We start from the raw sequence: 45,878 nt of genomic DNA on the forward strand, positions 1-45,878 counted from the left end.
CCACCAGCGGGCCGGAGCTGTTCTGCGGATTCGGGTCCATGCTGGTCGCGAGGTCCGGTTCGGAGGAGGCGGCTCAGGCAGGGGAGGCGCTTTCGCTGGAGGCGGCGAGGGATACGGGTCCGGGCGTGGGTGGTCGAACCCCGGCATGGCGTACGGGCCGACCCGCGAGGCGAAATGGGATGCGGCTGCTGACCCGCCAGGCAGCCGTGCCGGGCCAAACGCGAGTGGCGTGACCTCGGGCAGGGCACCCGCCCACGCGAGCGGGTCCGTGGATGTGGTGCTCGCCCGGCACGCGCCGAACCGCGCAGCGCGATCCCGGCGCGGCGCTCGCGCGGTTGGTGGGGCTGCTCAAGGCGGGCAGCTGCTGCGCTCTTCAAATGCGTGCTCGTCGAAGTCCGCTGGCAAAACCGAATCGCCACCCGGACCGGAGCGCTCGTCCGCCAGCACCGGACCCAGGTGAAGGTCTCTGACCAACCCGGGCGCTGGGACGGTCCGATCACCCACCGGCGAGCACACAAAGCGGCCCTCGGTTTCACGTGAAACCGAGGGCCGCTCCCACAACGGGCCGAACTCAGGGCTTGGGCAGCACCACGACCCGGCGCTGCGGCTCCTCGCCCTCGCTCTCGCTGTGCACGCCCGCCACCGCGGCGACGGCGTCGTGCACGACCTTGCGCTCGAACGGCGTCATCGGGTGCAGCCGGACCTTCTCGCCCGACGCCGCCACCTTCTCCGCCGTCGTCCGACCCAGCTCGGCCAGCTCGGCCCGGCGGTTCGCCCGCCAGCCCGCGATGTCCAGCATCAGCCGGCTGCGGACGCCGGTCTCCTGCTGCACCGCCAGTCGGGTCAGCTCCTGCAAGGACTCCAGCACGGTGCCGCGGGGGCCGACCAGCTTCTCCAGGTCGTCACCGCCGTCGATGCTGACGATCGCCCGACCGGCCTCGACGTCGAGGTCGATGTCACCGTCGTAGTCGAGCAGGTCGAGCAGCCTCTCGAGGTAGTCCCCCGCGATGTCGCCCTCCTGGACGAGCAGGTCCTCCGAACTCCCCGACCGCGCCGGCGGGGCCTCGTCGGCCTCCGGTGCCGCGTCCACGTCGGTCGCCTGCAACGTCTCCGACACGATGTCTCCTCTCCAGGGTCAACGACGCTTCTTGTTGCCCTGCTTCTTGCCCGGGGATCGGTCTGGGCTCAGACCGGGGATCTCGGTGGACGGCTTGCCGTTGCCGGCCTGCTCGTCCGACGGCGGGGTGTCCTGCACGGCGGGCTTCTTCGCGGCGCCGGCGGCGGGCTTGGCGCCCGGCTTCGGCTTCGCACCGGGCCGCGGCGCGAGCGCCTGGCGCTTCTCGACGACCGCTTCCTTCTTCGCGGCTTCCTCGCGGTCGATGCGGTGGTACACGACGTACTGCTGGCCGAGGGTCCACATGTTGTTGCTCAGCCAGTACAGCAGGATCGCGATGGGGAAGAAGAGACCACCGACGAGCACACCCAGCGGGAAGATGTACAGCGTCAGCTTGTTCATGATCGCCGTCTGCGGGTTCTCCGCGGCGGCCTGGGTCTGGCGGGCCACCGAGTGCCGCGCGGTGAAGTGCGTGGCGATCGACGCGACGATCATCAGCGGGATGGCGACGTAGAGCACGGACGTCCGCTCGGTCGCGAACTGCTCCAGCTCGTTGCCGGGCATCGTGATGAAGGTCGACAGGTTGACGCCGAACAGCTTGGCGTTGACGAACGACTCGACGCCCTGCGCGTCGAAGAAGTACACCTCGCCCCAGCCGGGCCTGAACGAGCGCAGCACGTGGAACAGGCCGATGAACACCGGGATCTGCACCAGCATCGGCAGGCAGCCGCCCAGCGGGTTCACCCCGTGCTCGGCCTGGAGCTTCTGCATCTCCTGGGCCTGGCGCTGCTTGTCGTTCGGGTACTTCTTCTTGATCTTCTGGATCTCCGGCGCGAACTCCTGCATCTTCCGCATCGAGCGCACCTGGCCGACGAACGGCTTGAACAGCAGCGCGCGCAGCGTGAAGACGAGGAACACCACGGCCAGCGCCCACGCGAACCCGCTCGACTCGCCGAAGACGTGTCCGAACACCCAGTGCCAACACCACAGGATGAAGGACACCGGGTAGTAGATGAAGTTGAGCACTTGCTACTCCTCGGCAGAAACGTCGGGGACCGTGGTTCGCCTCGGCGGAACGGGGTCCAGGCCACCAGGGTGCCAGGGTCCGCAGCGCAGCAGCCGGCGCAGGGCCAGCCAGGAGCCGCGCAGCGGGCCGTGGACGGTCAGCGCCTCCACCGCGTACGTGCTGCAACTCGGGTGGAAACGGCAGGTCGGGGGCAACGCGGGGGAGATGAACCGCCGGTAGAAGTGGATCGGCAGCAGCAGCGCCCGCGTCACGGGGCTCACTCGGGTCCCGGTCATCGCAACAGCCTGCGCAACGCCGCGTCGAAGTCGGCGGCCAGGTCGGCGCTGCTCGCCGTCGCCGCCGGGGCCAACGCCCGCACGACCAGCGAGGAGCCGGGGGGCAGGCCGGGCAGCCGGTCCCGCACCACGTGGCGCAGGCGGCGGCTCACCCGGTGCCGGACCACGGAGTTGCCCACGGCCTTGCTCACGACGAAGCCCACCTTGGACTGCACGTCCGAGGTGGGCTGCGCCGACGTACGTCGCCCGGCCGGGGTGGCGTCCACCACGACCGGGGTGCCTGGTGCAACACCCGGGGAGGTCGGCACGAGGGCGTGCACGACCAGCCGGGGCCGGCCGGCCCGGCGGCCTCGGCGGACCACCAGGCCGAAGTCCTGGCTGCGGGTCAGCCGGTTGGCCGCGGGGAGCACGGCGCTGCGGCGATCAGGCGGAGAGCTGCTTGCGGCCCTTGCTGCGGCGCGCGGCCAGGATGGCGCGACCGGCACGGGTGCGCATACGCAGCCGGAAGCCGTGCGTCTTCGCGCGGCGGCGGTTGTTGGGCTGGAAGGTGCGCTTACCCTTGCTCACGGTCGGACTCCCGTTGCTGAACGTCTGTGGTGGTCCCCGGCCGTCCATAGGGCGCGCCAAGAGCACGCCTCGCAAGCGGAGACCGGTCCAGGGTACGCGGCCCCGGGGGCGGGACCCAAATCGGGGTCCTCGCAGGCACACCCGGCGGCCACCACGGCCACGCTGCGCGACGCATCGGGCACGTAAAACGCTTGCGACGACCGACGTCTTGTGGCAGAGCCCGCCTCTTGTTAGCGTGCTGCCTTCGCGGGCAGCCGTGGCCGACGCAGCGTCGCACGGACCGCATCGGTGTCGGGTAGGCAACGGGGGGAACCGCTGCGCTCCGGCGCGCGTTCGTGCACAGTTGTGGATAACTCTGTGGATGCCTCTATTCTCCGTGTCCACGTCGTGGAAGTCCCCCGGGGCTGACCGCGGGGGAGTCACACCGAGGGGAGGGGAGCGCGGAGGTGTCCGACCACCAGGCCGATCTGGGTCTCGTGTGGGAGCAGGTCGTGCAGGAGCTGGCTGCCAGCACGCTGTCACCGCAGCAACGCGCCTGGATGCGCGTGACCCGTCCCATCGGCCTGCTCGACGGCACCGCGCTGCTGGCCGCGCCGTCCGAGTTCGCCAAGGAAGCGATCGAGCGGGCGCTGCGCGACCCGATCACCGCCGCCCTGTCCCGCCGCCTCGGCCGGGCCGTGTCGCTGGCGGTGAAGGTCGACTCGCCGGAGCCGGTCAACGGTCCGCCGACCACGCCCATCCCGGTGCCCGTTCCCCCGAATGGGGTACCCACCAACGGGGTGGTACCGCCGGACCTGCCGTCCGTCCCCGGGGCCGGGGGCGTCGTCGGCGAGGAGACCGAGACCGACGAAGAGGTGGACGAGGAGGGCGACGCCCTCGCCACGGTCACCGAGATCTGGCCGACGTTCGGCGGCGGTGGCGGCGCGCCCAGCGGGATGCCGTTCACCCGGCCCGCGAACCCGGCGTCCTCGCAGACCCGCCTGAACGAGAAGTACAACTTCGACACCTTCGTGATCGGCGCCTCGAACCGGTTCGCCCACGCGGCGGCGGTCGCGGTCGCCGAGGCGCCGGCGCGCGCGTACAACCCGCTGTTCATCTGGGGCGAGTCGGGTCTGGGCAAGACCCACCTGCTGCACGCGGTGGGCCACTACGCCCAGCGGCTGTTCCCCGGGATGCGGGTGCGGTACGTGTCCACGGAGGAGTTCACCAACGACTTCATCAACTCCCTGCGCGACGACCGCAAGGTCGCCTTCCAGCGCCGCTACCGGGACATCGACGTGCTCCTGGTGGACGACATCCAGTTCCTGGAGGGCAAGGAAGGCACGCAGGAGGAGTTCTTCCACACGTTCAACACGCTGCACAACTCGAACAAGCAGATCGTGGTGTCCTCCGACCGGCCGCCCAAGCGGCTGGAGACCCTGGAGGACCGGCTGCGGACGCGGTTCGAGTGGGGCCTGATCACCGACATCCAGCCGCCCGAGCTGGAGACCCGGATCGCCATCCTGCGCAAGAAGGCCGCCCAGGACCGGCTGGCCGCGCCCGCCGAGGTGCTGGAGTTCATCGCGGCGCGGATCGAGCGGAACATCCGCGAGCTGGAAGGCGCCCTGATCCGGGTGACGGCGTTCGCGTCGCTGAACCGGCAGCCGGTGGACGTGCAGCTGGCCGAGATAGTGCTCCGCGACCTCATCCCGGACTCGCACGCGCCGGAGATCACCGCGCCGACCATCATGGCGGTGACGGCGGAGTTCTTCGGCGTGACGATCGACGACCTGTGCGGCCCCGGCAAGACGAAGGTGCTCGCCCAGGCCCGCCAGATCTCCATGTACCTGTGCCGGGAGCTGACGGACCTGTCGCTGCCGAAGATCGGCCAGACGTTCGGCGGCCGGGACCACACGACGGTCATGCACGCGGACAAGAAGATCCGCAAGGAGATGGCCGAGCGGCGGCGCGTGTACGAGCAGGTGCAGGAGCTGACCTCCCGCATCAAGCAGCGGGCCCGCCACACCCCCTGACCCTCACACCCCCAGCGCCGGCAGCAGGGCCTCGTCCACGATCGCGGTCGGCTCGTCGGCCGTCGGCGGTCGGCCGAGGTCGATCGACAGCTTCAGCACCAACGCCTCGCCGATCTGCGTCGTGATCGGGGTGAGCCGCGCGGGGGCGATGCGGCCCTTGTCGGCGTAGTGGCGGAGGACCGTCGCGGTGAACGTGCCGCCGCGGGTCGAAGAGCGGCGGTAGAGCGCGTCGGCCAGGTCGGGGTAGCGGGCGCGCTCGGTCATCACGGCGAGGACCGCGCCGGCGGCGGGCGTCCGCATCCACTCGGTGAGCTGGGTCAGCGCGGCGAGCAGGTCGCCGCGCAGGTCGCCGGCGGCGGGGGTGGGCAGCTCCACGGGGTGGGCGCGGGCCAGGGCGTCGACGAGCAGGTCGTGCGGACCGGACCACCGGCGGTAGAGCACGGTCTTCGCGGTCGAGGCCCGGCGGGCGATGCCCTCCATGCTCAACTGCCCGAGGCCGGTCGCGGCCAGTTCGGCCAGGGCGGCCTCGTGGATCGCGCGGACCGGGTTGGGCGGCGGGCTGAGGTACGCGGCGCTGGTCGGGCTGGTGGCGGTCCGGGAGGAGGGGCCGGTGGTGACCGCGCTCGCGGCGTGCGGGCGGCGGTCGTTGAGCTGCTACCTCGCGCAGTCGGTCGTGTTCGTCGCGGTGTTCGTGCCGTACGCCGGTGGGCTCGGGGACGACCTGGGGACGGCGGCGTCCTCCGGGGTCGCGGTCGTGACGTGGGCCGGCACGGTGGCGTTCGCCGAGGCGCTGCGGCGCGCGGGCCGGGCCGGCCCCGCCGAGGCGCTGCGGCGCCGGCTGACCGGACGCCCCTCCTGAACCCACGCCGGTCCGCCCGGGGCGCGCGGTCGACGCGAGTCCGAGTGGGCGCGCCTTGGGACGTAGCGCCGGTTCGAGCGGTGGGCGCGCCCCGGGGCGGGTGCCGGTTCGAGAGCGGGGCGCGCGCCCTGGGCCGGGTTCGCACCCGGGGGCGAGGTGCGCGGCGGGGGCGCGCCCGGGGGCGAGGGGTGCGTCCCCGGGGGTGGCGGGAGCGGCGCGGCGGTCGCGCCCGGGGGGCGGTCGAGGCGGGTTCGAGGGCGGCCGGGGCGGTCGCGGGAGGACTGCCGGAGGGCTGCCGGAGGCGCCCGCGACCGCCACCAGGGCGGCACGACCGGCGGGTGCGGGCGAGTCAACCGGCGGGAAAAGTTGTCCACAACGCCCAGGAACCGCCTCGTTCGGGGGAGATCCAGGCCACGATCACCCTGTGCAGCACCCGGGGAGAACTCGACCCACACCCGGGGATGCACCCGGGGACAACTCGGCCGATCTGTGGACCGAACGGACCACCGCGGTAGTTCTCCCCGGGGGCGGCGATCTGTCCCCGGGTGACAACCCGTGTCCGTCCACACCGCCAACCGGGCGACGAGCAGCGGGAACGGACGTTGTCCACACAATCCACAGCCCTTACTGCTGTTGCGGTTGTCTTCCCTTGAAGAGATGAACAAAGAAAAAACAGCCGGCGTGGACACCCGGGGACAGGGCTCGCCCCCAGGGCGACACCCGGGTGCGCCCCGAGGTGACGAAGTACCGGAGGAAGCTCTACGGTGGAGCCTCCGCGCCGAGGGTCGGAACGATCCGGCGAGGGACGCGGCTCCCCGAACCCCACCGCAACGCACGCTGCTGTGGGTCATGCCGACTTGAGGAACTTGAGAAAGGACGCCTCATGAAGATCCGCGTCGAGCGCGACGGCCTGGCCGACGCCGTCGCCTGGGTCGCGCGCAGCCTGCCGTCCCGGCCGCCGGTCCCGGTGCTCGGCGGCGTGCTGCTCGATGCCGGGGCCGAGGACGGGTCGGGCGACGCGCTCACCGTCTCCGGGTTCGACTACGAGGTCTCCGCCCAGTGCGGCGTGCCGGCGACGATCGCGGACGGCGGCAAGGCGCTCGTCAGCGGCCGGCTGCTGGCCGACATCACCAAGGCGCTGCCCAACCACCCCGTCGAGATCGCGGTGGACGGCGCGCGCATGACGATCAGCTGCGGCAGCGCCCGGTTCAGCCTGCCGACCATGCCGGTCGAGGACTACCCGCAGCTGCCGTCCATGCCGCAGCTCGTCGGCGAGCTGCCGGGCGAGGTGTTCGGCGAGGCGGTCAACCAGGTCGCGGTCGCGGCGGGCAAGGACGACACGCTGCCGATGCTGACCGGCGTCCGGCTGGAGATCGGCGAGGGCAAGCTGACCCTCGTGGCGACCGACCGGTTCCGGCTCGCGATGCGTGAGTTCGAGTGGGCGCCCAACGCCGAGCTCGGCGAGGTCGCCGTGCTGGTCCCGGCCAAGACGCTCAACGACTCCGCCAAGACGCTCGGGGCGTCCGGCGCGAAGGTCGAGCTGTCGCTCGCGGCCAACGACGGGCTGCTGGGCCTGTCCGGCACCGGCCGCCGCACCACCACCCGCCTGCTCGACGCCGACTTCCCCAAGTACCGCCAGCTGCTGCCGACCGAGCACTCGGCCGCCGCGGTCATCGAGGTCGACACGCTGGTGCAGGCGATCAAGCGCGTGTCGCTGGTCGCCGAGCGCGGCACCCAGGTGCGCCTGGAGTTCGTCGACTCGGCCCTGCGCCTGTCCGCCGGCGGCGACGACGAGGGCAGCGCGGAGGAGGAGCTGCCGGTCGAGTACACCGGCGACCCGGTGACCATCGCGTTCAACCCGACCTACCTGCTCGAGGGCCTGCAGGCGGTGCGGACCCCGCGCGCCCACCTGTCCTTCACCACCCCGAGCCGCCCGGCGCTGCTCAAGCCGGTGGACGAGGATGGCAACGTGGCGCCGGGCTACCTCTACCTGCTCATGCCCGTGCGCCTGCCCGGCTGATCCAAGAACTTCCAGGGGAGAGGAACCACCGTGCAGCTCGGACTCGTCGGCCTCGGCAAGATGGGGTTCAACATGCGCGAGCGGATTCGCCGCGCGGGCCACGAGGTGGTGGGCTACGACCGGAACCCGGACGTGACCGACGCCGACTCGCTGGCCGACATGGTGGCGAAGCTGGAGTCGCCGCGCGTCGTGTGGGTGATGGTGCCCGCCGGTGACATCACCCGGCAGACGATCGCCGAACTCGGCGAGCTGCTGTCCCCGGGCGACCTCGTGATCGACGGCGGCAACTCGCGGTTCACCGACGACACCAAGAACGCCGAGGGGCTGGGCGCCAAGGGGATCGGCTACCTGGACTGCGGCGTGTCCGGTGGCGTGTGGGGCCTGGAGAACGGCTACGGCCTGATGGTCGGCGGCGAGCCCGAGCACGTCGAGCGCGCCATGCCGATCTTCGACGCGCTGCGCCCGGAGGGTCCGCGCGAGGAGGGCTTCGCGCACGCCGGCCGGGTGGGCGCGGGCCACTTCGCCAAGATGGTGCACAACGGCATCGAGTACGGCCTGATGCAGGCCTACGCCGAGGGCTTCGAGCTGCTGGAGGCCTCGAAGGTCGTCGAGGACGTGCCGGCCACGATCAAGGCGTGGCAGCGCGGCACCGTCGTCCGGTCCTGGCTGCTGGACCTGCTGGTCCGCGCGCTGGAGTCGGACCCGGAGCTGGACGACCTGCGCGGCCACGTCGAGGACTCCGGCGAGGGCCGGTGGACGGTCGAGGAGGCGATCAACCACGCGGTGCCCGCGCCGGTGATCTCCGCCGCGCTGTTCGCCCGGTTCGCCTCGCGCCAGGACGACTCGCCGGCGATGCGGGCGGTGGCGGCGCTGCGCAACCAGTTCGGCGGGCACGCGGTGGTGTCGGCCGGTCCGTCGTCGGGCACCGGAACCACGCAGAGCTGAGTTGTACGTCAGACACCTCCAGGTGACCGACTTCCGGTCCTGGGAGCAGGCGGACCTGGCGTTCGAGCCGGGGGTGAGCGTCCTGGTCGGGCGCAACGGCCAGGGCAAGACCAACCTGGTCGAGGCGCTGGGCTACGTCGCGACCCTCGGCTCGCACCGGGTGGCGACCGACGCGCCGCTGATCCGGCACGGCGCGCCGCGCGCGGTGGTGCGGGCGGCCGTGGTCAACGAGGGCCGCGAGCTGCTGGTCGAGCTGGAGATCACGGCGGGCAAGGCGAACCGGGCGCGGATCAACCGCGGCCCGGTGCCGCGCCCGCGCGACGTGCTGGGCATCCTCCGGACGGTGCTGTTCGCGCCGGAGGACCTGGCGCTGGTGCGCGGCGACCCCGGCGAGCGGCGGCGGTTCATGGACGAGCTGCTGACCACCCGGTCGCCCCGGTTCGCCGGGGTGCGCTCCGACTACGAGCGCGTCCTCAAGCAGCGCGGCGCGTTGTTGAAGAGCGTGAAGGCGGCGCGGTCGGCGGACATCTCGACGCTGGACGTGTGGGACGGGCACCTGGCGCGGCACGGCGCGGAGCTGCTGGCGGGCCGGTTGGACCTGGTGGCGGACATCGCGCCGCACGTGGCGCAGGCGTACGCCGAGGTCGCGCCCGAGTCGCGGCCGGCTCGGATCGCGTACCGGTCGAGTCTGGGCGATGCTTTCCCGGGAACGCATGATCGGGACGCGTTGGAGGAGTCGTTGCTGGTGGAGCTGCGCCGGGTGCGGTCGCAGGAGGTCGAGCGGGGCGTGTGCCTCGTCGGGCCGCACCGCGACGACCTCGACCTGGCGCTGGGCGACCTGCCCGCGAAGGGCTACGCCAGTCACGGCGAGTCGTGGTCGTTCGCGCTGGCGCTGCGGCTCGGCGGGTACGAGCTGCTGCGCGCGGAGGGCGCCGAACCGGTGCTCGTGCTGGACGACGTGTTCGCCGAACTCGACCGCGGCCGGCGGCGGCAGCTGGCGAAGGTGGCGGCCGGCGCGGAGCAGGTGCTGATCACCGCGGCGGTCGCGGAGGACGTGCCGGTGGAGCTGGACGGGGTCCGGTTCGAGGTCGGCCACGGGGAGGTGCGCCGTGTCTGACGCACTACCCCAAAAGGGTGTGATCGGTGGCACATCTGGGGACAACCCTGTGGATGGTGTGGATAACTCCGGCACGGACAGGGATTTGTCCACACCTGAAGTCACCCCAGAGGGTGGTTTGCGGGGGTCCGACCTGGCTCGCGCGGCACTCGAAGCGGCCCGCGCGTCGGCCAAGGAACGCGGCGCGCGCGTCCGGAAGGGCGGTCGGGGTGGTGCGGGCGCACGCCGCCGGCGCCGCTCGTGGTCCGGCCCCGGGCCCGACGACCGCGACCCCCAGCCGCTGGGCCGGCTCGCGTCGCGGATCGCCGCCGACCGCGGCTGGACCGAGCGCCTCGCGGCCGGCCAGGTCTTCGCGCGGTGGGGGAAACTGGTCGGCGAGGACGTGGCCGAGCACGCCCAGCCCATCGCGTTCAGCGAAGGCGAGCTGACCGTCCAGGCCGACTCGACCGCGTGGGCCACGCAGCTGCGGCTGCTCCAGCGGGAACTGCTCAAGAAGATCGCGGCGGGGGTCGGCAACGGGGTCGTGCTGCGGCTGAAGGTGCAGGGCCCGGCGGCGCCGAGCTGGCGCTACGGCCCGCTGCACGTCCCCGGTCGCGGACCGCGTGACACCTACGGGTGAGTCGCACCAGGCGCTCAGCGGCGATCCTGTGGCGCGGTGAGCGCTCACCAGGCGATTCGCACCCCGTCAACGGCCGTCCGGACCCATCCTCGTTCACTTCGGCCCGTCTGTGAGCAAACCAGGGGTGTCCTTGGTGGGTTTCTGCGCACCCCGCCCGGTAGAATCGAGGGGTAGCGTGACGCCAGCGTCACAACCTCCCGTGGCGAGTCGCCCGAAGCTCGAGGAGACACCAGGCCCGTGGCAGCCAAGAAGAATGAGTACAGCGCGTCCTCGATCACCGTCCTGGAGGGCCTGGAGGCGGTCCGCAAGCGGCCCGGCATGTACATCGGGTCCACCGGCGAGCGCGGTCTGCACCACCTGATCCAGGAGGTCGTGGACAACTCGGTCGACGAGGCGATGGCGGGCTACGCCACCCGGGTCGAGGTGACCCTGCTGGCCGACGGCGGCGTCCGGGTCAAGGACGACGGCCGCGGCATCCCGGTCGACATCCACCCGGTGGAGAAGCGGCCGACGCTGGAAGTCGTCATGACCGTCCTGCACGCCGGCGGCAAGTTCGACAGCGACTCCTACGCGGTGTCCGGCGGTCTGCACGGCGTCGGCATCTCTGTGGTCAACGCGCTGTCGACGGCGGTCGACGTCGAGGTCAAGCGCGACGGTTTCACGTGGAACCAGCGGTTCGAGGCCAGCAAGCCCGCCCACGAGCTGCGCAAGGGCGCGCCGACCGACGAGACCGGCACGACCACCACGTTCTGGGCCGACCCGGACATCTTCGAGACCACCGAGTACAACCTGGAGACCATCTCCCGTCGGCTGCAGGAGATGGCGTTCCTCAACAAGGGCCTCACCATCGTGCTGCGCGACGAGCGCGTGCGCGAGGAGGACGAGCAGGCCGACGCCGAGGGCCACGTCGCCCGCGTGCGCGAGCGCACGTTCCACTACCCCGGCGGCCTGGAGGACTTCGTCCGCCACATCAACCACACCCGCGAGGCCGTGCACCAGAAGGTCATCGCGTTCGAGGCCAAGAGCGACGAGCTCGAGGTCGAGGTGGCGATGCAGTGGAACACCGGCTACACGCCGTCGGTGTACACCTTCGCCAACACGATCAACACCCACGAGGGCGGCACCCACGAGGAGGGCTTCCGCGCCGCGCTGACCCGCGTGGTCAACGAGTACGCGCGCGACAAGAAGCTGCTCAAGGAGAAGGACGCCAACCTCACCGGCGACGACATCCGCGAGGGCCTGGCCGCGATCATCTCGGTCAAGCTCAAGGAGCCCCAGTTCGAGGGCCAGACCAAGACCAAGCTGGGCAACAGCGAGGCCAAGTCGTTCGTGCAGAAGTCGACCAACGAGCACCTGGCCGACTGGTTCGAGCGCCACCCGAACGAGACCAAGACCATCGTCACCAAGGCGGTGTCGTCGGCGCAGGCCCGCATCGCCGCCCGCAAGGCCCGCGAGCTGGTCCGCCGCAAGGGCGCGCTGGACATCGGCGGCCTGCCCGGCAAGCTCAAGGACTGCCGCTCCACCAACCCGGAGGAGTGCGAGATCTACATCGTGGAGGGCGACTCCGCGGGCGGCTCGGCCAAGGAGGGCCGGGACTCGATGTTCCAGGCGATCCTGCCGATCCGCGGCAAGATCATCAACGTGGAGAAGGCGCGCATCGACCGCGTCCTGAAGAACAACGAGGTCCAGTCGCTGATCACCGCGCTGGGCACCGGCATCCACGAGGACTTCGACCTCGCCAAGCTGCGCTACCACAAGATCGTGCTGATGGCCGACGCCGACGTCGACGGCCAGCACATCCGCACGCTGCTGCTCACCCTGCTGTTCCGCTTCATGCGCCCCCTGGTCGAGCACGGCCACGTGTACCTCGCGTCGCCGCCGCTGTACAAGATCAAGTGGCAGCGCGCCGAGCCGGAGTACGCCTACTCCGACAAGGAGCGCGACGGCCTCATCGAGCGCGGCCTGGCCGCGGGCAAGAAGATCGGCAAGGACGACAACATCCAGCGCTACAAGGGCCTCGGCGAGATGAACGCCGAGGAGCTGTGGGAGACGACGATGGACCCGGCCAACCGGGTGCTGCTCCAGGTCACGATGGACGACGCGGCCACCGCCGACGAGCTGTTCAGCGTGCTCATGGGTGAGGACGTCGAGGCGCGGCGCAGCTTCATCACGCGCAACGCCAAGGACGTCCGCTTCCTGGACGTGTGACCCCCTCCACCCGCAGGCCGGAAGTCGAAGAGGAAGAAGGACCGTGACCGAGACGACCCTGCCCCCGGAGGGCGACCGCACCGAGCCGGTCGACATCCAGCAGGAGATGCAGCGCTCCTACATCGACTACGCGATGAGCGTGATCGTGGGCCGCGCGCTCCCGGACGTGCGCGACGGCCTCAAGCCGGTGCACATCCGGGTGCTGTACTCCATGTTCGACTCGGGGTTCCGCCCGGACCGCAGCTACAACAAGTGCGCCCGCGTCGTCGGCGACGTCATGGGCAACTACCACCCGCACGGCGACTCGGCGATCTACGACGCGCTGGTCCGCCTCGCCCAGCCGTGGGCGATGCGCTACCCGCTGATCGACGGCCAGGGCAACTTCGGCTCCCAGGGCAACGACCCGGCCGCCGCCATGCGGTACACCGAGTGCCGGCTCACCCCGCTGGCCATGCAGATGCTCGCGGACATCGAGGAAGAGACCGTCGACTTCCGCGACAACTACGACGGCCGCATCCAGGAGCCGACGGTCCTCCCGGCGCGCATCCCGAACCTGCTGATCAACGGCTCGTCCGGCATCGCGGTCGGCATGGCCACCAACATCCCGCCGCACAACCTCCGCGAGGTCGCGGACGGCGTGGTGTGGGCGCTGGACAACCCCGAGGCCTCCGACGAGGAGACCCTCGAGGCGATGATCGAGCGGATCAAGGGCCCCGACTTCCCGACCTACGGCCAGATCCTCGGCACCTCCGGCATCCAGGACGCCTACCGCACCGGCCGCGGCTCGGTGAAGATGCGCGCCGTCGTCGAGATCGACGAGGACGCCAAGGGCCGCACCATCCTGGTCGTCACCGAGCTGCCCTACCAGGTCAACCCGGACAACCTGGTGGAGAACATCGCCGCCCTGGTCCGCGACCAGAAGCTCACCGGCATCGCGAACATCGCCGACGAGTCCAACAAGCGCTCCGGCATGCGGATCGTGGTCACGCTCAAGCGGGACGCGGTCGCCAAGGTCGTGCTGAACAACCTCTACAAGCACACCCAGCTGCAGTACTCGTTCGGCGTGAACATGCTGGCCCTGGTCGACGGCGTGCCGCGCACGCTGCGCCTGGACCAGATGATCCGGCACTACGTGAAGCACCAGATCGAGGTCATCGTCCGGCGCACCCGGTTCCGGCTGCGCAAGGCCGAGGAGCGGGCCCACGTCCTGCGCGGCCTGGTCAAGGCGCTCGACCAGCTCGACGCGGTGATCGCCCTCATCCGCCGGTCGGAGACGCCCGAGGTGGCGCGCACCGGCCTGATGGAGCTGCTCGACGTCGACGAGATCCAGGCCAACGCGATCCTGGAGATGCAGCTGCGCCGGCTGGCCGCCCTGGAGCGGCAGAAGATCATCGACCAGTTGGCCGAGATCGAGGTCGAGATCGCCGACCTGAAGGACATCCTCGAGAAGCCCGAGCGGCAGCGCGCCATCGTGCGCGAGGAGCTGCTGGCGATCGTCGAGAAGCACGGCGACGACCGGCGCACCAAGATCGTCCCGTTCGACGGCGACGTGTCGATGGAAGACCTCATCGCGGTCGAGGACGTCGTCGTCACGATCACCCGAACGGGCTACGCGAAGCGCACCAAGACCGACCTGTACCGCTCCCAGAAGCGCGGCGGCAAGGGCGTGCAGGGCGCGCAGCTCAAGCAGGACGACATCGTGGCGCACTTCTTCGTGTGCTCCACCCACGACTGGATCCTTTTCTTCACGAACAAGGGCCGGGTGTACCGGGCCAAGGCGTACGAGCTGCCCGAGGCCAACCGCAACGCGCGCGGCCAGCACGTGGCCAACCTCCTCGCGTTCCAGCCGGACGAGGAGATCGCCCAGGTCATCGAGATCAAGAACTACGAGGTCGCGCCGTACCTGGTGCTGGCCACCCGCAAGGGCCTGGTGAAGAAGTCCAAGCTGTCCGACTTCGACTCCAACCGATCGGGTGGTCTCATCGGCATCAACCTGCGCGAGGACGACGAGCTGGTCGGCGCCGTGCTGTGCTCGGCCGACGACGACCTGTTGCTGGTCTCCAAGGACGGCCAGTCCATCCGGTTCCACGCGAACGACGAGGCGCTGCGCCCGATGGGCCGGGCCACCTCCGGCGTCCAGGGCATGCGGTTCAACACCGGGGACGAGCTGCTGTCCATCGGCGTGGTCCAGGAGGGCCTGTTTGTTTTGGTGGCCACCGACGGTGGGTACGCCAAACGCACGCCGATCGAGGACTACCCGGTGCAGGGTCGCGGTGGCAAGGGCGTGTTGACCATCCAGCACGACCGGCGCCGTGGGAGGCTTGTCGGCGCGCTCATCGTCGACGTCGACGACGAGCTGTACGCGATCACGTCCGCGGGCGGGGTGATCCGCACCAGCGCCGCGGAGGTGCGCAAAGCGGGGCGGCAGACGAAGGGCGTCCGGTTGATGAACCTCGGCGAAGGGACCACTCTCATCGCGGTGGCACGCAACGCCGACGAGGCCGGAGACGTCACCACTGGTGACGGCGGTGACCAGGCGGAGCCTGCCAACTAGCGCGACGAGAGGTTGAGGACTGCTCGTGACTTCACCCGACAAACCAGAGGACAAGACCGCGGTGATCACCCGGCCCGGTGCCGAGAAGACACCCGGTGAGGAGCCGACGGTGCAGACGTCGTCCGGCCAGGGCACGTCGGGTGGTGACGCGCCGGCGCCCGCCGAGCAGGAGGCGCCGGCCACGCCCCCGCCGTGGGCGCGGGTGGCCAGTGACGCGCAGTACGCCGAGGCCAAGCAGGTCGGCCCGGGCGACCCGCCGCCCGAGCAGCCCGCCGAGGAGGCCTCCGGGGCGCAGCCCGCGTACCCGGCCCAGGACCCGGACACGGTCGCCGTGGCGCGGCCGGTCATCACCGGCACCGCGGCACCCCAGGGCGCCGCGCGGACCTCGGTGAACCTGGGTGCGGCCAACGGTCGCCCGGCCGCGGCGGCGCCGTCCGCGCGCCGGCCGGGCCGGGGGCCGCGGCGGGCGAGCCTGCAGGTCAAGCGGGTCGACCCGTGGTCGGTGCTGAAGCTGGCCCTGGTGCTCAGCGTGGCGCTGTTCTTCGTGTGGCTGGTGGCGGTCGGCGTCCTGTACGGCGTGCTGAACGGCATGGGCGTGTGGGACAAGATCAACAACACCGCCAACGACCTGCTCCAGGGCAACGAGGCCTCCGGCGACCCGCTGATCAGCGCCGGGCGCGTGTTCGGCGTGGCGGCGATCGTCGGCGCGGTCAACATCGTGCTGTTCACGGCGCTGGCCACGGTCGGCGCGTTCGTCTACAACGTGTCGGCGGACCTCGCGGGCGGGCTGGAAGTGACCCTCTCCGAGCGCGAGTAGCACCCGATTTGGGGCCGCGACGGGCGATCGTGTACTGTTGCCGTCGTTGCCCCGAGGGCCTATAGCTCAGGCGGTTAGAGCGCTTCACTGATAATGAAGAGGTCGGAGGTTCAAGTCCTCCTAGGCCCACCGGAAGTTTCACAGGATTGCAGAGGGGAACTGCTGTGAAGAAGATCATCGCACTTGTCGCCGTCGCCGGTGCGGTTCTGTTCTTCGTCAAGCGCAGCCGCTCGGCCAAGGCCGACGCTGACCTGTGGCGCGAGGCCACCGCCCCCACCGACTGATCCCGCGAGGGCGGTGCTGCCGCCCCTCGCGAGGGGGACGTAGCTCAATTGGCAGAGCACCGCCTTTGCAAGGCGGGGGTTAGGGGTTCGATTCCCCTCGTCTCCACTCGACCGCCGGCCCCGTCTGCTCGGCGGAACGCCTTCGCACTTGTCGGTCATCGTCTTTCCTGTGGGGGCCGAGCCCCCACACCCCAGCCGGGGGCACGCCCCCGGACCCCTATCCCGGGGTTGGCTCGCGAAGATCGCGGGCCTTTTGGCGTTTCCGCGATCGGGGGGACCGCTGTGGGCATCGTCACGTGCGGCATCACGGTCTCGGTCGACGGGTTCGTCGCCGGGCCGGACCAGACCGTCGAGGACCCGCTGGGCGTGGACGGCGAGCTCCTGCACCGCTGGATGTTCGAGCAGGCCGAGCAGCACCCGGCCGAGCTGGCGGCGATCACCGACGCGGGCGCGTTCGTGATGGGCCGGAACATGTTCGGCCCGGTCCGCGGCGAGTGGGAGGGCGACTGGCGCGGCTGGTGGGGCGACGACCCGCCGTACCACGCGCCGGTGTTCGTGCTCACGCACCACCCGCGCGAGCCGGTCGAGATGGTCGGCGGCACCACGTTCCACTTCGTCACCGACGGTGTCGAGGCGGCGCTGGAGCGTGCGCGTGAGGTGGCCGGTGAGCGGAACGTCGCGGTCGCGGGCGGTGCGTCGGTGGTCAACCAGTGCCTGGCGGCCGGGCTGATCGACGAGCTGTGGCTGCACGTCGCGCCCATGACGCTCGGCGGCGGCGCCCGCCTGTTCGAGGGCGTCGGCCGGTTGGACCTCGAACCCCTGGAGAGCCGCGGCACCGACCTGGTCACGCACACCAGGTACCGCGTGCGGGGGTGAGGTGGGGCGTCGCGAGGACGCCCCACCCCGTGCCCCTAGACGTGCGCGGGCCTCGTCGACCCGGTGTCCTTCCGGGAGGAGATCACCCGGTCGAGCGCCCACGCGCCCGGCCCGGTGAACACCAGCAGCAGGAACACCCACGAGTACACGGCGGCCAGCTCCCCGTGGTTCTCGATCGGCAGCAGACCCTGGGGCTGGTGCACCACGAAGTACGCGTACGCCATCGCACCCGACGAGACGAAAGCGGCGACCCGCGTCCCCAGTCCGAGCACGATCAGCGCGCCGCCGACCAGTTCGATCACGCCGGCGGGTCCGGACGGCCAGGACGTGATGGACACCGCGCCCTTCGAACCAAGCACCCCGAACAGCTTCTGTGCGCCGTGGCACACGAACAACACTCCGACGACGATCCTGAACAGCGCCAACGCGTGATTTCGGCCGCGGTCCAACACGTTCATAACGAGTCAGTCCTCACGTTGCAGGGCGGCCTGGCAGGGTGAGTCCAAGCTAGCGCCGTGCACGCGGTGTGCCTAGGTGGTTTCGGATTCAATCAAGTGGCCGCCGTTGGGCCGAAAAGCCCATCTGGTTGACTCTCGGCCCTATGAACCGAGTGCTGCGAACCGCCCTGCCCAGCCTGCTCGCCCTCGGCGCCCTGGCCGCGTGCACCGCCGAGCCCGCGACCGTGGCGACCACCGCACCGCCGACTTCCGCGGCCGCGCCCACCACCGCCGCGCCCGCCGGGCCGCCCCCCGAGCCCCAGCCCACCGCCGACGGCCAGTGCCCGTACCTGGAGTCCTCGTACGTGGCCGAGGCCAACGGCCAGCTCGTCCGGAAGGTTCGGCTTTCCGCCGACAAGCCCGACCCGGCGTGCTTCTTCTACGCGAACGCGACCGACGTGCAGCTGACCGTGTGGGTGTTCCACGGCACCCCGGAGACGGCGAAGGCCGTGGTCGACCGGGCCGCGCCGGTGGACAAGTCCAGCCCGGCGAGCGCGCCGGACGGCTGGAAGGGCGGCTCCCTCGTCCTGCCCGAAGGGGCCGTCTACGCGGTGGCGAAGGGCGGTGACGCGGTCGTCGTGACCAGCAACCAGAAGCAGAGCATCAAGGCCAAGCGGGTCGCCGAGACGGTCGTGGCCAACCTCGGTCTTTAGGACGTGCTTCGCGCCCGCTCACGCGAGGGTGAGCGGGCGCGACGTGCCGGGGTCAGCCCCGGTCGGAGACGCGGCCGTTGCGGGTGGCGTGCGCCTCGGAGTCCGACGGCGTCGTGGTGGGCGGCGTCGTGTCCTGGGGAGTCGGCTCGACGGTTTCCTCCTCTTCCAGGTGGACCTCCTGCGGCCGGCGGGTCAGGGCCACGTACCCGGCGATGGCGCCGGCCACGAGGATGCCCAGCACCCACGGCCACCTGCGGTGCGACGGCCGCTTCGCCGCGGCCATCTCCTTGCGCGCCTGCTTGGCCGCCTTGCGCACGTCCTTGGCGCGCACCTTGGCCTCCTTGCGGGCGCGGTCCGCGGCCTTGGCCAGGTCCTTGCGGACGCCCTTGGCCTTCTTCGCGAGCTGCTTGCGGGTCTTGCGGGTCGACTTCTCGACCTCTTCCGCCTTCTCCACCAGCAGTCCCGCGCGGTCCGCGACGATGCCGCGGATGTGGTCGGCCGTCACGCCCCGCTCGGCGAGCCGCTCCTCGGCCCGTTCGGCCCAGGTCGCCGCCGCGTCGGCGCCGACGTGACCGGCGCGGACCGCACCGCGGCGGACCGCGCGGATGCCCGTGCCGACGGCCTTGCCAACCGACTCCCCGGCTCGGGTCATGGCAGCTACCTCATCCATTTCTGCTCCACAAGACGTCGGTCAGTCACGGTTTGGCAATACCCATCGTGCCCCTTCCCCAACCACCCCGCCCGGCGGATGGCACGATGGTGTGCGTGGCAGACAGCAACGACTCGCTCGTCGGGACCAAGGTGACGGCGACCCTGCACACCTCGCAGGGCGACATCCGCATCAACCTCTTCCCCGACCACGCTCCCAAGACGGTGGCGAACTTCGTCGGTTTGGCGGAGGGGACCAAGGACTACAGCGAGGCCAACGCCCGCGGCGAGAACAGCGGCCCGTTCTACGACGGGGCGATCTTCCACCGCGTCATCGCGGGCTTCATGCTCCAGGGCGGCGACCCGACCGGCACCGGCCGCGGCGGCCCCGGCTACAAGTTCGCCGACGAGTTCCACCCGGAGCTCCAGTTCAACAAGCCCTACCTGCTGGCGATGGCCAACGCCGGGCCCAACAGCAACGGCTCGCAGTTCTTCATCACGGTCGCGCCGACGACCTGGCTGAACTTCAAGCACACCATCTTCGGCGAGGTCGCCGACCAGGAGTCGATCAACGTGGTGAACGCGATCGGCAACACGCCGACCGGCGCCGGCGACCGGCCGGTCACCGACGTCGTGATCAACAAGGTCTCGATCGAGCGCTCCTGACCCAGCGCGATGAGCACCCCAGTCGCGCCGGGTGACCCGGTCGGCGCTGTCGCCTGCGTGCGGCACCCCGGCCGGGTCACCGGGTTGCGCTGCAACCGGTGCGACCGACCCGCCTGCCACGAGTGCCTGCGCGAGGCGGCGGTGGGCTACCAGTGCGTCGACTGCGTGAACGAGGGCCGGCGCACGGTCCGCCGCGCCCGCAACTTCGTCGGCGCGGAGGGTCGCGGGCGGCTGCTGGCGACCCCGGTCCTGGTCGGGCTGAACCTGCTGGTGTTCGTGGCCCTGGCGGTCCAGGCGGGCAACCCGCTGAACGTCGAGCGGGCCCCGCTGTTCGGGGACTTCGGGCTGTGGCCGTGGGCGGTGGTCGTCGACGGCGAGTGGTGGCGGTTCGCCACCAACGCGTTCACCCACTTCGGGTTCCTGCACCTGGCGCTGAACATGGTGTGGCTGGGCATCCTGGGCTGGCTGCTGGAGCCCGCGTTCGGGACGGTCCGGTTCCTCGCGGTGTCGGTGCTGTCCATCCTGGGCTGCGGCGCGGCCGTGTTCCTGTTCGGCAACCCGGGTTCGCTCGGCGCGGGCGCGTCCGGCCTGGTCTACGGGTTGATGGGCGCGGTGCTGGTGGCGATGCGGCCGATGGGGTTCAACCCCGGTGTCGTGCTGCCGGTGTTCGTGCTGAACGTGGTGTCCAGTTTCACCCTTCCGGGTGCTTCGCTCATCGGTCACGCGGGCGGTTTCGTGGCCGGCGCGCTGGTGACCGCCGGGCTGGTGTTCGCGCCGCGGGAGAAGCGCGAGTGGTACCAGGCGGCGGTCGTCGCGGCCGGGTTGGTGCTGTTCGTGGTGCTGGTGGCGGTGCGGGCGGGTCAGCTTGGCTAGGGGCGCAGGGCGTGCAGGACGTCCGCGACGTCGCGGGGGTCGGCACCCAGGTCGGTGGGGGTGAGCACGTAGAGCTGCTCGTCGTCGCCGCGGTGCCAGTCCAGTTCGAGGGTGGTCACCTCGCGGCCCAAGCGGCGGGTGTGGACGAGTTTGACGTGGACCTCGTGCCAGGGCAGGTGGCGGGGGCCGGTGAGGGTGCGGACCGTGAGGCCCGTGTCGTCCACGGTGAGGCGGGGGCGCACGAACGTGCCGTACGCCGCCATGCCCAGGACCAGGGCCGTTCCGGTGCCCATGAGCAGCCGGGTGGCGGCGTCGGGGCCGAGGACGGTGAGCACGAGCGCGACTGCGGCCAGGACCCAGGCCAGGGCGACGGCGGCGGGTCTGGGCGACCAGGAACGGTGAGGCGTCACGCCTTCGAGTGTTCCGCATGTGGACAACTGAGGGGCTCTACCGGCGCTTGTGCAAATTGGCGCAAAGTTGTCCACAGGAGTTGTCCCCATTGGGGATGAGTTACATCTCTGTGCTTCGGTGACCCGCCGGTGAACGGGGTGAACGAACGGCTAACGCGCGACGGCCCGGACGTGTAGCGCGTCCGGGCCGTCTGCCACGTGGCGTAGCGAGGTGGTCAGCGCCACCGCATGGTCATGAGCAGACCGATGATCATCAGGGCGAACCCGATACCGAAGTTCCAGCTCCCGAGGTCCATCATCACCGGCACCTTGTCGCCCGCGATGTAGTTGACCACGAGCCACGCCAGACCGAGCAGCATCATGCCGAGCATCACGGCGATGTAGACCGGGTGCGACGGTCCCGCCGCCTTGACCTTCACCGGGGTGCGGCGATCGGCCGGCGCCGTGTAGACGGCCTTCTTGCGGACCTTGGACTTGGGCATTCTGTCCTCGCCTGACGGGTGGATGAGCCTCCAGTGGCGCGAGTTTACGTCCACTGCTGGATGAACACGTTAACGTAACCGAGCAGGTCCCTGAAGCACCGTGTAGTTCTGGAACGTTCGGCCCGGGAGGTTTTTCGGTGAGCTACGACCCGCCCCCGCCGCGAGGCGGCCCGTCGGGCCCGCCGCCACGTCCCCGGCCGCACGCCCCCATCCCGCCGCCGGGCCCGGAGGAGGTCACCCGGGTGTCACCCGCCTGGGAGGACCACGCGCCGCGTCGCCCGGCCGGTTCCCGCCACCACGATCCCGGCTACGACGACCCGGGCCACGACGGCATGGGCTACGACTTGGGCTACGACGCCACCCCTGCGCCAGGACCGCGCGGGTACGACCCGGAGACCCGTTCGGGCCGGCTCGACGTCGGGGCCGGCTACGCGGCCCCCGAGTCGGGCGGTGGTCGACGGCGGCGGCGCGACGAGGACGACGACGACGTCCCGTACGAGCGGGCCGGTGGGCGCAGGCGGGCGCGCGAGGAGGAGCCGGAGCCGAGCCTGGGCGGGTACATCGAGCCGGGCGGGCGGCGTCACGCACCGGAGGAACCGCCAGTGCTTCCGCCCGGTGGTCACCCTCAGCCCGGCGGAAGGCGTCGCGCACCGGATGACGTGCCCGAACCCGGTGGGAGGCGTCGCGCCCCCGAGCCTTTGCCGCCGCGCGGACCCAGCACGCCGCCCGGCGGAATGCCCAGCACGCGCGCACCGATCACCCCACCGGGTGGAATGCCGAGCACTCGCGGACCGGGCACGCCACCCGGCGGTCTGCCGGGGTCCGGCGGGCCGAGCACGCCCCCCGGGGAGATGCCCGGCACGCGCGGACCGGGCACGCCACCCGGCGGGCTACCGAGGTCCGGCGGACCGGGCACGCCGCCCGGAGGGATGCCGAGGACTGGCGGGCCGGGCACGCCACCGGGCGGGATGCCGAGCACTCCGCCCCGTGGGCCGGGCACCCCGCCCGGCGGTGCGCTTGGCCGTCCCCTGAACGGCGACCCCGAGCCGCAGACCCCCGGCCGCCGACCGCACCCCGGCCCACCCCCCGGCGCCCCCCAAGGTCCCCCCGGAGCGCCGCCGGACGCCACGCGGTACACCAGCGCGTTCTCCGGCAGCCTCCCCCCGGCCGGTCCCGCCCGTCCGCCGCGCCCCCCGCGCCCGCGCCCGGTCGACCCGCCGACCGAGATCATCAAGTCGGTCGACGACGACTACGACGACTACGAAGACGAGTACGACGACTACGAGGACGACGACTACGAGGACGACGAGCCTCCACCACCCCCGCCGGACAGCGCCGCCCGCAAGACCGTCCGCACGGTCGGCGAGCTGCTCATCACGCTGGGCCTGGTGATCCTGCTGTTCGTGGTCTACGAGGTCTACATCACCGACCTCATCTCCGCGGGCAAGCAGGACGACGCCACCTCGGCCCTGGACGACAAGTGGGGCGCGAACACCGTCCAGGGCGGGGACCCGCAGCGGCAGGCGCAGTACGACCTGGTCGAGGGCGAGGCCTTCGCCAAGATGTACATCCCGGCGTTCGGACCGGACTACAAGTTCTCCGTCGTCGAGGGCACCAGCGACAAGCACCTGGAGATCGGGCCCGGCCACTACGTGAACACCGCGCTGCCCGGCGCGCCCGGCAACTTCGCGGTCGCCGGCCACCGGGTCGGCAAGGGCGCGCCGTTCAACGACCTCGACCTGCTCAACGCGTGCGACGCGATCATCATCGAGACCAAGACGGAGTGGTTCGTCTACCGGATGCTGCCCAAGGCGAACGAGGTCGCCGGGTGGGCGCAGAGCGACAAGGCGAAGGACCCGAAGTGCGGCAAGGTCTCGCCGCTGGGCGCGCCGTACGACAAGACGGTGGGCCAGGAGATCGTGCTGCCGACGCAGGGCGAGGTCATCGACCCGGTCCCGCACTTCGAGGGCGAGGTGCCGCAGGCCCAGCAGGTCGCGCTGCTCACGCTGACCACGTGCCACCCGCGGTTCTCCGACAAGCAGCGGCTCATCGTGCACGCGGTGCTCACGCAGGGCTACCCGAAGGCCGAGGGGTTCGTGCCCGAAGAGTTCAAGGAGCAGTGATGTACGGCTGGATCTGGCGCCACCTCCCCGGCCCGCTGCCGGTGCGCATCCTGGAGGCGACCGTGCTGGCGGCCGGGGTGGTGGCGTTGCTGCTGTTCGTGGTGTTCCCGTGGATCGAGCCGAAACTGCCGTTCAACAACGTGACGACCCCGCAGTAGGCCCGGCCTCCGGCCCCCGCTTCGATCGTCTCACGCGACACCGACAACCCCGGCCGTGCGACGAGCGAAGCGCATCGCGCGGCGGACGATCCGGGGCCGCGCGGCGGCGGTGACCCGGGCCGCGCGCGGCGGCGGTGACCCGGGCCGCGCGGCGGCCCGGATCGTGCGAGGTCACTCGTCTCGGCAGATCGCGGTCATCTCGGTGCGGTCGACGACCTTGATGCGGGCGCGGGATTGCTCCTGGCCGAGGGCGATCTCGTGGGCGTCGAGCTTGAGCCAGCCCTCGTTCGTCGTGAACGGCACGGCGCGCTGCTCCAGGAACCGGACCACCGCGTCCGGGTCGGCGACCGGCGGTTCGGGGAGCAGGGGTGCGTCCGCGAGCAGGCTGGTCACCGTCTCCAGCGCGTCGCCCTTGGTGTGGCCGATGAGGCCGATCGGGCCGCGCTTGATCCAGCCCGTCACGTACACGCCGGGGATGGCCTGGTCGTCGAGGTCCAGGACGCGGCCCGCCTGGTGCGGCACGGTGCCCGACTGGTGGTCGAACGGCACGTCCGGCAGGTGCGACGACAGGTAGCCGACGGCCCGGTACACCGCCTGCACCGACCAGTCCGTGTGTTCGCCGGTGCCGCGCACGCCGCCGTCGCCGGTCAGCTCCATCCGCTCGGTGCGCAGGCCGACCACCCGGCCGTCCTCGCCCAGCACCTCGACGGGCGCTTCGAGGAAGTGCAGGTGCAGCCGGCGCGGGCGGTCGCCGGCATCCCTGATCGCCCACTCCTGGAGGGTCTTGACGACCATCTCGACCTGCTTGTTCGACCGGATCGCGGCCATGCCGGCCTCGTCGAAGTCGATGCCCTCCGGGTGCACGATGACCTCGACGTTGGGCGAGTGGTCGAGTTCGCGCAGCTCCAGCGGGGTGAACTTGGCCTGCGCCGGCCCGCGGCGGCCGAACACGTGCACGTCGGTGACCGGGCTCGCCTTCAGGCCCTGGTACACGTTGTCCGGGATCTCCGTGGTCAGCAGCTCGTCGGCGGTCTTGGCGAGGATGCGGGCGACGTCGAGCGCCACGTTGCCGACGCCGAGCACGGCGACCTGCGACGCGCGCAGCGGCCAGGTGCGGGGGACGTCCGGGTGGCCGTCGTACCAGGACACGAAGTCCGCGGCGCCGTACGAGCCGTCGAGGTCGATGCCGGGCACGTCCAGCGGCCGGTCCTTCTCGGCGCCGGTGGAGAAGACGACGGCGTCGTAGAACTGGCGCAGGTCGTCGAGCTTGAGGTCGACGCCGTACTCCACGTTGCCGAAGAACCGGACCTCCGGCCGGTCCAGCACGCGCTGGAGGGCGTTGACGATGCCCTTGATGCGCGGGTGGTCCGGGGCGACGCCGTACCTGATCAGGCCGTACGGCGCGGGCATCCGCTCGAACAGGTCGATGCGGACGTCGGCGTCGGACTTGATCAACGTGTCGGCGGCGTAGATGCCCGCGGGGCCCGCGCCGACGACGGCGACGCGCAGAGAACGTGTCATACCTCTAGGTTAGGTTAGCCTAAGATCACTTCTTGCGAGAGGTTGGTCACGGCTACGCTGGCGGGCATGCGCGTGCTCGTGGTCGACAACTACGACAGCTTCGTCTACAACCTCGTCCAGTACCTCGCCCAGCTCGGCGTCGAGTGCGTCGTGCGGCGCAACGACGCCGTCGAGCTGGACGAGATCGGCGAGGTCGGCGGCGTGCTCGTCAGCCCCGGGCCCAGCACGCCCGACAAGGCAGGCTCGAGCATGGACGTCATCCGCCACTGCGCGGACACCGGCACGCCGGTGTTCGGCGTGTGCCTCGGCCACCAGGCCATCGGCGCGGTGTGGGGCGGCACCGTCGACCTCGCGCCCGAGCTGCTGCACGGCAAGACCAGCGTGGTGCACCACACCGGCGCGGGCGTCCTGGCCGGCGTGCCGAACCCCTTCACCGCGACCCGCTACCACTCGCTGACCGTTCTCCCGGACACCATCCCGGCCGAGTTCGAGGTCACCGGCCGCACCGAGTCCGGTGTGGTGATGGCCATGCGCCATCGCGAGCTGCCGGTGGAGGGCGTCCAGTTCCACCCCGAGTCCGTGCTCACCGACGGCGGCCACCGGATGCTCGCCAACTGGCTGAAGGTGTGCGGCTTCGAGGTGCCCGAGACCACCGTCGCCCGCCTGGAGAACGGCATGCGCCAGCTCGCCGCCGCGGCTCAACGCGCCTGAATCGAACACCCGTTCGAGTTGTCCACCCCTGTGGGCAACCCTGTGGACAAACGACAGGCCCCCGGCGCGCAGCCGGGGGCCTGTCGTCTTCACGAGCCCTACCTGGTGGTCGTCGTCGCGCCGACCTTGAACTCCGCCAGGACCACGTTCACGCGGCCGTTCTTGGCGATCGCCTGGTTCGGCTTGACCTCCTGGTCGATGATCTTCTTGTCCTGCGTGATGTCGTTGGTCGGCGACTTCGAGGACACGTTCAGGTCACCGGTCCACCCGAGCTGGCTGAGCCTGCTCCGCGCCTGGTCCACGGTCATCCCGGTCAGGTCGGGCATCAGGATCTGGTTGCCCTTGGAGACGCTCAGCGTGATCAGCGAGCCCTTCTCCACCCGGCCGGGGCCGGGGTTCTGGGCCACCACCTCGCCCTGCTTCTCGGGGCTGTCCACGTCCTTGGACTGCACCTTGAAGCCGTTGCCCTCCAGCGTCGCCTTGGCGTCGGCGAAGGTCTGACCGGTCACGTCCGGCAGCTGCACGGTGTCCGGGCCCTTGCCCAGGGTCACCGTGATCGTGCTGCCCTTGGGCGCCTTCGTGCCCGGCGACGGGTTCTGGTTCGCGACCTTGTCGATCAGCTTCGGGTCCTCGACCTCGACGGTCGCGGTGTCCTGCTTGAACCCCCACCCGGCGTCCTGGAGCTTCTTCTGCGCGTCCGCGGCGCTCAGGCCGCGCACGTCCGGCACCTCGACCGCCTCCGGCGCGGCGCCGACCAGGATGGTCACGTTGGCGAACTTGTCCAGCTTGGTGCCCGAGCGCGGGTCGGTGTCCAGGACCTTGCCGATGTCCTCGTTGGTGCACTCCGGCTGCGAGCCCGGCTGGCACGGCACCTGCTTGACCAGCGGGTTGAACCCGAGCCGGCTCAGCTCCGCGCTGGCCGCCGACTGGGTCTGGCCCTTCAGCGGCGGCACCTCGATCTTCGCCGCGCCGGTCCCCTTGTCGTCGTCGAGCAAAGACTTGGTGATCCAGGCGGCGAGGCCGAGCACCGCGATGCACAGCAGGACGACCAGCGTGATCATGATCGTCTTCTTGCGCCGGGCGCGCCGCTCCTCCTCCTCGTCCGCGATCGGGTCGTAGTCGGCGGGCTCCTCGCGCAGCGCCGACGGCCGGTGCCGCCCGCCCGGCGCGACCTCGGTGCGCGGCGACTGGTTGAGCACCGCGGTCCGGTCCTCGGGCGTCATCACCGCGGGCGCGGACGGGCGCTGCCCGGACAGCACGCGCACCAGGTCCGCGCGCATCTCGGCGGCCGACTGGTAGCGGTTGGCGGGGCCCTTGGCCATGGCCTTGAGCACGATGGCGTCCAGCGCCGGCGTCACCTTCGGGTTCAGCGCCGACGGCGGCTTCGGGTCCTCCCGCACGTGCTGGTAGGCCACCGCCACGGGCGAGTCGCCGGTGAACGGCGGCTCGCCGGTCAGCAGCTCGAACAGCACGCAGCCCGACGCGTACACGTCCGACCGGGCGTCCACCGCCTCGCCGCGCGCCTGCTCCGGCGACAGGTACTGGGCGGTGCCGATCACGGCCGCCGTCTGGGTCACCGCCGCCTGGCCGTCGTGCACGGCCCGGGCGATGCCGAAGTCCATCACCTTCACCGCGCCGGATCTGGTGATCATCACGTTGGCGGGCTTCACGTCCCGGTGCACGATGCCGTGCCGGTGGCTGAAGTCCAGCGCCGCCGAGACGTCCGCCATGATCTCCATGGCGCGCTTGCCCGACATGGGGCCCTGCGTCTTGACGATGTCGCGCAGCGTCCGGCCGTCCACGTACTCCATCACGATGTACGGCAGCGGCCCGTACTCGGTGTTGGTCTCACCGGTGTCGTAGACCGCGACGATGGCGGGGTGGTTCAGCGCCGCGGAGTTCTGCGCCTCCCTGCGGAACCGCTCCTGGAACTGGGCGTCGCGGGCGAGGTCGGCGCGCAGCACCTTGATCGCCACGTCCCGGCCGAGCCGGACGTCGCGGCCCTTGTGCACCTCCGACATGCCGCCGTATCCGAGGGTCTCGCCCAGCTCGTAGCGGTTGGAGAGCAGTCGCGGAGTGCTCATCAGTGCTTCGTCCCGCTCCTCGTCAACGGTCCTGCCATCGCTTCCGTCCGCCTTCGTACCGTTCCGCCGTCACGTCGGTACACACGTCACCGTCACCCGTGAGCCGATCGCAACCTCACCGGTCGGGCTCACGTCCGACACCAGGCACCGCTTCGCGTCCCGCGGCGCGCCGCCCTGGTCGGCGTGCACCTCGGGTTCCAGGCCGTACCCGTGGAGCTTCCTCGCCACCTCGTCGGCAGGCCTGTCGACGAAGTCGGACTCGGTGATCGTGACCTTCGGGGTGCCGGGTATCCGATCGGTCGAGTCCGGCGGCGAGGTGCGGGCGCTCGTAGCGCCCACCTGGTTCGTCTCGCCGGCCCTGGTCGTGCCCGTGCCGACCGGCACCTCGTCGTCACCACCCAGCGCACGCAGGATGACCACGCCGAGCACCAGCAGCACGGCCACCAGCACAGCGACCATAACCCACAGCAGGGCGCGGTTGCGCCCCGGTGGTCGCGGCGGCGGCGGCAACGGACCGAAAGCGCCCGTGCGCGGAGTGTTGACCTGCGGCACCGGCTGCATCCCGGGCCGCGAACCGGGGTGGGTGACCGGGATGCCCGGGTGGGTCACCTGCGCGCCGGTGAACACCGGCGGCGGTGGCGCCACCGCCATGGCCAGGCCCGTGGGCACCGGCAGCGGCTGGCCGCTGCGCACCGCGCTGACCGCCGCCGCGAACTCGCCGCCGTTGCGGTAGCGCTGCCGCGGGTCCTTCACCAGGGTTGCCTCGATCAGCGCGCGCGGCCCCGGCGGCACGTCCGGCGGCAGCGGCGGCGCCACGTCCCGGATGTGCATCATGGCCACGGTCACCGCGTTCTCGGACAGGAACGGGCGGTGCCCGGTCAGGCACTCGTAGCCGCACACGCCCAGCGCGTAGACGTCGCTCGCCGGTTCGGCGGCGTGGCCCAGGGCCTGCTCCGGCGCGATGTAGTGCGCGGTGCCCATCACCATGCCGGTGTGCGTCACCGGCGCGGCGTCGGCGGCCTTGGCGATGCCGAAGTCGGTGATCTTCACCTTGCCCGCCGGGGTGACCAGGATGTTGCCCGGCTTGACGTCCCGGTGCACCAGGCCCCGCTCGTGCGCGGCCTGCAGCGCGTTGCCCGCCTGCTCCAGCAGGTCCAGCGTGCGGTCCGCGCCGAGCCTGCCGCGGGCGATGATCGCGGCCAGCGGCTCGCCCTCGACCAGCTCCATCACCAGGTACGCGGTGTCCTCCGGGCCGTCCGGGATCGACGCGGTCTCGCCGTAGTCGTGCACCGCGGCGATGCCCGGGTGGTTCAGCGACGCCGTCGTGCGCGCCTCGATCCGGAACCGGTTGAGGAACTCCGAGTCCCCGGACAGCTCCGCCTTGAGCACCTTCACCGCGACCTTGCGGTCCAGCCGGGTGTCGGCGGCCTCCCAGACCTCGCCCATGCCGCCGACCGCGATCCGCCGGGACAGGCGGTACCGCTCGGCGAGCAACTGGCCCGAGGTCAGCATCAGCGGCTCCCGAGGTACGCGCCGATGACCGCGCGGCCGATCGGCGCGGCCACCCGGCCGCCGGTCGCGGACAGGCCCTGCTGGCCGCCGTTCTCCACGATCACGGCGATCGCGATCTCCGGCTTCTCGGCCGGCGCGAACGCCACGTACCAGGCGTGCGGGTTGTTCTCGCGCACGTTCGCGCCGTGCTCGGCGGTGCCGGTCTTCGACGCGATGGTCACCCCGGACAGCTTGCCGGTGCCGCCGGTGTTCTTCTCCGACTCGACCATCATGTCGCGCAGCAGCGCCGCCTCGTCCGGGGCCATCGCCTCGTCGAGCTCGTCGGGCTTGGTCTCGCTGATCACCGACAGGTCCGGGGCGAGGATTTTCTGCACGAAGTGCGGCTTCATCCGGGCGCCGCCGTTGGCGATGGTGGCGGCCATCATCGCGTTCTGCAGCGGCGTGACCCGCACGTCCCGCTGGCCGATGCCGCTCTGGTACACCGACGGCTTGTCCGCCATCGGGCCCATCGTCGAGGTGGCGACCGACAGCGGGATGGTCAGCTCGCTGTCGTCGAACCCGAACTCGCGCGCCTTCTTGCGCAGCTTCTCCGGGCCGAGCTGGTCGGCGAGCACGGCGAACGCGGTGTTGCACGACTTGGCCAACGCCTCCTGCAGGGTGGCGGTTACGCCGTTGCCGCACGTCGTGTCGTTGAAGTTGGGCAGCGTCTGGGTGGTGCCCGGCAGGGTGATCACCGGGCGGCCGTCGACCTGGGTGTCCTTGTTCGCGCCCTCTTCCAGCGCGGCCGCGGCCACGATCAGCTTGAACGTCGACCCGGGCGGGTAGATCTCGGCCACCGACCGGTTGCGGGTGGGCTGCGGGCCGTCCTCGGCGGTGTACTCCAGCCACGCCTTCTCCTGCTCCTCCACGTCGTGGCTGGCGAGCAGGTTCGGGTCGTAGGACGGGGTGGACACCATGGCCAGGATCTCGCCGGTCTGCGGCCGGATCGCCACCACCGAGCCGGTGACGCCCTGGAGCTTCTCGTAGGCGACCTGCTGGAGCGCGGCGTCGATGGTGAGCTGGAGGCTGCCGCCCTTGGGGTCCCGGCCGGTGATCAGGTCGGACACCCGGCGCGCGAACAGCCGGTCGTCCGAGCCGTTGAGCAGGTCGTCCTCGACCCGCTCCAGGCCGAACGTGCCGTAGGTGGTCGAGAAGAAGCCGGTGACCGGCGCGAACGCCGGGCCGTTGGCGTACTTGCGCAGGTACCGCAGGCGGTCCGTGGTCTTCTCCACGGTCGCGATCGGCGTGCCGTCCGCGGCGATGATCTGGCCCCGCTCCCGCGAGTACTGGTCCAGCAGCACCCGCCGGTTCAGCGGGTTCTTCCGGTAGTCGTCGGCCTTGATCACCTGGACGTAGGTGGCGTTGCCCAGGAGCAGCAACATCATCACCATCATGGCGAGGCCGACGCGGCGGAGCGGTGTGTTCATTTGGGACGCTCCACCATGACAGTGAACTGGTCGGCGATCGCGGGCTGCTGCGGGCGCGGCTTCGGCGTCGACTTCGGCGCGCGCGCCGCGTCCGATATCCGCAGCAGCAGCGCGACCAGCATGTAGTTCGCCAGCAGCGACGAGCCGCCGTAGGACAGGAACGGCGCGGTGATGCCGGTCATCGGGATCAGCTTGGTGACACCGCCGACGACGATGAAGATCTGGAACGCGACCGCGAACGACAGGCCGCCGCCGAGCAGCTTGCCGAACGTGTCCCGCACCGCGAGCGAGTTGCGCATGCCGCGCAGCGCCAGCACCGTGTACAGCACCAGCACCGCGGACAGGCCGACGAAGCCCAGCTCCTCACCGATCACCGCGGTGATGAAGTCGGTGTTCGCCTCCGGGATCTCGTCCGGCCGCCCGCCGCCCAGGCCCGCGCCGAAGATGTTGCCGGTGCCCAGCCCGAACAGGGACTGGAGGATCTGGTAGCCCTTGCCCGACGGGTCGGCGAACGGGTCCAGCCAGTTCTGCACGCGGATCTGCACGTGGCCGAACAGCCGCCACGCCACCACCGCCCCGACGCAGAACATGCCCACGCCGAGCACCACCCACGCCGCGCGTTCGGTCGCCACGTACAGGAGTACGAGCACGATGCCGAAGAAGAGCAGCGACGACCCGAGGTCCTTCTGGAGCACCATGATGCTCACGCCGACCGCCCACGCGGCCACCAGCGGCCCCAGGTCGCGGGCGCGCGGCAGGTCCAGGCCCAGCACCCGGCGCCCGGCGGCGGTGAACAGCTCGCGCTTGGACACCAGGAACGCGGCGAAGAACACCATCAAGAGGATCTTCGCGAACTCACCCGGCTGGATGGAGAACGCGCCGAAGCTCAACCAGATCTTCGCGCCGTTGATCTCCGGCGCGATGAAGCTGGGCAGCACACCGGGCAGCACCAGCGCCACCAGGCCGAGGAAGCCGAACGTGTAGCCGTAGCGGGCCAGCGTGCGGTGGTCGGACAGCACCGCGAGCACGATGCAGAACAGCACCAGCGCGATCGCCGTCCACAGCACCTGCTTGGGCGCCGCGGGCGACCACACGCCGCCGCCGGGCAGCGTGTCGCCCTCCTTGGCCAGGTCGATGCGGTGGATCATGACCAGGCCCAGGCCGTTGAGCAGGGCCACGCACGGCAGGATCACCGGGTCGGCGTACGGCGCCCACTTCCGCACCGCCAGGTGCGCGACGGTGAGCACGCCCAGGTAGGCCAGGCCCAGCCACACGATCCGCATGGTCAGTTCCTGCTCCTGGTTGGCCTCCACCAGGATCAGCGCGATCGTCACCAGGCCCGCCGCGAACGCGAGCAGGAAGAGTTCGCTGCTCCGCCTCGTGGGCGGCTTCAGACCCGGCGAGGTGCTGCTCGCCGCCGAGAGCGGCGTGCCCTCCGCGCCGGGGACCGGCGAACCCATGCGTCTACTGACCCTTCCGGCAGTCCGTGCCCGGCTTCTGCACGGGCGTGGGCAGCGGCGTGCCCTCCTGAGTGGTGGACGTCGTCGGCGCCGTGGTGGTTGCGGACGGGTCCAGGCCCGGCTGCGGAGCGGTGGTCGTCGTGGTGGTCGGCTGCTCCTTCGGGCACAGCGGCAGGGTCTGCTCGGTGCGCAGGCGGCGGATCGCCTCGCGCGCCCCCTCCAGGCCGTCCACGTCGGTGATGCCGTTGCGCACCACGTCCCGCGTGGCCACCTTCAGGTCGTCCACCGTGATCGGCTCGCACGCCTGCGCGCCCGGCGGGCACGAGCCCTCCACCAGGCTGTGCAGGTCGATGCCGAAGACGCTGCCGGTGACCCCGCGGAAGATCGACACCTGGCCGTCCGGCGCGGCGCCCACGTAGTACTGGCGCAGCACGTACCAGCGGGTGCCCAGGCCCGCCGCGACCAGCAGCAGGAGCACGAACACGACGAGCAGCACGGCCTTGACCCGCCCGCCGCGGGACCGCTGCGGCGGCGGTGGCTGCGGCGGCTCGATGCGCTGCGGGATCGGCCGGGGCCCGGTTATCGAACTCGCCCGCGAGGCGGGCGAGTCGGGTGGTGGTGGGTCTTCGCTGCCGTCTCCGGCCGCGCCGCCCACTATCGGGGCGTCCTCCCCGAAGTCGATGTCGACCACGTCGGCGACCACGACCGTCACGTTGTCCGGGCCGCCGCCCTTGAGCGCCAGCTCGATCATCCGGTCCGCGCAGGCCTGCGGGTCCGGGATGCGGATGGCCTCCTCGAGGGTCTCCATGCTGACCACGCCCGAGAGGCCGTCCGAGCACAGCAGGTACCGGTCGCCCGGCCGGGCCTCGCGCACCATCAGCCGCGGCTCCACCTCGTGCCCGGTGAGGGCGCGCAGCAGCAGCGACCGCTGCGGGTGGGTCGCGGCCTCCTCCTCGGTGATCCGGCCCTCGTCGATCAGCGACTGGACGAACGTGTCGTCGTGCGTGATCTGGGTGAACGTGCCGTTGCGCATCATGTAGGCGCGCGAGTCGCCGATGTGCACCATGCCCAGGCGGGTGCCCGCGAACAGGACCGCGGTGAGCGTGGTGCCCATGCCGTCCAAATCCGGGTCGGACTGCACGAGTTCGGAGATCGCGCCGTTGCCCGCGATGACCGCGTCGCGGAGCTGGCCCAGCAGGTCGTCGCCCGGCTCGTCGTCGTCGAGCGGGGCCAGGGCGGCGATCACCACCTTGCTGGCGACCTCGCCCGCGGCGTGGCCACCCATGCCGTCGGCGAGCGCGAGCAGGCGTGGGCCCGCGTACACGGAGTCCTGGTTGTTGGAGCGGACCAGGCCCCGGTCGCTGCGGGCCGCGTATCGAAGGACGAGGGTCATGTGCGCAGCTCGATCACCGTTTTGCCGATACGGATCGGGGTGCCGAGCGGGACCCGGAGTGGGGCCGTGACCTTCGCCCGGTCGAGGTAGGTGCCGTTCGTGGAGCCCAGGTCCTCCACGTACCAGTCGGTGCCGCGCAGCGACAGGCGCGCGTGCCGGGTGGACGCGAAGTCGTCGTCCAGCACGAGCGTCGAGTCGTCGGCGCGGCCGATCAGGATCGGCCTGCCGTCCAGGGAGATGCGGGTGCCCGCCAGCGCGCCGTGCGTCACGACGAGCTGCCGGGGCGCCTTGCCGCCCTTACCGGCCTTGCCGGTCCCTCTCCGCAGACCGGGCGTCGGAACGCGCAGTCCCGACGCCGCGTACAGGTCGGAGCGGACCACTCTCAGCGCAGCCAACACGAACAACCAGAGCAGGACGAGGAAACCCGCTCTGGTCAGCTGCATCACCAGCTCTGGCACCGGTTGTAACCGCTCCTGACTCTTTCCGCCGTCACCCGCCCGCTTCGACCCCTAGCCCTGGGTGCGGAAGACCAGCGAGGAGTGGCCGATGCGGACGACGTCGCCTTCCGCGAGCTGCCAAGTCTGCACTGGAGTGCCGTTCACCGTGGTGCCGTTTGTCGAACCGAGATCAGCGAGCATGGCACTGTGCCCGTCCCAGGTGATCTCCAGGTGCCTCCTGGACACGCCGGTGTCGGGCAGCCGGAAGTCCGCCTCCTGGCCGCGGCCGACGACGTTGCCGCCCTGCTTGAGGTTGTAGGTGCGGTTCGAACCGTCGTCCAGGTGCAGCGTCGCGTTCAGCTGGCGCGGACCGGACTGCACCGCGGGCGGGGCGTAGCCCTGGGACGGGTCCGGGTAGCCGCCGGGCTGCTGCCCGTAGCCCTGCTGCCCGTAACCCTGGTCGTAGCCCGGCTGGCCATAGCCCTGGTCGTACCCCTGCTGGCCGTAACCCTGGTCGTAGCCTGGCTGGCCGTAGCCCTGCTGCTGGCCGTAACCCTGGTCGTAGCCTGGCTGGCCATAGCCCTGGTCATAGCCCTGCTGGCCGCCGTAGCCGCCCTGCTGGCCGTAGCCCTGGTCGTAGCCCTGCTGCTGGCCGTAGCCCTGGTCGTAACCCGGTTGCTGCTGGCCGTAGCCCTGGTCGTAGCCCTGCTGGCCGTAGCCGCCCTGCGCGTAGGGGTCGTAGCCGGGCTGGCCCTGTTGTCCGTAGCCGGGAGGCTGGCTCATCGATCCGTCTCCTGTGCGAGGTGGTGCTGACCGTCGGCTGGCAACTTTCACGTCGGGGTCGACGGACGAGCTGGTTCGGAACTGTCCGGTGTGCAGCGCGTCGGAGCGCTCCAAGGAGACTACGACGTCACCATAGGTATCCCATCCGCTCTCCTCGAGGTACTCCCGGATGGAGTCCCCCAGTGCACGGGTGATGCGTAGTTCATCCTGGCCGTCACCGGCAAGCCGATCGTGGTCCTCTGGGCCCAGCAGGACCATGTAGTGGTTCGGGGCGAGGAGCCGGCCGCCCGCCAACTCGCGGATGTTGACCTCCGCCTCGCGCTGGAGCGCGGGGATCACTTCCTCCTGGACGACGTTCCCGCCGAACACACGCGCGAAGGTGTTGCCCACGATGCCTTCGAGACGGCGCTCAAAGCGCTCCACGAGGCCCACGGCAACCCTCCGACTCGGTCGACTTCTGCCACCGATCGTATCCGGGGTGACGTGCCGGTACACGGGGCAATTGGTAACCCGGACGGAGGCCGTGCTAGTGTTCTCCACGTCGCTCCGGGCGAGTGGCGGAATGGCAGACGCGCACGGTTCAGGTCCGTGTGTCCGAAAGGACGTGGGGGTTCAACTCCCCCCTCGCCCACTCAAGGGAATCCCCCGTCTCCGAGGTTTCGGAGGCGGGGGATTTTCGTTGTGCCAAGGTGGCTGCCGGGGCGGCCTCCACCGGTGATCTGCGTCACTCGAACGGCCGCGTCCGATCGCCTTCCGGTAGCCCGCCGTAGTGATCTTCGTCGCACCGTTCGCCGGTCGTCGCCGTCGTGCGGGAGCCCGAAGCGCCACCCCATCCACCCTCTGCCGCCGCCCCTCTCCCGCGGCCTTTGCCGCGTCCCTCGCCCTGCCCCCGCCGCCTCCGTCCACGCCGCGCACGGCCATCTGTCGTCCGCGCCTCTCCTCCCGCCGTCCGTCGGTCGATTTCGATCGGTGAGCGGTCGGTCGAGCGGTGGGTCGTGCGGTGAGCGCCGTCACTTCCGTGGCCGACGCGCGCGTGGCCCGTGCACGCTGAGCACGTTTTTCGCCGGTTCCGGCCGGTGGACGTCACCCGGACGGCAGCATCGCCGGGCCGAACTCCCGGTCGGGGGTTTCGACCGGTTACCGACCGCTCGGCGCCGTCGATCGCAGGGGCCCGTCGAGCCGGGGAGCGGCGGGGTGCCCGGGTGGTAGGCCTTATGCAGAGCACGAGTCGAAACGCGGCGGTCTTCCCGCCGTGGTTGCCGAGGAGGCCCTGGCGTGAGCAGCACCCCAGCACGGATCGCGGACACCGGCGACGCACGGGCGCTGTCGGCCACGGCGATCCCGGTTCCCGAACTGCCCGGTGACGCGGCGGACCTCGCCGCGGCGGCGGCGGTGCGCCTCGGCTGGCACGGCGTGGTCCTGCCGGAGATGGTCCTGATGGGCCGCAAGGTGATCGTGGTCGCCGAGCTGCTGGCGGACGCGCACGCCGAGCGCGTGTGCCTGGGCGCGGGTCCGGAGACGGACCGGACCACGGTGTCCACGTGGGTGTGGCCGGAGATGGACGGCCGCGTGCCGCCCGCCGCGGTCCGGATCATCGGTGTTCTCGCGGTGGCGCGGCACTGGCGGACCGCGCTGGCGTCCGCGGTGCCGTTCGCCCGGTTCGGCAACGCGGCGGCCGTGTTGCCGTCGTCGGTCGCGCTGACCCACGACTACCTGTCGAACTGCCTGCCGCGGGTGCGGCGCTACGGCGTGTCGGTGCTGCTGGCGGACGAGGAGTCGGCCCTGACGATGGACGTCGCCGGCCGCAACGAGACCGTTCCGGTCGAGGACACGGCGACCACGCGGTGGGTGAACGAGCTGGTGTACGAGCAGGTTCTCGCCACGGTGCCGGACCCGGTCGCGTGATCTAGGTTTGCCGTCATGCGAGTGGTGATCGCGGGCGGGCACGGCAAGATCGCACTGCTGACGGCGGAGTTGCTGACGGACAGGGGCGACGAGGTCATCTCCCTGGTCCGCAACCCGGACCACTTCGAAGACGTGAAAGCGGTCGGAGCCGAGCCGGTCCTGTGTGATTTGGAAGCAACCGACCCGGATTCACTCGCGGAACACCTCAAGGGAGCCGACGCAGCGGTCTTCGCCGCCGGCGCGGGCCCGGGTAGCGGCGCAGCCCGCAAGGACACGGTAGACCGAGCCGCGGCGGCATTGTTCACGACAGCCGCCCAACAATCCGGCGTGGCCCGCTTCGTGCAGATCAGCACAACCGGCATCGGCCGCGTAACAGGTGACGAGGTCTTCGACGCCTACCTGACCGCCAAAGCGGCAGCCGAAACCGACTTGAAATCCCGCCCTCTCGACTGGACCATCCTCCGCCCCGGAAGGCTCACCGATGCGCCCGGCACCGGTCGGGTAGAACTGTCGGAGTCTCCTCTACGAGGCGAAGTCCCCAGGGCCGACGTGGCAGCAGTACTGGTGGCCCTCTTGGACCACCCCGCCACAGCTGGTCACACGTACGAGCTAATCTCCGGGTCCACGCCGATCGAAGAAGCCCTGTAACCTGGGCAAACGGGGTGCAGGGCACATGCACCCGATCGAGCGACATGCAGTATCCGCAACTTTCCGCCATCTCACGCGATTCCGTAATAAGGAACGGCGGACACCACGGGGCAAGGACCTAACACCCCCGCCCCACACACCACCCCACCCCCAAGTCCCCGCCGAACCGACCGCCACCCGGAACCCGGCCGCCCTGTCGGTGCCGGGAGCGCCGGCGCCGGCCATCGCCCGCCCAGTCGCAGCCCGGCCCGCCCGGCCCGGCCTGGGTTCGCCGCCTGGCCCGCCCGGCCCGGCCCGGCGCCGCCTGGGTTTGGCGCGACCCGGCTCGGCCCGACCCGGCGCGGCCCGGCCCGGCGCGGCCCGGCCCGGCGCGGCCCGGCTCGGCCCGGCTCGGCCCGGCGCGGCCCGGCTGGGCGTGGCCCGGCCTGGCCCCGGTTGGCTTGGCGCAGCCCGGCTTGGCGCGGCTGGTCTGGCGCGGGCGAGCGCGGCGCGGCCCTGCGAGCGCGGCCTGGTCCGGCCCGGCGAGCCGTGCCAGGTGCGGCGCATCCGGCGGCGAATCCGGTGCGGTGGTAGGTCTGGCGCGGTAGGTCTGGCGCGGTAGGTCCAGCGCGGTGGGGTCCGCGCGGTGAGGCTGGATTGCCCGCCCTGATCGCCTGGCTGGCCGCGGGCCCCGCTTCCCTCGACTTGCCGGCTCGCAGGGGCGGGCTCGTTCGGCCCGCCGCCCCCGCCGACCCGGTCGGATCCGCACCGCGATCGTTCCGGCTCTCCGCTCGCCGATCCCCGCCGAGTCGATCGGTCCCGCGCCTGCCGGCCCTCACCCCGGACCGCAATCGATTGGCTCCCCGGCATCCGGCAGCCCGGCATCCGGCAACCGAGTGCTCAGCCTAGGACGCGGTCGAGGTAGGGGTTGGTGAATTTTTGGGTTGGGTCGAGAGTTTTGCGCAGTGTGGTGAAATCGGTGAAGTGGGGGTAGCGGGTGGCCAGGTCGGCGGCGGCCTGGGTGTGCATTTTGCCCCAGTGGGGGCGGCCGTTGGCTGTGGTGGCGATCTTTTCGAAGATGTCGAAGTATTGGCGGTACGGCATTCCCAGGTACTGGTGCACGGCGATGTAAGCGGTGTCGCGGCCGTGTGCTGTCGAGAGCCAGATGTCGTCGGCTTGGGCCACGCGCACTTCGATCGGCACGATCACACCATGGTCCAGGCGAGCCACCGCTGATCTGAGTTCGCGCAGCACGTCGTGCAGAGCCGAGCGGGGGATGGCGTATTCCGATTCTACGAACCTGACTCGGCGTGGCGTCACGAACACGCGGTGGGAAGTGTCCTGGTAGACGCGGGCCGAGATCATGTTGCCGCAAAATCGATTGAGTGTGCGAGTTGTTCTTGGCAGGGTGCGGGCCACTCGGCAGACCAGGCCGAAAGCACCGTTCTCCATTACCTCGTACTCGTAAAAATGCCGCAGTTTCGACAAAGGCGCGGCCGGCTCGTCAGTGCGGTTGTTGCGCTTGAGGATCACGTTGTCGCTGTGCGGGAACCAGTGGAACTCCACGTGGTCCTCGACGGCCGTCAGGTCGTCGAACTCCTCCAGCACCCGGTCCAGCCGCTCCGGCGTCTCCCGGGCGTGCAGCACGAACGCCGGCACGCAGCGGAGGGTGACGGTGCTGATCACGCCCAACGCACCAAGGCCGACGCGCGCCGCGTTGAACAGGTCGGGGTGTTCCGACTCCGAGCAGCGGACGGTCTCGCCGGTCGCCAGGATCAACTCCAGCGCTGTGACCTGCGTCGACAGGCCACCCAGCTTGGCGCCTGTGCCGTGCGTTCCGGTGGAGATGGCGCCGGCGATGGTCTGGGCGTCGATGTCGCCCAGGTTCGCCAAGGCCAGACCCAGGCCGTCCAGCAGGGCGTTCAACTGACGGAGGGTGGTGCCGGCGCGCACCGTGACCAGGCTGCCCGACACCTCCGTGATGCCGGTGTACCGGTCGAGGTCCAGGGCGACGGCGGGCGCGGACGCGATGGCGGTGAACGAGTGGCCGCTGCCGCGTGGCCGGATCGCCTCCGCGCGCGCCACCACCTCGGCGATCTCGTCGGCGCTCGCCGGGTGCTCGACGTGGTGCGGGCTCGCGGTCGCCGTGCGCGCCCAGTTCCTCCACGGGGTACCCAACGCCCACCTCCGGTGTGACCTGTTGCACGCACCGTAGGTGAAACCCTTTCACCTTTCAAGTACGGTGAGCGCATGCAGCCACGCAGCCGTCTCGACACCGCGACCAAAGCGCTCGACGCGCCCTTCGCGATCGTCGACCTGGACGCGTTCGACCACAACGCGGCCGACCTCGTCCGCCGCGCCGGCGGCAAGCCGGTGCGGGTGGCGAGCAAGTCCGTGCGGGTCCGCTGGTTGCTCGAACGAGTGCTCGGACGCCCGGGATACGCCGGCGTGATGTGCTACTCGCTCGCCGAAGCCCTGTGGCTGTCCGAGTGCGACCTGTCCGACGACCTCCTGGTCGCCTACCCGACCGCCGACCACGGGTCGCTGCGCGCGCTCGCCTCGGACGAGAAGGCCCTCCGCCGGGTGACGATCATGGTCGACTCCGTGCAGCACCTCGACCTGGTCGACGCCGCCCTCGGCACCGGCCACCCGCCGGTCCGGGTGTGCCTGGAGCTGGACGTGTCGTGGCGGCCTTTTCCCGGACTGCACGTCGGCCCCCGCCGCTCACCCGTGCACTCCGCCCGGGACGCCGCGAAACTGGCCTCAAAGATCACCAAAAGACCCGGATTTTCACTCGTCGGAGTGATGGCCTACGAAGGTCAGATCGCTGGACTGGGTGACTCCCCGATCGGCAAGCCACTGCGGGCGGCCGCGGTCCGGTGGATGCAGAGGAAGTCCTCGGCGGAACTGGTCGAGCGGCGGGTCGAGGCCGTGTCCGCCGTGCGGCGCGTCGCGGACCTGGAGTTCGTCAACGGCGGCGGCACCGGCAGCCTGGAGACCACCGGCGCCGACCCGTCGGTGACCGAACTGGCCGCCGGGTCCGGGCTGATCGGCCCCACCCTGTTCGACGCCTACCGGGCGTTCCGGCCCCGACCCGCGGCGATGTTCGCGCTCCCGGTCGTGCGGCGGCCCGGCGCGAACGTGGCCACCGTCTTCGCGGGCGGCTACCTGGCGTCCGGGACCGCCACCGCCGACCGGCTGCCCTCGCCGTACCTGCCGGTCGGGCTCAAGCTGACCCCGCTGGAGGGCGCCGGCGAGGTCCAGACGCCGGTCGTCGGCCGGGCCGCGGACGTGCTCGCGCTGGGCGACCGGGTGTGGTTCCGGCACGCCAAGGCCGGTGAGCTGGCCGAGCGGTTCACCCACTACCACGTGGTGCAAGGGGACGCGGTCGTGCACACCGCGCCCACCTACCGCGGCGAGGGCAAGTCCTTCGGCTGACGGCCCGGTCGACCCCTCAGTCCGGGAGCCTTGTCGACAAATACCCCCGCACCAGCGCCTTCGCCTCGTCCAGGATCTTCTGGTCGCCCGCCGGGTCGGTCCGGAACGCCAGGTTCAGCACGCCGTCCGCCGCCTGAACCGCGATCGAGATCGGCAGTTGCAGCTTGTCCAGCGGGATGTCGAACTTGGTCGAGATCATCTCGGCGATCCGGTCGGAGATGACCGTGTTGTTGTCCCGCCGGTCGTCGAGCAGCCGCATGTCGACGACGTCGCCGAAGTGCAGCTTGCTGAACGCGGGCACCTCGCGGTGCATGGACACGTAGACGTCGAAGATCGTGTCGACGGCGTCCCACCAGTGGTCCAGCGTCTTGGACGTGAACCGCCCGTCCACGGTGCTGATGAACTTCTCCAGGTTGCGCAGCGTCAGCGCCTGCACCACCGCGCGCTTGTCCGGGAAGAACTGGTAGAGCGACCCGACCGCCACTCCGGCCCGCTCGGCGATGAGTGTCGTTGTCACGCCGTCGTAGCCGACCTCCTCGATGAGCGAGGCACAGGCCTCGAGCATCCGCTCGACGCGCTTGGCGCTGCGCTGTTGCACCGGCTGGCGGCGCAACGGGGTCGTACTCGTCACGGCGACTCCTGCTGGGTGGGTTGCGGGTCTCCATAGTGCCCGGTCCCGGGCGCCAGTACTTCCCGTTGGGGGCCAACACGCCTACGATCCGAATCACTTTCACGTTCTGGGAGGCTCGCGTGACCTTGCCCGACGACTTCCTCTGGGGTGTCTCGACGTCCGCGTTCCAGATCGAGGGCGCGTTCCACGAGGATGGCCGCGTCCCGTCGGTGTGGGACGACTTCCCCGCCTTCGAGGGGCAGACCGCCGCCGTCGCGTGCGACCACTACCACCGCTACCGCGAGGACGTCGCCCTGATGCGGGACCTCGGCGTCGGCGCCTACCGGTTCTCCGTCGCGTGGCCCCGCGCGGCCGACCTCGGCTTCTACGACCGGCTCGTGGACCTGTTGCTGGACAACGGGATCGCCCCGGTGGCCACCCTCTACCACTGGGACACGCCCCGGTCCGTCGAGGACGCCGGGGGCTGGCTCGCCCGCGACACCGCCTTCCGCTTCGCCGAGTACGCCTCGACCGTCGCGGCGCGCCTGGCGGACCGCGTCGCGATGTGGATCCCCATCAACGAACCGGCGATCCTCACTCTTCTGGGGCACGCCATCGGGCAGCACGCCCCGGGCAAAGCGCTCCTCTACGACGCGCTGCCCGTCGCCCATCACCTCAACCTCGCGCACGGATTGGCCGTCCAAGCCCTGCGGTCGTCCGGCGCCCGCGCGATCGGCACCGCGAACAACCACACGCCCGCGTGGCCCGCGACCCCGGACGACGTCGAAGCCGCGCACGCCTACTCCGCCCTGCACAACTGGCTGTTCACCGATCCGCTGCTCGCCGGCACGTACCCGGCCGAGCTGGCCGACCGCTTGCCGATCCAGGACGGCGACCTGGCGATCACCGCCGAGCCGCTCGACTTCTACGGCGTCAACTACTACAACCCGACCCGCCTGCGGACGCCGTCCGAGGGCAACCCGTTGCCGTTCGAGCTGGTCGACATCGACGAGTACCCCAAGACCGCGTTCGACTGGCCGGTGGTGCCGCACGGGTTGCGCGAGATGGTGGCGGCGCTGCGCGAACGGCACCCGAACCTGCCGCCCGTCTACGTCACCGAGAGCGGGTGCAGCTTCGGCGAGGCGATCGAGGACACCGACCGGATCTCCTACCTGGACGGTCACATCGAGGCGGCGCTCGAAGCCGGTGTGCGCGGGTACTTCGTGTGGTCCCTGGTGGACAACTTCGAGTGGGACTCGGGGTACTCGCAGCGGTTCGGGCTGGTGCACGTCGACTACGAGACCCAGAAGCGCACGCCGCGCGCGTCCTTCGCCTGGTACCGGGATCGGATCCGCCGGTGACCGCGGTCGACCCGTGGGCCGAGCCGGTCACCCCGGTCCGGCGGTCGTGGATGGGGTGGCTGTTCCTGGCCAACCTCGGGTTGTGGCTGGGCATCTACGCGCCGATCCAGGTGCTGCTGCCGCAGCAGGCCGAACTGCTCGCGGGCACGTCCAAGGAGGCGGTGTTCGGGCTGGTCACGGGCGTGGGCGCGGCGGTGGCGCTGGTCGCGAACCCGCTGATCGGCCTGTCGTCGGACCGCACCACGTCCCGGTTCGGGCGGCGGCACCCCTGGACGCTGGGCGGTGCGCTGGTGGGTGCGCTCGGGCTCGTGGTGCTGGCGTCGGCGTCGTCGGTCGGGGTCATGGTCGTCGGGTGGTGCCTGGTGCAGGCCGGGCTGAACGGGATGCTCGCCGCGCTGACCTCCGCCGTGCCGGACCGGGTGCCGGTGCGGCAGCGGGCGAAGGTCGGCGGGCTGGTCGGGACCAGCCAGATGCTGGGGACCGTGCTGGGCGCGGTGGTCGTGACGGTCGTGGTGTCCGGGCTGGTCGCGGGGTACCTGGCGTGCGCGGTCGTGGTCCTGTTGGGTGCGGTGCTGTTCGTGGTGCGCACGCCGGACGCGCGGATCGTCGTCCGGCCGGAGCTGCGGTGGCGCGAGCTGTGGGTGTCGCCGCGCCGGCACCCGGACTTCGCGTGGGCGTGGTGCGCGCACTTCATGATCAACCTGGGGAACGCGTTCGGGACGCTCTACCTGCTGTACTTCCTGGACGACGTCGTCCGCCACCCGTCGCCGGAGGACGGTCTGCTGGTGCTGATGCTGTTGTACGGCACGGCTTTGGCGCTCGGCGCGTTCGCCGTCGGGGTGTGGTCGGACCGCAGTGGACGGCGCAAGCCCTGGGTGTACGCGTCGGCGTTCGTCATGGCGCTGGCGGCGCTGCTGCTGGCCGCGTGGCCCACGTGGACCGCCGCGCTGGTCGCCGCGCCGCTGCTCGGCGTCGGGTTCGGCGGGTACTGGGCGGTGGCGCTGGCGCTGCTGACCCAGGTGCTGCCCGCCGCGTCCGACCGGGCCAAGGACCTCGGGGTGGTGAACATCGCGAACTCGTTGCCGCAGGTCGTCGCGCCGCTGCTGACGACGTTCGTGCTGGCGTCCCTCGGCGGGTACCGCGGGCTGTTCGCGGTGTCGGCGCTGGCGACCCTGGTCGCGGCGGTGTTGGTGACCCGCGTTCGCGCGGTGGGATGAGGAGGGAACGTGCGTTTGGCAGGACGGACCGTCGTGGTGACGGGGGCGTCGCAGGGCATCGGCGCGGCGACCGCGTTGACGCTGGCACGGCGTGGTTCGGTTGTCGTACTTGTGGCACGCAGCGCCGAAGCGCTCGAATCCGTCGTCCAACGGGTCGAGGGGTTCGGCGGCCGTGCGGTCGCGGTGCCCACCGACCTCGCGGACGTCGACGCGATCGGCACGCTGGCCGAACGGGTGCTGGGCGAGTTCGGCGCGCCGGACGTGCTGGTGAACAACGCGGGCGCCGGCCGGTGGCTGTTCCTCGACGACACCCCGGCGGCCGAGCTGGACGCCATGACCGCGCTGCCGTTCGGCGCGGCCCTGCACGTGACCAGGAGTTTCCTGCCGGCCATGCGGGCGCGCGGGGCGGGGCGGATCGTGAACGTGAACTCGCCGGTGTCCCGCATGCCCATTCCCGGCGCGACGGGCTACGCCGCGTCCCGCTACGCGCTGCGCGGCCTGACCGCGGCGCTGCGCCAGGACCTGCGCGGCACGGGGATCGGGGTGAGCGAGGTGGTGCCGGGCAAGGTGAGCAGCGAGTACTTCCGCAACAACCCGGGGGCGGAGGAGCGCATCCCTTCGATCGCGCGGCTCATCCCGACCGTCACGCCGGAGCGGGTGGCGGAGGAGATCGCGCGGGCGGTGGAACGGGGGCGGTCCGAGGTCGTGTTCCCGTGGCAGCTCAAGGCGTTCGACGTGACCAGCCGCCTGCTCCCCGGGCTGACCGAGTACCTGACCTGGCGCACCGGCACCCACCGCTGACCTGCGGTTCGGCGGGTTCGCGGGTGCTCGGCCGTGGCCTCCGGCCCCCGTCTCCATCGTCCCACGGGGGACCGACATTCCCGGTCGAGCGCCCCCTGGGGCTCATTCTCCCAGCGGGGTACGACAGTCCGGTGCGGCGCGCACGCCGGCCAATTTCCGCTGGATTCAGCCCATCGGATGTCCCCATACTGCCGCCCGTGCACGCAGTCCGCAGCAGACCCGAGCTGGTCGACGCCATCCGCGCCGGCGCGCGTCCCAAGTACCTCTTTTTCTGGAACCAGAACGCGCCGGGCGGGTCCGTGCACAAGGGCTGCCTCAGCCAGTGGTACCCGTCGCCCTTCACCGCCGACGGCCACGTCTTCGCCACCGCCGAGCACTACATGATGTGGCGCAAGGCCGTCCTGTTCGACGACCTCGACACCGCGGCGCGCATCCTCGCCGCGAAGCACCCCCGCCAGGCCAAGGACCTCGGCCGCGAGGTGCGCGGCTTCGACCAGGAGACCTGGGACGCGCAGCGGTTCGCGATCGTCGCCGACGGCAGCGCGCTGAAGTTCGGCGCGGACCCGGACCTGCGCGACTACCTGCTCGCCACCGGCGACCGGGTCCTGGTGGAGGCCAGTCCGCTGGACCGGGTGTGGGGCATCGGGCTCACCGAGGACGACCCGCGCGCCACCGACCCGGAGCAGTGGCAGGGCCTGAACCTGCTCGGCTTCGCCCTGGCCGAAGCCCGCTCCCGCCTCCGCCCGGC

43 protein-coding genes, 3 tRNA genes and 1 pseudogene are annotated in these 45,878 nt (G+C 71.1%); 27 read left to right on the forward strand and 20 right to left on the reverse strand.

All coding sequences use genetic code 11. The features are described from left to right. Nucleotides 1-571: 571 nt before the first annotated feature. From RIN75_RS02145 to rpmH, 5 genes are read right to left on the reverse strand one after another with little or no spacing between them, the layout of a single operon-like run. Nucleotides 572-1,117: a R3H domain-containing nucleic acid-binding protein gene (locus RIN75_RS02145; RefSeq protein ID WP_309110013.1), complete on the reverse strand. Its 546-nt coding sequence runs from the start codon at nt 1,115-1,117 to the stop codon at nt 572-574. Nucleotides 1,118-1,135: 18 nt separating this feature from the next. Next, a complete protein-coding gene (yidC, locus tag RIN75_RS02150; RefSeq protein ID WP_309110014.1) occupies nt 1,136-2,140 on the reverse strand; it encodes a membrane protein insertase YidC in 1,005 nt (334 codons plus the stop codon). Between the two features lie 3 nt (nt 2,141-2,143). After that, a complete protein-coding gene (yidD, locus tag RIN75_RS02155; protein WP_309110015.1) occupies nt 2,144-2,416 on the reverse strand; it encodes a membrane protein insertion efficiency factor YidD in 273 nt (90 codons plus the stop codon). Beyond that, a complete protein-coding gene (gene rnpA / locus RIN75_RS02160; protein ID WP_309110016.1) occupies nt 2,413-2,826 on the reverse strand; it encodes a ribonuclease P protein component in 414 nt (137 codons plus the stop codon). Before rnpA ends, yidD begins: the two co-directional genes overlap by 4 nt. Nucleotides 2,827-2,839: 13 nt before the next feature. Further along, entirely contained in the window at nt 2,840-2,983 is a 144-nt protein-coding gene (gene rpmH, locus RIN75_RS02165) for a 50S ribosomal protein L34 (RefSeq protein WP_033428178.1), read from the reverse strand. Between the two features lie 446 nt (nt 2,984-3,429). Between rpmH and dnaA the strand changes: the two genes are divergently transcribed. Continuing rightward, nucleotides 3,430-4,995 (forward strand): chromosomal replication initiator protein DnaA, encoded by a 1,566-nt coding sequence (gene dnaA / locus RIN75_RS02170; RefSeq protein ID WP_309110017.1) that lies wholly within the window; start codon nt 3,430-3,432, stop codon nt 4,993-4,995. A gap of 3 nt (nt 4,996-4,998) precedes the next feature. On the opposite strand, the gene RIN75_RS02175 is transcribed toward dnaA, so the two are convergent. Beyond that, nucleotides 4,999-5,475, reverse strand: coding sequence for a TetR-like C-terminal domain-containing protein (locus tag RIN75_RS02175; protein WP_309110018.1), 477 nt, complete (start codon nt 5,473-5,475; stop codon nt 4,999-5,001). On the opposite strand from RIN75_RS02175, the gene RIN75_RS02180 reads away from it, so the two are divergent. The 12 genes and pseudogenes from RIN75_RS02180 (at nt 5,474) to RIN75_RS02235 (ending at nt 17,294) form a co-directional block, all read left to right on the forward strand. Further along, entirely contained in the window at nt 5,474-5,854 is a 381-nt protein-coding gene (locus RIN75_RS02180) for a DUF418 domain-containing protein (protein WP_309110019.1), read from the forward strand. The two genes, RIN75_RS02175 and RIN75_RS02180, sit on opposite strands and share 2 nt — an antisense overlap. Before the next feature lie 883 nt (nt 5,855-6,737). After that, nucleotides 6,738-7,874, forward strand: coding sequence for a DNA polymerase III subunit beta (gene dnaN / locus RIN75_RS02185; protein ID WP_309110020.1), 1,137 nt, complete (start codon nt 6,738-6,740; stop codon nt 7,872-7,874). 30 nt (nt 7,875-7,904) lie between these two features. Next, on the forward strand, nt 7,905-8,819 hold the full coding sequence (gene gnd, locus RIN75_RS02190; protein WP_309110021.1) for a phosphogluconate dehydrogenase (NAD(+)-dependent, decarboxylating): 915 nt from the start codon (nt 7,905-7,907) through the stop codon (nt 8,817-8,819). Nucleotide 8,820: 1 nt separating this feature from the next. Further along, nucleotides 8,821-9,936, forward strand: coding sequence for a DNA replication/repair protein RecF (gene recF, locus RIN75_RS02195; protein WP_309110022.1), 1,116 nt, complete (start codon nt 8,821-8,823; stop codon nt 9,934-9,936). 118 nt (nt 9,937-10,054) lie between these two features. Next, nucleotides 10,055-10,555 carry a DciA family protein gene (locus RIN75_RS02200; protein WP_309110023.1) on the forward strand — a complete coding sequence of 167 codons (501 nt, stop codon included), beginning with the start codon at nt 10,055-10,057 and terminating at the stop codon, nt 10,553-10,555. 237 nt (nt 10,556-10,792) lie between these two features. Next, nucleotides 10,793-12,763 (forward strand): DNA topoisomerase (ATP-hydrolyzing) subunit B, encoded by a 1,971-nt coding sequence (gyrB, locus tag RIN75_RS02205; protein ID WP_309110024.1) that lies wholly within the window; start codon nt 10,793-10,795, stop codon nt 12,761-12,763. Between the two features lie 43 nt (nt 12,764-12,806). After that, the gene (gene gyrA, locus RIN75_RS02210) at nt 12,807-15,317 is read left to right on the forward strand and encodes a DNA gyrase subunit A (RefSeq protein WP_309110025.1); all 2,511 of its coding nucleotides are present in this window, start codon (nt 12,807-12,809) and stop codon (nt 15,315-15,317) included. 25 nt (nt 15,318-15,342) lie between these two features. Then, nucleotides 15,343-16,134 (forward strand): DUF3566 domain-containing protein, encoded by a 792-nt coding sequence (locus tag RIN75_RS02215; RefSeq protein WP_309110026.1) that lies wholly within the window; start codon nt 15,343-15,345, stop codon nt 16,132-16,134. 55 nt (nt 16,135-16,189) lie between these two features. Then, nucleotides 16,190-16,263, forward strand: a tRNA-Ile gene (locus RIN75_RS02220). A gap of 35 nt (nt 16,264-16,298) precedes the next feature. Further along, nucleotides 16,299-16,415: pseudogene (locus tag RIN75_RS02225) on the forward strand (DLW-39 family protein); the annotation flags it as partial. A gap of 36 nt (nt 16,416-16,451) precedes the next feature. Beyond that, nucleotides 16,452-16,524, forward strand: a tRNA-Ala gene (locus RIN75_RS02230). 176 nt (nt 16,525-16,700) lie between these two features. Then, the gene (locus tag RIN75_RS02235; protein WP_309110027.1) at nt 16,701-17,294 is read left to right on the forward strand and encodes a dihydrofolate reductase family protein; all 594 of its coding nucleotides are present in this window, start codon (nt 16,701-16,703) and stop codon (nt 17,292-17,294) included. A 35-nt stretch (nt 17,295-17,329) separates the two neighbouring features. Here RIN75_RS02235 and RIN75_RS02240 read toward each other — a convergent pair whose 3' ends face one another. Continuing rightward, nucleotides 17,330-17,752, reverse strand: a complete 423-nt coding sequence (locus RIN75_RS02240) for a DoxX family protein (protein WP_309110028.1) — start codon at nt 17,750-17,752, stop codon at nt 17,330-17,332. Nucleotides 17,753-17,895: 143 nt separating this feature from the next. Here RIN75_RS02240 and RIN75_RS02245 point away from each other — a divergent pair, with 143 nt between their 5' ends. Beyond that, nucleotides 17,896-18,444 (forward strand): DUF2020 domain-containing protein, encoded by a 549-nt coding sequence (locus RIN75_RS02245; protein WP_309110029.1) that lies wholly within the window; start codon nt 17,896-17,898, stop codon nt 18,442-18,444. Between the two features lie 52 nt (nt 18,445-18,496). On the opposite strand, the gene RIN75_RS02250 is transcribed toward RIN75_RS02245, so the two are convergent. Then, nucleotides 18,497-19,114, reverse strand: coding sequence for a hypothetical protein (locus RIN75_RS02250; protein ID WP_309110030.1), 618 nt, complete (start codon nt 19,112-19,114; stop codon nt 18,497-18,499). Nucleotides 19,115-19,209: 95 nt separating this feature from the next. On the opposite strand from RIN75_RS02250, the gene RIN75_RS02255 reads away from it, so the two are divergent. Together RIN75_RS02255 and RIN75_RS02260 are read left to right on the forward strand one after the other, a co-directional pair. After that, the gene (locus tag RIN75_RS02255; protein ID WP_375295888.1) at nt 19,210-19,758 is read left to right on the forward strand and encodes a peptidylprolyl isomerase; all 549 of its coding nucleotides are present in this window, start codon (nt 19,210-19,212) and stop codon (nt 19,756-19,758) included. A gap of 9 nt (nt 19,759-19,767) precedes the next feature. Next, complete coding sequence (locus RIN75_RS02260) at nt 19,768-20,631, forward strand: rhomboid family intramembrane serine protease (RefSeq protein WP_309110032.1); 864 nt, start codon at nt 19,768-19,770, stop codon at nt 20,629-20,631. Here RIN75_RS02260 and RIN75_RS02265 read toward each other — a convergent pair. Both RIN75_RS02265 and crgA read right to left on the reverse strand, forming a co-directional pair. Beyond that, the gene (locus RIN75_RS02265) at nt 20,628-21,041 is read right to left on the reverse strand and encodes a PH domain-containing protein (protein WP_309110033.1); all 414 of its coding nucleotides are present in this window, start codon (nt 21,039-21,041) and stop codon (nt 20,628-20,630) included. The genes RIN75_RS02260 and RIN75_RS02265 overlap by 4 nt on opposite strands. A gap of 215 nt (nt 21,042-21,256) precedes the next feature. Beyond that, entirely contained in the window at nt 21,257-21,523 is a 267-nt protein-coding gene (gene crgA / locus RIN75_RS02270; RefSeq protein ID WP_121223886.1) for a cell division protein CrgA, read from the reverse strand. A 242-nt stretch (nt 21,524-21,765) separates the two neighbouring features. Between crgA and RIN75_RS02275 the strand changes: the two genes are divergently transcribed. Together RIN75_RS02275 and RIN75_RS02280 are read left to right on the forward strand one after the other, a co-directional pair. Further along, a complete protein-coding gene (locus RIN75_RS02275; protein ID WP_309110034.1) occupies nt 21,766-23,646 on the forward strand; it encodes a class E sortase in 1,881 nt (626 codons plus the stop codon). After that, nucleotides 23,646-23,804 carry a hypothetical protein gene (locus tag RIN75_RS02280; RefSeq protein WP_309110035.1) on the forward strand — a complete coding sequence of 53 codons (159 nt, stop codon included), beginning with the start codon at nt 23,646-23,648 and terminating at the stop codon, nt 23,802-23,804. Before RIN75_RS02275 ends, RIN75_RS02280 begins: the two co-directional genes overlap by 1 nt. A 171-nt stretch (nt 23,805-23,975) precedes the next feature. Here RIN75_RS02280 and RIN75_RS02285 read toward each other — a convergent pair whose 3' ends face one another. After that, on the reverse strand, nt 23,976-25,325 hold the full coding sequence (locus RIN75_RS02285) for an FAD-dependent oxidoreductase (RefSeq protein ID WP_309110036.1): 1,350 nt from the start codon (nt 25,323-25,325) through the stop codon (nt 23,976-23,978). A gap of 66 nt (nt 25,326-25,391) precedes the next feature. Here RIN75_RS02285 and RIN75_RS02290 point away from each other — a divergent pair, with 66 nt between their 5' ends. After that, a complete protein-coding gene (locus RIN75_RS02290; protein ID WP_309110037.1) occupies nt 25,392-26,036 on the forward strand; it encodes an aminodeoxychorismate/anthranilate synthase component II in 645 nt (214 codons plus the stop codon). 98 nt (nt 26,037-26,134) lie between these two features. Here RIN75_RS02290 and pknB read toward each other — a convergent pair whose 3' ends face one another. The 7 genes from pknB to RIN75_RS02325 all read right to left on the reverse strand — a co-directional run bounded on the left by pknB (nt 26,135) and on the right by RIN75_RS02325 (nt 35,603). Next, a complete protein-coding gene (pknB, locus tag RIN75_RS02295; RefSeq protein WP_309110038.1) occupies nt 26,135-28,120 on the reverse strand; it encodes a Stk1 family PASTA domain-containing Ser/Thr kinase in 1,986 nt (661 codons plus the stop codon). 69 nt (nt 28,121-28,189) lie between these two features. Further along, complete coding sequence (locus RIN75_RS02300) at nt 28,190-29,632, reverse strand: serine/threonine-protein kinase (protein ID WP_309110039.1); 1,443 nt, start codon at nt 29,630-29,632, stop codon at nt 28,190-28,192. After that, nucleotides 29,632-31,098: a penicillin-binding protein 2 gene (locus tag RIN75_RS02305; protein ID WP_309110040.1), complete on the reverse strand. Its 1,467-nt coding sequence runs from the start codon at nt 31,096-31,098 to the stop codon at nt 29,632-29,634. The genes RIN75_RS02300 and RIN75_RS02305 overlap by 1 nt, the downstream gene beginning before the upstream one ends. Beyond that, nucleotides 31,095-32,558, reverse strand: coding sequence for an FtsW/RodA/SpoVE family cell cycle protein (locus RIN75_RS02310; protein ID WP_309110041.1), 1,464 nt, complete (start codon nt 32,556-32,558; stop codon nt 31,095-31,097). Before RIN75_RS02310 ends, RIN75_RS02305 begins: the two co-directional genes overlap by 4 nt. A 4-nt stretch (nt 32,559-32,562) precedes the next feature. After that, on the reverse strand, nt 32,563-33,951 hold the full coding sequence (locus RIN75_RS02315) for a protein phosphatase 2C domain-containing protein (protein ID WP_309110042.1): 1,389 nt from the start codon (nt 33,949-33,951) through the stop codon (nt 32,563-32,565). Next, nucleotides 33,948-34,409 carry an FHA domain-containing protein gene (locus RIN75_RS02320; protein ID WP_309110043.1) on the reverse strand — a complete coding sequence of 154 codons (462 nt, stop codon included), beginning with the start codon at nt 34,407-34,409 and terminating at the stop codon, nt 33,948-33,950. Before RIN75_RS02320 ends, RIN75_RS02315 begins: the two co-directional genes overlap by 4 nt. A gap of 51 nt (nt 34,410-34,460) precedes the next feature. Then, the gene (locus tag RIN75_RS02325) at nt 34,461-35,603 is read right to left on the reverse strand and encodes a DUF3662 and FHA domain-containing protein (RefSeq protein WP_309110044.1); all 1,143 of its coding nucleotides are present in this window, start codon (nt 35,601-35,603) and stop codon (nt 34,461-34,463) included. A 116-nt stretch (nt 35,604-35,719) separates the two neighbouring features. Here RIN75_RS02325 and RIN75_RS02330 point away from each other — a divergent pair. From RIN75_RS02330 to RIN75_RS02340, 3 genes are all read left to right on the forward strand, one after another. Further along, nucleotides 35,720-35,802 (forward strand) — tRNA-Leu (locus RIN75_RS02330). A 644-nt stretch (nt 35,803-36,446) separates the two neighbouring features. Then, nucleotides 36,447-37,076, forward strand: coding sequence for a hypothetical protein (locus RIN75_RS02335; protein ID WP_309110045.1), 630 nt, complete (start codon nt 36,447-36,449; stop codon nt 37,074-37,076). A gap of 15 nt (nt 37,077-37,091) precedes the next feature. Beyond that, nucleotides 37,092-37,724 carry an NAD(P)H-binding protein gene (locus RIN75_RS02340; protein ID WP_309110046.1) on the forward strand — a complete coding sequence of 211 codons (633 nt, stop codon included), beginning with the start codon at nt 37,092-37,094 and terminating at the stop codon, nt 37,722-37,724. An 879-nt stretch (nt 37,725-38,603) separates the two neighbouring features. Here the strand turns inward: RIN75_RS02340 and RIN75_RS02345 are convergent. Further along, nucleotides 38,604-39,881 (reverse strand): D-arabinono-1,4-lactone oxidase, encoded by a 1,278-nt coding sequence (locus RIN75_RS02345; protein ID WP_309110047.1) that lies wholly within the window; start codon nt 39,879-39,881, stop codon nt 38,604-38,606. Between the two features lie 72 nt (nt 39,882-39,953). Between RIN75_RS02345 and RIN75_RS02350 the strand changes: the two genes are divergently transcribed. Continuing rightward, nucleotides 39,954-41,141, forward strand: a complete 1,188-nt coding sequence (locus tag RIN75_RS02350) for an amino acid deaminase/aldolase (protein ID WP_309110048.1) — start codon at nt 39,954-39,956, stop codon at nt 41,139-41,141. Nucleotides 41,142-41,157: 16 nt separating this feature from the next. Here the strand turns inward: RIN75_RS02350 and RIN75_RS02355 are convergent, their stop codons facing one another. Then, nucleotides 41,158-41,772, reverse strand: coding sequence for a TetR family transcriptional regulator (locus RIN75_RS02355; protein ID WP_309110049.1), 615 nt, complete (start codon nt 41,770-41,772; stop codon nt 41,158-41,160). Nucleotides 41,773-41,891: 119 nt separating this feature from the next. Here RIN75_RS02355 and RIN75_RS02360 point away from each other — a divergent pair, with 119 nt between their 5' ends. The 4 genes from RIN75_RS02360 to RIN75_RS02375 all read left to right on the forward strand — a co-directional run. Further along, nucleotides 41,892-43,112, forward strand: a complete 1,221-nt coding sequence (locus tag RIN75_RS02360; RefSeq protein ID WP_309110050.1) for a family 1 glycosylhydrolase — start codon at nt 41,892-41,894, stop codon at nt 43,110-43,112. Between the two features lie 50 nt (nt 43,113-43,162). Next, entirely contained in the window at nt 43,163-44,329 is a 1,167-nt protein-coding gene (locus tag RIN75_RS02365; RefSeq protein WP_309110427.1) for an MFS transporter, read from the forward strand. A gap of 9 nt (nt 44,330-44,338) precedes the next feature. Then, nucleotides 44,339-45,130 (forward strand): SDR family NAD(P)-dependent oxidoreductase, encoded by a 792-nt coding sequence (locus tag RIN75_RS02370; RefSeq protein ID WP_309110051.1) that lies wholly within the window; start codon nt 44,339-44,341, stop codon nt 45,128-45,130. 197 nt (nt 45,131-45,327) lie between these two features. Then, nucleotides 45,328-45,878, forward strand: a 551-nt coding sequence (locus tag RIN75_RS02375) for an NADAR family protein (RefSeq protein ID WP_309110052.1), incomplete at its 3' end; no start/stop codon positions are given.

It is taken from the genome of Saccharothrix sp. (assembly GCF_031180885.1).
Lineage (GTDB): Bacteria > Actinomycetota > Actinomycetes > Mycobacteriales > Pseudonocardiaceae > Actinosynnema.

What these genes read in the sequence shown, in the direction of transcription:
- dnaN (WP_309110020.1), top strand. Translation starts at nt 6,738, where the DNA reads ATGAAGATCCGCGTCGAGCGCGACGGCCTGGCCGACGCCGTCGCCTGG.
- RIN75_RS02245 (WP_309110029.1), top strand. Translation starts at nt 17,896, where the DNA reads ATGAACCGAGTGCTGCGAACCGCCCTGCCCAGCCTGCTCGCCCTCGGC.
- RIN75_RS02180 (WP_309110019.1), top strand. Translation starts at nt 5,474, where the DNA reads ATGCTCAACTGCCCGAGGCCGGTCGCGGCCAGTTCGGCCAGGGCGGCC.
- RIN75_RS02300 (WP_309110039.1), bottom strand. Translation starts at nt 29,632, where the DNA reads ATGCTGACCTCGGGCCAGTTGCTCGCCGAGCGGTACCGCCTGTCCCGG.
- RIN75_RS02305 (WP_309110040.1), bottom strand. Translation starts at nt 31,098, where the DNA reads ATGAACACACCGCTCCGCCGCGTCGGCCTCGCCATGATGGTGATGATG.
- pknB (WP_309110038.1), bottom strand. Translation starts at nt 28,120, where the DNA reads ATGAGCACTCCGCGACTGCTCTCCAACCGCTACGAGCTGGGCGAGACC.
- RIN75_RS02285 (WP_309110036.1), bottom strand. Translation starts at nt 25,325, where the DNA reads ATGACACGTTCTCTGCGCGTCGCCGTCGTCGGCGCGGGCCCCGCGGGC.
- crgA (WP_121223886.1), bottom strand. Translation starts at nt 21,523, where the DNA reads ATGCCCAAGTCCAAGGTCCGCAAGAAGGCCGTCTACACGGCGCCGGCC.
- RIN75_RS02240 (WP_309110028.1), bottom strand. Translation starts at nt 17,752, where the DNA reads ATGAACGTGTTGGACCGCGGCCGAAATCACGCGTTGGCGCTGTTCAGG.
- RIN75_RS02175 (WP_309110018.1), bottom strand. Translation starts at nt 5,475, where the DNA reads ATGGAGGGCATCGCCCGCCGGGCCTCGACCGCGAAGACCGTGCTCTAC.
- RIN75_RS02350 (WP_309110048.1), top strand. Translation starts at nt 39,954, where the DNA reads ATGCAGCCACGCAGCCGTCTCGACACCGCGACCAAAGCGCTCGACGCG.
- RIN75_RS02365 (WP_309110427.1), top strand. Translation starts at nt 43,163, where the DNA reads ATGGGGTGGCTGTTCCTGGCCAACCTCGGGTTGTGGCTGGGCATCTAC.
- yidD (WP_309110015.1), bottom strand. Translation starts at nt 2,416, where the DNA reads ATGACCGGGACCCGAGTGAGCCCCGTGACGCGGGCGCTGCTGCTGCCG.
- RIN75_RS02280 (WP_309110035.1), top strand. Translation starts at nt 23,646, where the DNA reads ATGTACGGCTGGATCTGGCGCCACCTCCCCGGCCCGCTGCCGGTGCGC.
- RIN75_RS02310 (WP_309110041.1), bottom strand. Translation starts at nt 32,558, where the DNA reads ATGGGTTCGCCGGTCCCCGGCGCGGAGGGCACGCCGCTCTCGGCGGCG.
- RIN75_RS02290 (WP_309110037.1), top strand. Translation starts at nt 25,392, where the DNA reads ATGCGCGTGCTCGTGGTCGACAACTACGACAGCTTCGTCTACAACCTC.
- RIN75_RS02250 (WP_309110030.1), bottom strand. Translation starts at nt 19,114, where the DNA reads ATGGATGAGGTAGCTGCCATGACCCGAGCCGGGGAGTCGGTTGGCAAG.
- RIN75_RS02315 (WP_309110042.1), bottom strand. Translation starts at nt 33,951, where the DNA reads ATGACCCTCGTCCTTCGATACGCGGCCCGCAGCGACCGGGGCCTGGTC.
- RIN75_RS02340 (WP_309110046.1), top strand. Translation starts at nt 37,092, where the DNA reads ATGCGAGTGGTGATCGCGGGCGGGCACGGCAAGATCGCACTGCTGACG.
- RIN75_RS02260 (WP_309110032.1), top strand. Translation starts at nt 19,768, where the DNA reads ATGAGCACCCCAGTCGCGCCGGGTGACCCGGTCGGCGCTGTCGCCTGC.